The organism is Aeribacillus sp. FSL K6-2848, assembly GCF_038004325.1.
Classification (GTDB): domain Bacteria; phylum Bacillota; class Bacilli; order Bacillales; family Aeribacillaceae; genus Aeribacillus; species Aeribacillus composti.
Genome location: NZ_JBBOQQ010000001.1, coordinates 2,672,296 through 2,729,966 on the forward strand (window position 1 = coordinate 2,672,296; position 57,671 = coordinate 2,729,966).

Here is a 57,671-nt window from a genome sequence, read left to right on the forward strand (position 1 = left end):
CATCGTTCATGTGGCGGACATAGCAGCAACTTTCATATCGTCTTTGTTTATTCTTGTTCATATACCGACTGAGCTTTCCGTTCCGTTTTTTTCCGGACTGTTTGAAATAACATTAGGCAGCCAGCTTACAAGCCAGGCACAAGCCGCCATGCTGGATAAGGTGATCATCACAAGCTTTATATTGGCATTCAGCGGCTTCTCCGTTCAAGCACAAGTGGCAAGCATTTTAGCAGAAACAGACATCCGCTTTAAGCCTTTTTTCTTCGCCCGCATTATGCAAGGGATTTTTTCAAGCCTCTCTGCTTTGATCTTATTCAAGCCTTTATATATCGATCTATTGTCAAAGAATGAAGGTTATGCACCGGCATTTATATTTGAAAAAACTCCAAGCTTTCTCACGGAGTATTGGCTGCTCCTTTCCAAAGTCGGCCCCGTTATCACGATTTGCACGCTCATTGTGTATATTTTGATTTACTACTTTCGTTTAAGAAATAAAAGTGGAACATAAGAAAAGGTTCGGAAACCAAAATTTTCCGAACCTCAAAAAATTATTTTTTATACATATGCTCATATTTTTTCTTTAATGCTTCTTCCACTTCATACGGTACAAGCTCAGAAACTTTTCCGCCGTATTTAGCGACTTCTTTAACAATACTTGAACTTAAAAACGAATACTGATTGTTTGTCATCATAAAAAAAGTTTCTATATTTTCATCCAGCACTCTGTTCACTGATGTGATTTGCATTTCATATTCAAAATCAGAAACAGCCCGAAGGCCTCTCAATATAGCGTTCGCATTTTTGCTTCTCGCATAATCAACGAGCAGCCCTTGAAAGGATTCAATGTATACGTTCGGTAAGTTGCCCGTTACCTTTCTCAGCAGCTCACATCTTTCTTCTACAGTAAATAGCGGCTTTTTTGAAGAATTGTTTAAAACGCAAACATACACTTTTTCAAATACATTTGCCCCCCGCTTTATGATGTCTAAATGTCCATATGTAACGGGATCAAAGCTTCCCGGACAGACTGCAATGCTTGCCAAAATAAATACCCCCATCCGACTTCAAACATTTTGATACAAAGATACACTTGTTATACCATATCTCTCAGACTTCGTTTTTGCAAGTGATAAAACTTGGTCTGGCAATGTTACTTCATAGCTATGCTCGCACACAACGACACCATCCGTTGACAATAAAGACTGCTCATGAATTACCTTTAGAATAGATTCTAATTTTTGTTTTTTATAAGGCGGATCCAGAAATATGATCCGAAACTTCAGCCCGCGTTTGCTGACAGCTTTTAACGCTTGATCAGCGCTGGTGCGATATACTTCAGAACAGTCGTTTAACTTTAAATTTTCTAAATTCTCTCGAATCGTTTGAATCGCTTTCATATCTTTATCAATAAAAATAGAGCATTCTATCCCTCTTGATAAAGCTTCTATTCCAAGACTGCCGCTGCCGGCAAACAAATCTAAAGCAAGTCCCCCTTCAAAATATGGTCCGATCATGTTAAATATTGCTTCTTTTACTTTATCTGTCGTCGGTCTTGTCGTCTTTCCAGGAACCGATTTTAATGCTCGTCCTTTTAATGCACCGGAAACCACTCTCATACCATTCACCACAACTTGACAAAATTCCTTTTGGCTCGGAATAATATTAACATAGAAAATGTAAGATCATCAATTAAATTTGACAGCTGTTTTTTTGCAGAAGCGAGTATAATTTTTTGCCAATTGACCATAATGAAAGTGACAACATCAGTTGTGATGGTGTTGTTGCCAACCGCGGAGAAGACTTACGTTTCCCCATAAGTTCTTCCTCCGGTTTCTCCTCTCCCTTTCCCTTCTGCTTTGAAGATTTTGCTTCAAAGCTAGGAAGGATCCTGCAGATCCAATCTGCAGGCTTTTTTTTATTCTTTCAATTCTTCCATTTTCATGATACATTTATTTACGGACAAAAGCGCAATACATTTAGCTTATGAATTTAGCAACCAAATACCCATTGGAGGAAGGATAAAAATGATCCAGCGATTTATTGAACTAGGAGAAGGATATTCAGATATATACGAATTATTGGAAATCGCAAAAAGAAATCAAGACCGGATTTCGCACTTTCTAGTCCTTTATACAGTAAAAAATGGAAAAGAGGTTTGTTCGTTCGTCATTGTGTTAAAACCGACGGAGATAGGTGATTTCCAGCCTCTTTATATTTGCCGGGAAGGGATCCCAAATCCGCAGAAAAAAACGAACAAACGATTTGAACTTTTTCAACAGGCTGCCGAAACATATGGTCATGAGCTGATCGAGCTTGTTGTAAAGCCTTCAGACCAATTTTCTGATGTTGAATTGTATTACCAGCATTTAATCGGCATATTGCGGATGAACCGATACATACCTTCTTTACAATAGTAGGACAGCCTAAATTCTCGGCTGTCCTATTTATAATCCAATTTTATAATCATATTCTTTTGCTTTATCCACTTTTGATTCAAATTCAATTTTTAAAAGCGGCCTGTAAGAAGGTTCGACCCTTTTTACGAAAGAAAATGATGCAATGGTGTCCATTATTTCGTCTATTTGTTCTCTATCACAATAAAGAACAACATATTTCATTTTTTTTGAAACATAATGAATGTTTCCAAATTTCCGCAAACTTTTTACATATTTTAAAGAATGCAGCCAAACAATAATTCCCTGTCTTTTTTCAAACATCCCGATTCTCCTTTTCCTTTGCTTCTAAACCCGTTTAAGCTGAACAGCCGCATGCTCCGCCTGATGCGCATCCACAGCTAGGCATCATTTCAAAATAAGGGTTTCCAGTCGGAACTTTAATGGCTGTTGAAACAGCTCGTCCGATATACATGCTGATTTCATCGAGAAGTTTTTGAATTTCTTTTTCCGCTTTTTTAAATGCAGCGACTTTATCATTTAAATCAAGTTCTCTTTTAATTTCCCTCATTTCGCTTTTAATTCGATTATAATCAGGATGATATTTGCCAAATCTCATGACATCCTCGTATTGCTCTTTTATTTTGACAAATTTTTGAATGATTGTTTGAGCTTCTTGATCATTTTGCAAATTATATAATGAACGCCGATATTCGATCGCAAGTTCTGATTCTGTTATCATTTTTGCTAAAGCTTCCGCTTCATCTAAAAGCAGAACGCTTTCCATTGACGTAACCATTAAGATCACACCTCCAATATTGATTGTAGCACGAACATCATCTTATTTACAACGCCTGCGTTTCTCATATATTTACAATCCATTCTTTTTTCAATTGATAGCTGGTTGAATCATTATATACTAATTCCAGGTTGATTGTGTGCCGCCCTTTAGACAATCCTTTTATAATAAATGCAGCAGAATAAATATCACTTTTTTTCTTTCCATCAATATATAATACGATATGACCTTCTCCTTCTTTTTTCGTGTTCCGTTCACCGTTAAATGTAAAATCAGGCACATAGCATTCTACATAAACGTTGTTTCCTTCTACATGATGACGAACTTGAAATTTTCTTATTTGGCTGTTCATCGTTTCAATGGCATTTCTGTCGGATTCATGAATTTCTGTCGGAACGATGCTGTCTTTTTTATTTCCTTCCGGTACCGGTTTTTCTGGGGAACAAGCCGCCATAATCGTGAGAAGCGTCAGCATTGCGAGCCATTTCATTTGCATAATCATTGATGCCTCCTTTTTCATATATTTTCAACACTTTATGTAAAAACATGTGCTTAAAAATAAAAAAGACGCTGACGCGTCATTCACAAATTCGGAAGCTGCTGAATGCGGAATACAAACAAAAACCCGTTTTTTTCATTCCATTAGGAAAAATGATTACTTTCGTACAAACACATTTGAACCGTTAATTTTCGCGAAATGCTTGCAGCATCGCCAGCATCATCGACATCATTTGAATAGAATTCGAAAATTTTTCTATTTTATGCGGCAGAGTTAGATAATAGTCATTTGCCATGCTAATTTCCATTTTCTCAAGAAATTCAGGATGTCTAGTCAAGGTGCGGTACCAATATGGCTTTTCGCGAATGTATTGCTTTAAAAGGGGATTTTGTTGAATATATAAATACAAGTCCTTTCTCATCGTTATTAATCCTTTCTAAACGATAAGGGATGCGAATGATTTGGATCTGATTTGCGGCTGCTCTCGATCTCTTTTAAAAGATTTTGAATGGTTGAAATCGCATCATTCATTTTATATAAATGTTCGTTTACCGTCTCCACATCTAAATGCTGAAAAGTTTGTAAAATATTTTTCAGAAAATCACCTTGTTGATGTTTACGGCTTTTCATACTGTTTGATCGGTATTTATTCCACAAAGGATCTTCCTCACCTAAAAGCTGCCAATCTTCATAAATCTCCTTCCATGTTTTCTTTTCTTTGCGGACTTCTTCTATTAATTTTGGATGTTTTTTAATAAATTGTTTAAACAATTCGAGTTTTGATAACGATTTTGTTTTCATGCGATCACCTCATAAACGTTTTTCTTATATTTAATATATCGATAACGGAAAAATTGGTGATAAAATGAAAAAGCGAGCCTCCTCATTTGGCCCGCTTTGCAATAAAATTTTGCGTATAAAATTTTTCATACACTCCTACCCCTATATGTGTGAACCGTTCATCAAGAAGCGTTTTTCGGTGTCCTTCACTATTCAACCAGCCTTCGACCGCGTCAATTCCATCCATATATCCATGCGCAATATTTTCACCAGCCATTTCAAAATGAACCCCAGCAGATGTCAAACGATCGGAAAGAGAGCCTCTATTAGGCGAAACGTGAGAAAAATATCCTTTTTCACTCATTTCCTTGCTGTGAGAATAGGCGACTTTCGCTGTGCTTTCTTCCTGCTTAAGAGGACTTAAACCATTTATTGTTCGAATTACATTCGTTATGTCAACAATTTGTTGTTCTTCCCCGTACTCAATTTTCCGCTGCTCTTCCTCTGTTATAGGCTCTGCCGCTAAAAGCTCGCCTCTATATACAACTTCATATGGACGCTGTTTTACTAATGTTTGAACATCAAAAGCTCTAATGCTCGATAACGTTCCAGTGAATTTATCCATATACAACTGAACATAAAGATCATCATTCAAACGGACTGTCGGCCTGACATTCAGGTCATCTTCCGACAGCTCGAACCGATATGAGTTTAAACCAATATCTGCTGTGACAAATGAATTGGGAGCGACAATATGAAATACTTGGGTAGACGGCTGGCCAATTTGAAACGGATCTACATTTACTTCTTTTCCAATAGCAAAAACTGTAACGACCTTTCCGTTTAAAACACCGAATTGCTTGTATTGCTGCAAATCATCTCGGTATATCCACCATTCATAATCGTATCTTGATGGATCAATCCGATCAGGTTTGCCAAAAGTTTTTAGTACTTCTTTGGAAGATCTTCCGACAAATGAGATAACTCCTTCCCCCACTTTTATTTCTTTGTCCGTTTTCTCTTGAAAATTTTGCCGTTCCGGAAGCAGTACTGGTTCCTTTTGAAAGGTGACATATACGATATATGTTAATGTAATAATTACAAATATCAATATAATTCTTGTAACTCTTTTCAGTTCAATTCCCCTCTTCTTTCTTTGTTTCTTATATATTCTGTTTTAAGTCATTTTAATCAAAAATGGGGAAATTTTGCAAACATTTCATGAAAAATTCACTTCTCTCATTTTTAATGGTGTAGTTTTTGTCTTCTCATCATGTAAAACAACGTTCTGTTATAATGCCAACAACCTTTCCATCCTCAACAACCGGCAAATGATGAATATGATGAGCTGCAAGCATCTCAGCTGCGTCTTCTGCTGATGCATCAGGAGTGATCGTAACAACATCGTCGTTCATTACATCCGTAATTTTCGTAGAACCAGGACGTTTTTCTGCAATTCCTTTTGTCACAAGATCACGATCGGTTATGATTCCTGCTAATTGATCATTTTCAACGATTAAAACGGCATCAGCATTTGACTCTTTCATTTTCACAGCCGCTTCAAACACATTATCTAACGGTGTGCAAAAAATACAATTTGTTGACATAATTTCCTTTACCTTTTTCAATGAGGACACCTCTTATGCTTTTTGATCTATTATGGGAAATTTCGATTTTCTTTATTCGCTCTCCATTTGAATACCGAATTTTATTTGAACATTGTGTAAATGCTATATATATAACATTGCATGTTTTAATTATTCATACTATTATTAAACAGTAGAGAGAAATCAATTTTTTGTTCGAAGCGCTTAGGAGGGAAATACATATGAAATTTGAACAAATCGGCCTGGAAGGGCTGACGGTGGAATTGTCTCACCTTAAGGATGCGTTGTCAGAATTAGGTTTTATCCTTGCCGGCCAATGGGATTATGACCGTGTGACGTTTGACAAGAAATTTGAGCATAAGGGCGATGTTTTTTATTTAAGAGTACAAGGATATTGTATTGAAGGCGATGTGGGAGGCCGCTACGCACTTATTAAATTGCTAACTCCAATATTAGGGAAACATTATTATCCTCATGGTGTCGAATATGGAGAGGATGAACATTTTCCAGCTGTCATCGTTGAGTCGAGCGAAAAACTGTTAAAGCGGGCAAAAGAAGCGATTGAAAGCTTAACTGTTTGAAAAACTGCAGGCAAATAACCTGCAGTTTTTTTTTATTTATTTGGTTCAGGAGACAAATTTTGCACATCGATGTCGTCTTTTTCTCTTTCTTTTTTCGCCCATTCAAAAAATACATGAGCTAAAAATGTTCCGTACACAAGCTCTTGGATCACTTTCATAATAATGCCGCCAAGCTGCTGATCCTCAAGCAGCGGCATTCCGCTAAACATTTGCGGGCCTGACAAAGACAACCCAGCCAACGTATCAGAAGGAACACATAAGCTTAAAGTCTTTACCCACGCCTCCGGATTCGAATATGTTTCAAACAGCGGCGCACCTGCAAAAATGATTAAACCGCAGGCTGGTGTGATTAAAACGCTGTTTCCTAAAATGTAGGCAATTTTTTTCAGACCCCCAATTGGATGCCAATTTGGACTTTTTCCAATCAATGGCCAATACATAAAAAAGGCAAAAACGAAAATAAAAGTAGTAGCCGCCTCATGATAAATATAATTTGATTTTAATGTATCGAAAATAAACGGCACATGATACAAGGAAAAAAATAAATTAAACAAAATCATAGCCAATATCGGTTTAGTGAAAAATTTTACAACAGGTTTTATGACCGGCTTTTCCATAACAGCCTTCCATAACCATTCAGGAACGCCGATAATCAAAAGCGGTGCTACGATTAAAAACAAAATTGCCATTGAAGCCATATGCCCTGTAAATGTAATGTGCCCGAGCAAATCAAGCGGGCTTCCTTTGCTGACATAAAGGAGAACGATTGCCAATATAAACACTAATTTTTGTTTTAGGCTGACCGGTTCAGAATTTTTAAAATAGTGACGAAGCGAATCGGTTAATAATAAGTAAAGCACAATTAAAATAACACAAAATATAAAAAACAGCGGACTCCACATAGCGCGAAAGCCAAATATATCTAAACTCAACTGAATCAATCCTTTCAATCATCGATCTAGTCGATTCCATTTCATTATACATGCTTTCCTTTTCTTTTTTCAATGAACGTTCTATGAATTTGCATTTCTTTCAGCAAGCAGATTTATATTGCCTTTAATCGAGTAGGAGGGAGCGATTAACTCCCGTCCTCTCACACCACCGTACGTACGGTTCCGTATACGGCGGTTCAATTAAGATAATTGACGCAAGTTTTCATAACTTCCGTGAATAGCTGTTCTCTTTATGCCAGTGGTCACTCCACCCTCCAAGAGGTCTCCCACGGGATTCACCGCTTCCTCCCTCAAGTGAGGTACTACGTTTTCTGTGTTCATCATGACTCACTGAATGCCAAGGGCTATTCTCTCTTAATTGTTCGGTCCTTCTTAGTTGTTCTAGACCAACTAATACTATGACCTCTGCTGACTTCTGACGGTTCAGCTACTTATCACTAAGTAGGTTATGAAGCGTACTTCACATATCCACCAGACCTCCCCGGGTAAGTACATGCACTTTCACACCATCTATCCGCCTCATTTACTCGATATGACCTTCGACAGAAAGAGCTTTGTTTTGTTTTGCAAACTCACTCAATCATACCTAGCCTTATATGAGGTTCGTGTTCCTCGGACCGGTGTTTTGCCTCCAGCTTCCTTCAGATTCCGCGTCACCACGGACACCCTTGCTCTTGGCTAACCTCTACTTCTGTCTTCGGGGTTCGGGACTTACACCCTATAGTTCATATACATGCCGGGCGCACAATCGAGTAGGAGGGAGCGATTAACTCCCGTCCTCTCACACCACCGTACGTACGGTTCCGTATACGGCGGTTCAATTAAGATAATTGACGCAAGTCTTTATAACTTCCGTGAATAGCTGTTCTCTTTATGCCAGTGGTCACTCCACCCTCCAAGAGATCTCCCACGGGATTCACCGCTTCCTCCCTCAAGTGAGGTACTACGTTTTCTGTGTTCATCATGACTCACTGAATGCCAAGGGCTATTCTCTCTTAATTGTTCGGTCCTTCTTAGTTGTTCTAGACCAACTAATACTATGACCTCTGCTGACTTCTGACGGTTCAGCTATCTATCACTAGATAGGTTACCAAGGTTACTTGGCGTGCCAGCCAGACCTCCCCGGGTAAGAGTGTAATCTTTCCTTCCATCCATCTGCTTCATTTACTCTGTATCACCTTCGGCAGAAAGGGCTTTGTTTTGTCTTGCAAACTCACCCAGTGATACCTAGCCTCATATGAAGTTCGTGTTCCTCAGACCGGAAGTTTGCCGCTCGCTTCCTTCAGATTCCGCGTCACCACGGACACCCTTGCGTTAAGCTAACTGCTACTTCTGCCTTCGCAGCTCGGGACTTTCACCCTATAGATTACACCCATGCCGGGCGCACAAAAAGAAGCAACCAGTTAAAACTGATTGCTTCCATAAAGAGTATTTTACCACCAGACAATTGTCATAAAGGCAAGAACCGTCAAAAATGTGACAAAAATACCTGACCATATGAAAAATTGTGGTCCTTCATGTCCTTTATGATTCATATGCATGAAATAATACAGCTGGAAAATGACTTGAATGCATGCAAGCAGTACAATAAATGGAACTTTCAACCATTCGTCGATTCCATCATATCCTACTGTAATAAAAGCTACAATCGTTAAAAAGATCATTAACGCAAATGAAACGACTTGGTGCTTCATTTCTTCCGCATTTTTTTTGCGGCGAAACGCTAAATCAACTTTTGGGTTACGAGAATTTTCACTCACCATCGTTATCCCACCATTCCCATTAAGTATACAACTGTGAATATAAATACCCAAACAACGTCGATAAAGTGCCAATAAAGGCTTGCGACGTAATATTTAGGAGCGTTGTATAAGTTTAATCCGCGTTTTGCATTTCGAATCATCAGCGTTGTGATCCAGAGAAGCCCGAAGGCAACGTGCGCACCGTGCGTTCCTACCAATGTGTAAAAGGCTGAACCAAGCGCACTGCTTGTCAACTTAAATTCATATTCATGCATATAATGGTTAAATTCATAAATTTCCAAAATTAAGAATGCAAGACCTAATAATACGGTGACACCAAACCAGAACTGCATTTTGCCAAATTGAAAGTTTTTCATATGATAAATTGCATAGACACTTGTCAAACTGCTTGTTAATAAGAGCATTGTCGCTACAAATACTAATTTGATATCAAAGAGCTCCTGCGTTGAGGCTCCACCAGCGGTGGAATTTCTCAACGCAAGAAACGTAGCAAACAACGTGGCAAACAACACAGTTTCGCCGCCTAAGAAAACCCAAAAACCTATAAACTTATTTTTCCCTTCGAGGGTGGCCTTTTCTGGCTGCTCAGGAAACGTTTCAGCCGTTAATTTTTCTTCTACTTGCATTATGCCCGAACCCCCCCATTATCATCTTTTAAAAGATCCTCTTTATGAATATGGTATCCGTGGTCATCAATAACCGAGCGTAAAAACATCGTACCGAACGTAATGATAAAGCCGATAATCGCAACCGGCACACCCCACGAATAGTCATTGTGGTACATGAGGCCGAAAGCGGCAATGAATAAGCCTAATGAAATAAAAAACGGCAAGATTGAAGAGTTCGGCATATGAATATCACTTAGCGGTTCAGCAGGTGTTAAGCCTTTTTTGCCCTCCATTTTTTCAATCCATAAAGGATCTAATCCTCGAACAAGCGGAGTTTGTTTAAAGTTGTATTCAGGTGGAGGTGATGCGACTGCCCACTCTAGTGAACGTCCATCTTCCCAAGGATCTGCACCTACTTTTTCTCCCTTCACAGAAGTAACCACAACATTGATCAAGAGAACGACTACTGCTACCCCCATCAGAACCGCACCTATTGTACTGATCAAGTTTCCAGTGTCAAAGCCTTGGCCTGATAAGAATGTGAACACGCGGCGCGGCATTCCCATTAAACCAAGGAAATGCTGGATAAAGAACGTTAAATGGAAACCGATGAAAAATAATACAAATGTTATTTTACCAAGCGTCTCATTTAACATTTTTCCAAACATTTTTGGCCACCAATAATGGGCAGCAGCTAAAATAGCAAATACGATACCACCAACGATTACGTAGTGGAAGTGTGCAACAACAAAGTAAGTATCATGGTATTGATAATCGGCTGGAGCAGCAGCGAGCATGACTCCAGTCACACCACCCATAACAAACGAAGGAATAAAGCCGACTGCATAAAGCATCGGTGTCGTAAAGCGGATGCTTCCGCCCCACATCGTAAAGAGCCAGTTAAACACTTTAATTCCTGTCGGCACACCAATTGTCATAGTTGCAACCGCAAAAATCGCATTGGCAATCGGACCAAGACCTGTTGTAAACATGTGGTGCGCCCACACCATGAATCCTAAAAATCCGATCAATACTGTTGCAAACACCATTGATGTATACCCAAACAATCTTTTCCGAGCAAAAGTTGGAATAATTTCCGAAAAAATTCCGAATGCCGGCAAAACTAAAATGTAAACTTCAGGGTGCCCAAAAATCCAGAAAATATGTTCATAAATGATCGTATTCCCGCCTAAAGCCGGATTGAAAAAGTTCCCGCCAAATAAACGGTCAAACATTAAAAGCGCAATTCCAACAGTTAGCGGAGGAAACGCAAACAAAATGAGCGATGACGACACAAATGTAGTCCATGTAAACAATGGCATCCGCATGTATGTCATTCCGGGAGCACGCATATTAATAATCGTAACAATAAAGTTGATCCCGGCGATCAATGTTCCTATACCGGAAATTTGCAAGCCAAGTATATAAAAGTCTACTCCATGTCCAGGAGAATTCAAGGCCACTGATGCGTATGCCGTCCAGCCAGCATCAGGTGCCCCGCCTAAAAACCAGCTTAAATTTAAGAAAACACCGCCAAAGAAAAACAACCAAAAGCCTAAAGAATTCAAAAACGGAAACGCAACGTCACGAGCCCCAATTTGGAGTGGAACAACTGCGTTCATATATGCAAACAATAACGGCGTAGCTGCTAAAAATATCATCGTTGTACCGTGCATTGTCATCAATTCGTTAAACGTACCTGCACTGACAAAGTCATTTTCTGGAATGGCCAATTGAATACGCATCAAAAGCGCTTCAATTCCACCAATTACAAAAAAGAGTCCTCCAGCGATTAAATAAAGGATGGCAATCTTTTTATGGTCAACAGTTGTCAAATAGTCCCAAACCGTTGGCCAGAACCCTTTTTTCCGAGCTAACGTACTCACGATGTAACCTCCCTTTTATAATTAGTGAGCATTACTTTTCAACTGATAGGCTTTGTAAATAATCTGTTAATGCTTGAAGTTCTTCTTCAGTCAACTTACCGTATGTGCCTGTCATTGTGTTGCCAGGTTTATATTTTTCAGGATCTTTCAACCAGTTTTTAATGTTTTCTTCATTGTGCTCCAAGATGCCGGCTACTCGTTCACGATCAGCAAAGTTCGCTAAGTTAGGTGCCGTACGTGCTTGTTCAGGTCGGTTATCAGCTGGTGATACTGCATGGCAGCCGATACAGCCTTTATCTTTGAACACTTGTTCTCCCTGTTTTGCAGACGCTGTTTGAGCAACAGTTTCAGCTTTGAAATTTTTCATTTTATTAATCCAAGAATTAAATTCATCTCGGGAAACCGCCTTCACTTTAAAGTCCATCAACGCGTGAGATGGTCCGCATAATTCAGCACATTTCCCGTAAAAAATGTTTCCAGCTTCCTTTGCACGTTTTGAATCAATTTTTAACCAGAACTGGTTCTCATTATCTGTGTTTGTATCGATTTTACCACCAACTGGAGGAATCCAGAATGAGTGCTTCACATCTGATGCTTTTAAGTTAAAATAAACTTTTTCATCAGTCGGCAAGACTAAATCTTGGCTTGTAATGACTCCATAGCCAGGATATTCAAATTCCCACCAATACAAACTTGCTCTTACATTGACAACAAGAGGATCTTTTCCTCCATTTTTATCATCTGCCAACGCTTTTTTCATTGGATCGGTATCCGCCAAATTAAAGGTGGAAGCAACTACCGGAACTGCCAATACAATCAGCAATAATATAGGAATAACAGTCCAAATGATTTCAAGCTTATGGCTTCCTTCCACTTGTACCGGAATTTTATCGCTTCCTTTCCGGCGGAATTTCATTAAGACATAAATAAAAATAATCGTTACGACTGCAACAACAATCACCATGATTGCCGTACTCAACATCATGAGCGAAAATTGTTCATCGGCAACTTCTCCAGCTGGAATCAGCGTGGAAATAAACGGTTCGCCGCAGCCTGACAATACGAGCGTCATGACTGAAAGTAGTAACAAAAGACGCCATTTCAGCTTTTTCATCGCTAAATCAAACCCCTCTTTCTTTGTTAAATCCTGTTCATAAAGAAAAAATGAAGAATTCCTTCTATGAATAAATTCTTATCTAGAAAGAATTACTACCGAACGTTAAATTATTGAAAAGGCAACCATAGCCACAAACAAAATGGTTAAATAGTTAATTGAATAGATAAACATCCACTTAGACCATTTTAAATCATTTTTCATTTTCAGTCCAATTAATGACAAAATCAACCAAATAATATTCAATACAGTAGCCAAAACGATGAAGCCAATTCCTAGGCTAAACAAATAAAAAGGAAGGGGCAGCAAGCAGGCAACCCAAACAATGATTTGTCTTTTCGTCACCTCAAAGCCATGAACAACTGGAAGCATCGGAATTCCAGCTTTACGGTATTCTTCCGAACGCTTCATCGCAAGTGCCAAGAAATGAGGCGGCTGCCAAATAAACATGATTAGAAATAAAATCCATGCAATGATATTTAAATCATCAACTGCAGCCCATCCAATCAGCGGCGGAACAGCTCCAGCGATGCTGCCGACTACCGTATTGATCGTATATTGGCGTTTTGTCCACATCGTGTATAGCACTATGTAGGAAAACACGCCTAACAAACCAATGACGGCTGCGGAAACAGAAACCATTAGAAGCAAAATCGTTCCAATGGAAATGAAGCCGGTCCCCAGCAGCAATACTTGAAACGAGCTTATACGGCCCGTTACGGTTGGGCGTAATCTTGTTCTTTCCATTACATGGTCAATATCTCTGTCATAAAAATTGTTGATTGCGCAAGATCCAGCAATAATAGCTGCTGTTCCAAGCAATGTAAACACAACAATATCTATATTTTCAAGAAAACTTTTACCGCTGAAATATAATGCCAACCATATTCCGGTAAAAGTGGTGATTAAATTGGAGTTGACGATTCCGATTTTAATTAATGATAAAAAATCTTTCCAAGCGGAAGTTGCCACTTCAATTTCTTGCCGATCGTTTAAAACAACTTCGCCCCTTGTATTACCCAATTGAATGACCTCCTCTGGGACGGCCTCCTATCTGAGACCATTTAGCGTTTGCCTCTATCATATAAAAAAAACACGAGACAAAAAAGCATTCATATAGTATTAAACCATAATTCGTCAATTTTTTGTGTACATTTCGCGAATAAAGTTTGTCGAAATTGTGAAGCGGTTAAAAATAAAATATTTTCCGATTATAATAATAGTTGGTCGAACGTTTCGGCAAAATGCCTTCCCCATAATATTTCTAGCAAACTCCTTTTGAATATTCAAGCTTTTTCTGATTCTACAAGAAACTATTTGTTTCGAAGTTTGATGTTTCTATACCCATTATGGAGTTTCTTTCGGCTTTTTAAACTTATTAAAGATGTTAGAAGGTGAATGAGACATGCACTATTTATTAAAATGGCTTGGCGTCGTGACAACAATCGTCATGCTATTCGTTTTAATTGGCGGAGCACTCGTAACAAAAACAGGATCATCTCAAGGATGCGGCCGGTCTTGGCCGCTTTGCCACGGAAAAGTTCTTCCAGACCCTTTGACATTAGAAACAATCATTGAACTTTCACACCGACTTGTGAGCGGAATTGCAGGAATCCTTGTTTTATGTCTTGTTATTTGGGCTTGGAAAGCGATCGGGCATAAAAAAGAAACAAAGCTGCTTTGTTTTCTGGCCATCTTTTTTATTGTTTTGCAGGCGCTAATCGGTGCTGCAGCTGTCGTATGGGGGCAATCCGATGCCGTTCTTGCACTTCATTTTGGAATTTCCCTCATTTCATTTGCAGCTGTTTTGCTGCTTACTCTGCTGATTTTTGAAGTTGATAAAAAATTTGACGCAGATAATGCTGTCATTGGGAAAAAAATGCGATTTCATATTTATGGCATTATTACTTACAGTTATATTGTCATTTACACAGGTGCATATGTTCGGCATAAAGGCGCAAGTCTAGCTTGTCCAAGCATTCCTTTTTGCAGCGAAAATCGCTTGTTCCCGCAAACCGTCCATGAATGGGTGCAAATGGGCCACCGCTTTGCAGCAGGCTTGCTGTTTATTTGGATTGCGGTTGCCACTATTCATGCGATAAAACATTATAAAGATCAAAAAGTGATGTATTGGGGTTGGATTCTTGCTTTCATTCTCATTCTTCTCCAAGCGTTATCCGGCATATCCGTGATCTTGTCTGATTTAAATCTTTATCTTGCCTTGGCACATGCTTTATTTATTTCCTGCTTGTTCGGGCTGTTGTGCTATTTTGTTCTTCTTGCAGGCCGGGCAAAAGCTTCGAATGATTAAAAGGCTCTGTCTAAAGCCTTTAGAATTGATGATGGCGGAAATCGGCGAAAGAGCTGATATCCGCCATCTTTTATTTTTTTAAGAATGTGGGATGTCATTTTAAAAATCGAAACAATTTTTCCCTGATTGCTGATGGAAAGTTTTCCAAACGAATCTTTTAATCAAGACTGTAAATGTCTTTATATTTCTTTTCTAAATACTGAATAAAATATGCCGGATTCAACGATTCGCCAGTCGCATCCTTTAATATTTCCAGCGGTTTTTTCATTTTGCCATATAGATGAACATGTTTTGTCAGCCAGCTTTGAATTTGCTGAAATTCTCCGTTTTCAATAAGTTCTTCAACATTCGAAAGATCCTGCTCCATTTTTTGCATCAATTGCGTTGCATACATATATCCTAAAGCATATGAAGGGAAATAGCCAAAGCTTCCTCCCGCCCAATGAACATCTTGAAGCACCCCGTTTCCATCATGATCTGGAGCAATACCTAAATATTCGCTATATTTATCATTCCAAACTTTTGGAAGATCAGACACGTCCAACTTTCCTTCAAACAGCAATTTTTCTATTTCATAGCGTACAATGATATGAAGACAATATGTCAATTCATCTGCTTCAATACGGATCAGCGATGGTTTAACTTCATTGATCGCTCTGTAAAAATCATTTAAAGAAACCCCAGTAAATTGGTTTGGAGCATACGTTTTAAGTTGGTTGTAATATCGCTTCCAGAAATGATAGTTTCGCCCAATTAAATTTTCATAAAATAATGATTGAGATTCATGAATCCCCATTGAAGCGCCGTCAGCAAGAGGAGTTCCTTCCAGTTCTTCATTTATGTTTTGCTCATAAATCGCATGTCCGGCTTCATGAATGGTTCCGAAAACGGCCGTTCGAAAATCTGTTTCATCATACTTTGTTGTAATTCGAACATCGCCCCGGTTCATTCGAATTTCAAAAGGATGGACGGTTTCATCAAGGCGGCCGGCATCAAAATTGTAGCCTATTTCCTTTAAAATATATTCGGAAAACTTTCGCTGTTTTTCTTTCGGAAACGGTTTGTGCAAAAACGAAACGTCGATTTTTTTTGATGATTGTACAATTTGTTGTACTAATGGGACGATATGTTTTTTTAGCTCTGCAAAAACCTTGTCAAGCGTCTCCACAGTTATTCCTGGTTCATACAAATGAAGGAGCGTATTATATTTATGTCCCTTATAGCCCCAATAGGAAATAAACTTTTTATTGAATTCTATTAATTTTTCTAAATAAGGAGCAAACTGATTGAAATCTGCATTTGCTTTCGCTTCTTCCCAAACTGATTCGCTTTTTGATTGGAGAATGACATATTCTTTATATTCCTCTTTCGGAATCTTAATGTTTTTTTCATACTCCTCTCTGCATTCCTGAAGAGCTTTCTTTGTCACCGAAGAGAGATTGTCATAAACATGTTTTTCTGTTAATTCATCAAGAAACTCTTTCATAGTATCTGAAACGGACATCTGGAACCACTCTTCAGAAAGAATGCCGATTGTTTCAGCTCGCCGCTCCAATCCATTTTTCGGCGCACCCGTCCGTAAATCCCAATACATTAAATTTAATGCTTCTTCATAGCTTTCCATTTTCTTTAAGTAATCGAAAAATTTTTGTTCTTTTTCTTTTAAGCCCATTTTGATCATCCCCTTCTTCCAATTGAAAATATATTTCAGCTCGGTTTGACAGGCAACGCTTTTACGACCTCCGAAACAATATTTTCTCCCTCATCTTTGCTGATAAAAATCGTTACAGTACCATGGTCATCTTTCGTGCGAAGGAGGCGTCCAACCCCTTGCTTCAGCCGCAGTATCATATACGGAAGATCCACTTCATAAAAAGGATCTGTTGCGGATTTTCGTTTCGCATCAAATACAGGATCATCCGGCGGGAATGGCAGCGACCAAATGATCACATGTTCAAGCGACGGTCCTGGAACGTCAAGCCCCTCCCATAAATGCACAGCGCACAAAACGGTTTCCGGATCTCTTTCAAAACATGCCACTAATTCGCTGATTTCATAATCTCCTTCAAATAAACATGAATGCCAAAAGCTTGGTAAATTTTTTTTTAAGAAAAGCAGCTCCTCTTTCGTTCTGCATAAAATTAACGTGCGCCCTTTGTTTGATTTTATGACAGATTCCGTCCAGTTCAATTTTTCCTCGCTCGTACCTTTTTTTACAAACACTTTCATATTTTTTTCATAGTCAAAAGGAGAGGAAACGGAGAATGATAGATAATCTTTTATACCAAGGCTATTCGCTAAATAAGCAAACGATCCGTTTTGATCCGATAAAGTGGCTGATGAAAAGATATAAGGTATTTTATGAGAAAACACTTTTTCTTTTAAAATATCTTCTATCCTTTGCGGCATGATCACAAAAGAAGATGACGCGCCGTTTTGTTCAAGCCAGGTAATTGTGTTGTCAAATTGTAAAAACAAGCGAAAAGAAAATTCCATTTGATCAAGGTATTCTTCCACAATCTTTAAGCTATATTCATCAATGGTATATAGTTCACTTTCAAAAACTAAAGCTTCAGACAGCTGATTCAATCGTTCATACAAATTTCCGGCCGCTTCTAACAAATCGTCTGTTCTCGTGATTGTCAACCGATTGGAGCCTTCCTTTTGATGTGCACTTTTAAACAGCATATGAAAAAAATGATCGTTCGCTAAAAGCGCTTCTTCGACCATTTCTGCAAGTTGTTCACGAATGTTGTTCTTTAAAATTTTTTCTAAATATGCTGCTAGTGTTTCTTTTTTCACTTGATACGTAAGTGCCTTTTGAGCCGCAAATTCTAATAAATGGCCTTCATCAAACACGACGCAACTGTGCTCTGGGAGAAGCGGGAGCTGTCCTTCACGTTTCCGGGATTCTTTCGTCCAAATATGCTCCATATAAAAATCATGGGAGCAAACGATTAAATCCTTCGCCTTCCGATAATAATCGCGGGAAAGAATTAAGCCGCACCGATGTCTTTTGCTGCATGACAAACAGTTTTTAAAAGGATCCCAGCTGATTTTTTCCCATTTTTCATCGAAAAAAAACGGGTATTGCTTCCGGTCTCCATAATGATAGTAAGATTGCAATCCGCTCTGATCATGCACGAATTCAGGGAGAGATTCATAAAGATCAAAAAAGTCCTCATCATCGTCCATTCCAAGCAAATCCTCAAGCTTGTCCAAACATAAATATTGGTTCATCGATTTTGCCAATCGCACATCCACTTTTAGACCTAGAGCTTCTTCAAGCTTTTTTATATCCCCTTGTTTTTTGACAAGCTGTTCAATTAGAGCTTCGTCCGCACAGGCAATGACGGCAGGTCTTCCGGTATATCGCGCATATGCAATCGCATAAAGCAAATAAACAATCGTTTTTCCTGTCCCTACTCCCGCTTCCGCAAACATCACTTTCTTTTCTTTAAAAGCTCTGTCAAGCTGGAAAGCCATAAAAATTTGTTCGTCGCGCAATTCAAAGCCTTTTTCAGGCAAAATATCATACAGAACATCACCGATCCATTTGTTTAACGCTTCATAAAAACTTTCATTTTTTGTCAGCGGGAAAGGTAAACCTTGAAACATCATGACTCCAACCTCCGTGATTATTCATAGAGTAAAATTATTTCACTTATTACGCATAACGTCAATATCTTTTCTGGCAGCGCGCGATTCAATTAGAATCATGTCAACCTCGCTTATGCAGGAAGCGAGCGGTAAGGTTTGAAGCATAAGCGATTGACTCGGTTGAAACGAAATCATTTAAAAACAGAAAAAACTTCCCATTTTCAGGGAAGCCGTTTCTCTCGAACGGAAAGAGATCCGTGAAAAATAGCCTTTTTCAATTGCCCTTCCGCTTCAAAGATTTGACTGAGCGCTTTTTCTGTTGAACCTCTTTCTACCAATGCAGTATACGTATTTTTTAATGCGCGAGAAATAATCGCATATTCTTCCTTTGTCATAAATCAACCAACCCCGTATAAATTTTATCCATTTTAATTTATGCAGAGCTGGTATTATTTATGCTTTTTTGGGCGGTTTAGGTCCCCAATACTGATAATAGTGCGTTTCGATAAACCCATTAAAAAGTTTCCGTTTTTTTGTCGCCTTTTTTCCGTAAAACTGTTCAAAGTTTTTATTGCTAGTCAAAATGTAAATCGACCAAGTATCTAACAGCGAGAATGTTTTCCCCATTTCCTTATATAATTGCTCCACTTCTTCTCGTTCTCCGAGTCGCTCACCATACGGTGGATTCCCGACTATTACCCCAAATTCCTTCATCGTACGTAAATCTTTAACTTGCATTTGTTTAAAAGTAATGACATCCGAAAGCCCGGCCTCCATGGCATTTTCTTTTGAAATCTCAATCATTTTATGATCAATGTCCGTCCCGATGCAGTCGAGGCGAACATCATATTTAGCTAAATCCTCTGCTTCTTCTCTTGCCCTTCTCCATACATCCTTGCCGATCCAGTCCCATTGCTCTGAAATAAAATCTCTATTGAAGCCGGGCGCGATATTTTGCCCAATTAACGCCGCTTCAATCGGAATCGTACCTGAACCACAAAATGGATCAAAGAAAGGTCTGTCAGGAGTCCAATTCGTTAGCAAAATAAGTGCAGCGGCGAGCGTTTCTTTTAAAGGGGCATTTCCTTTTCGAGCGCGGTATCCTCGTTTATGGAGGCCGTCTCCGCTCGTATCAATGGTCAGTGTAGCAATGTCTTTATGTAAAGAGATCTCAATCTTGTAAACCGCCCCTGTCTCTTCTAACCAATCGGTCGTTTTTCGGTACTGCTGCTTCAATTTTTCAACTATTGCTTTTTTCACAATTTTCTGGCAGTCAGAAACACTTGCCAGTTTTGATTTCACCGATTTTCCGATGACAGGAAATTGAGCGTTTTCAGGCAAAAATTCCGCCCAATCAATGGCTTTCGTTTTTTCAAACAGTTCTTCAAATGTCGTCGCCGGAAATTCAGCCACTTTTAGTTTCACTCGATCAGCCGTTCTAAGCCATAAATTCGCTCGGCAAATCGCCAGTTCATCGCCTTCAAACGTTACTTTTCCGTTTTCCACTTTGCATGTATATCCTAAATTGCGCACTTCTGATGCAACAATCGCTTCAATTCCCATTGCAGCTGTTGCAATCAATGTAAACCGTTTGCTCATTTTTTCACCTGTCTTTTTAAGAAAATAAAAGCTCTCCAAATGGAGAGCACGAAAAATTGCGGTTTATTCCATAACGTTCTGTAAGCCATGTTTTGTCCCCATGCAGTTTGTACATGGGTGGTAATCATCTATCTACAGAAGGGTTTTAGCCCTTCTGTCCTTCTCCTCGTTCATTTCCTCAGAGAAGGTGCCCCTACCATCATTTGGGTTTCTCGCTCGTGGGGTTTACCGCGTTCCACTCTTGCGATTTCTCGCAAGACTACGTCACTGTGGCACTTTCAGGGTAATAGTGCCATACTAATCAATAGCTTAGGCACGTTCCCCGCCGTCAGCCGAAAAGGCTGCCCTAGCTTATGGTTTCGCTAGGCACGAACACTACGGGCATCTCAGCACCGTGCGAGCATGGACTTTCCTCTACAACGGATGATCCGTTGCAGCGATTACCCGAACGTTATGCTAAACCGCATTATGTAGTATAGTGAAAATGAATAAAAAATTCAAGTGGCATCCATGAACATTACTCATATAATTTGCTTCCAAATACATGTTTTTCTAAATTCGATAAACGCTTCAAAATGTCAAAGTTCGTTGTATTCGCCTGCATTGTCGGTTGTTTTTTCGATGCTTCTTCGAGCTGCTTTTTCAGCCGCATATTTTCCTGCCGCAACTGTTCAATCTCTTGGTAAAACGTTTCGTAATCTTTAATGATAATATCTAAAAATTTATCAACTTCTTCTTGTTTATAACCGCGCATCGAAGTTTTAAACTCTTTTTCCAAAATTTCTTTCGCCGTTAATCTAATTTTATCTGAAATCAACTCGGTTCACCTCAATCGTCAGAAGTCCTCCTAGGCTATATTTTTTCAAACTTCCTGATTAATGTCAATTTATTCTTTATGGTAATAACATGTCTCCATCCTGTTATGGAAAAAAATGAAGCCTACAGAGGTTTAAAAATAATGATTATAAACAGAAGGAGCTGGTTACTCAGCCCCTTCTCAAAGATTATCTCGGAAACGGACCAGGTCCCATGCACTGAAAATGTTGATGTGACACATTATTTACCGCAGATTGAGTATGCGGGAAATAATGCAAGTGTTGATACATTTGATGATTAACATTTGTTGTATGAATTGGATGGATATGAGGAACGATTGTTGTTGAATGTGAATGATTGACGCAGCATTTCGTCGGATGAACAATCGGCTGAAGAATGTTCGGTCTGCATTTCATATGATATAACTCCTTCCTATTTATTATTTTTACAATACTAGCCTATGAATATAAAAGTGTACATGTACTAATTCAAATACCTATTTTCAAAAAAAAGCAGGCGCGATATTTATCATGTATAGGCATTTCCTTCATAACCGATTGATTAAGGCACTATAGTGAACTACCCTCCACTTACCACCCTTGCGGGTCGCTTGAAGTGGGGGCTTCTCGGGTAATCCTATCTAACGATAAGAAATTGACCGAGCTTACCCTCTCGTTCCGAAAGTTATTATTCTTTATGCTAATATGCGTAATCCTTCATTTTTGATATTGATTGCTGAATTGTGATCACGATCTAATACAAAACCGCAAGAACATTCATATACACGTTTAGATAATGGCATTTCTTTTTCCTTGCCACAACAAGAACATTTCTTAGTAGAAGGGAACCACTTATCGATTTTTACAAGTTGTTTCCCTTGTTCTTTTAGCTTGTATTCTAAGAAAGTAGTGAACATACCCCAGCCATTATCATGAACACTTTTTCCAAAATTGAGGGCTTGAGACATTCCTTTCATGTCTAAGTCCTCAATGATAACTGCGTCATAGGTTGATGCTAATTCTTTTGATTTATGGTGAAGAAAATTCTTGCGTTGATTGGCAATTTTCTCTTGTAACTTTGCTACTTTCAAACGTTGTTTTTCCCAACGTGCAGAACCTTTTTTTCTGCGAGAAAGAATTCGTTGTGCTTTTGCCAGTTTGTCTAATGCTTGTCGATAGTACCGTGGGTAATTGGCTTTCTCACCCTGTTCACTCTCGACATATAGACCGTCCATAGCAAAATCTAAGCCAACTACTTTTTGAATCTTTACTGACTGAATATCTTTCTCGTATTCTGTCAAAATCGAAATATAATATTTACCTGTCTTTGTTTTAGAAATAGTACAAGATTTGATTTTATAATCAGCAGGTATTTCTCTATGTCGGTTCATTTTCATTGGCTTTTTGATTTTTGGTAGTTTGATATGACCATTTTCTAGCTTAATATTGCCGTTGACCATATTGGTTGTGTAAGATTGTTTATTTTTCTTGCTTTTGAATTTAGGAAACTCCGCACGACCTTCAAAAAAGTTCTTATAAGCATTTTGCAAATTGATCTGTGCGTTTGCTAAAGCTAAAGAATCCACTTCTTTTAGGAATGGAAATTCATCTTTGTATTTCGCTGGTGTCGGGAATGCTTGTTGTTTAAGCGTTTCTTTATCGTTTCTGAATTTCTCATACGTTTCCTTACGTTCTTCCAGCATCTTATTGTAGACAAAGCGAACACAACCAAATGTTTTGGCTAATTGGATTTTCTGTTCTTTATTCGGATACAAACGAAATTTGAAGGCTTTGTTTTGTTTGGCCATATCAAATCACCTCACTTCTGACCTTGATTTTCAATGTATTTTTTTATGACTTCTATTGGTGCACCGCCTGTTGTAAGCAGGCAAAAGCTTCTTGACCAAAACATCTCTTTCCATAGTCTTTTTCGGATATGAGGAAAGTTTTTCTTTATCAGTCGAGAACTTGCACTCTTATAAGTATTGATGAACTTCGATAATTCAGAATTAGGATGTGCTTTGAATAGGATGTGGATATGATCCTTATCATGATTCCACTCTGTCAAAGTAATGTTGTATTTTTTTCCGATCTCAATGAACATATCTTTTGCAAAATCAGATATTTCATCGGTGAACACTTCTCTGCGATACTTTACAACTAATACAAGATGATAATGTAATAGGAACACTGAATGATTATTACTATCCAATTTCATTGATATATCAATCCTTTTTTATATATAAGACTGATTATATCAAAACCTTTGGCTAAAGCCAACCGAAATTCATCTCCCACCTACTCATTGGGCTACGCCCTGCACATTCCTTGAGGATGGGAGACTTCTTTCGGAAATCCGTTAAAATTTTTTGAATCGAGTAGGAGGGAGCGATTAACTCCCGTCCTCTCACACCACCGTACGTACGGTTCCGTATACGGCGGTTCCATTAAGATAATTGACGCAAGTCTTTATAACTTCCGTGAATAGCTGTTCTCTTTATGCCAGTGGTCACTCCACCCTCCAAGAGATCTCCCACGGGATTCACCGCTTCCTCCCTCAAGTGAGGTACTACGTTTTCTGTGTTCATCATGACTCACTGAATGCCAAGGGCTATTCTCTCTTAATTGTTCGGTCCTTCTTAGTAGTTCTAAACCAACTAATACTATGACCTCTGCTGACTTCTGACGGTTCAGCTACTTATCACTAAGTAGGTTATGAAGCGCATTTCACCTATCCGCCAGACCTCCCCGGGTAAGTACATGCACTTTCACACCATCTATCCGCCTCATTTACTCGATATGACCTTCGACAGAAAGAGCTTTGTTTTGTTTCGCAAACTCACTCAATCATACCTAGCCTTATATGAGGTTCGTGTTCCTCGGACCGGTGTTTTGCCTCCAGCTTCCTTCAGATTCCGCGTCACCACGGACACCCTTGCTCTTGGCTAACCTCTACTTCTGTCTTCGGGGTTCGGGACTTACACCCTATAGTTCATGTACATGCCGGGCGCACAAGAGAAAGACCTTCTTGTTCGATGGAAGGTCTTGCTAGTCAATCTTTCTCTTTAATTTTTTATATTTGACAGAAAAAGCATCTAATAGGCGATGCCGTTTTTTCTCGTATATAATACCAAAATATGTTACCGCCGGCATCTATTCCTTTTAACAAATCCTTATATTTAGACGGTTGTGATCGAGTAATTGTTTCATCTTTCTCCCAAATCTTCCAACTTATTTTTTTTCTTTTCCAGCCTCCATTTTCTTTTCAGCAGCTCTTCTTTTTGTGTTGAATGATTGGATACTCCCATTCTTTCCAGCTGTTTCAAAATTTGAATCGCTTCGTTTGTGTCCATATATGCAGCATCAATATTTTTTTCATGATGCTCATAAAATTTGGCCAGTTCGACTAAAGCTTTTATTTTCAAAAAGCCTTGTCCATGTTTTTTAATTTCGCTCCATAGTTTCACTGCCTCATCCAAACGTCCGTTTCGTTTTGCCAGCATTGCCATTTCAAATTTCGCCTTGAGGTGAAGGCTGTTTGACTGCTCGTTTATTTTCGCATATGAAAAATAAGCAAGCTTTTCATTTCCTTGAGCTTGAAACCATCTTGCCATTTCAAACAGTTCTTTATCATCATGGTTGTCATCGGGAAACAAAAGCTTTTTTGACAAATGAATATAAAGTGAAATTAAGGAGAGAATATCCATCTCATTATGCTGAAAAATTCCGATCACACTATCAGGATTTGGGTCTTTCAAAAAATGATGGTAAAGGATCGGCGCTAAATAGCCGGGAGTATCTTCCTTTCGGTTCACTTGCAAAATATCTTTTTCAACATTTGATAATTTTACCGACTCTAATCTATTTTTCCAGAGACGTCTAGCTGCATGATATAAATCAAAATGGCCGTACTCAGGCAATTGCGGCACCATATTGCGAATGAGAGTATGCCTCGTTTTCACCTGAGGCCAATCAAATGCTTTTCCATTGTATGTGACTAATGTTTTTATATTTACTTCACTTAAAAACCGCTGATATAAAGCAACCTCATGGCCAGGAGCAGGCAAAAAAAGCTGTTTGATCACCACTTTATCGAATAATATTCGCGCAAATCCAAGTAAAAAGATCATATTGCCTGCTCCGCCCTTTAAACCAGTCGTTTCCGTATCGAAAAAGAAAAGTTCATAAGGTTTATGCCCTTTTGCTGATAGCGGATGCTCCATTTCATTGTCATTCCAGTATTCTACAACATCAATTACTTCGCTCAATTCATACAATCCATGGCGATAATTGAGCGGATATTCTACTTCACGGATGAGAATATATTGGCCATCAAAGAAAAACGGCTTGACTCCAACGCTTTCCCAGCGTTTTAAGTATGGAATCTCTATATCCTGTTCCTTTTTCAATACGTCTTCATGAACGATATGATTTTTTAATCTGTTTAATTTTTGTTTTATGGACATAAAATCTGTCCTTTCTTTATATATTGAAGCAGCCGAAGCGCCGCCTCCTTTCTTCCGCTCGATTCTCCATCAAGACCGATGCAGGAAGGACAGCCATCATCGCATTTACAGTTTGTCACCATTTCTTCCGTTCTTTCAAGCAAGCTTTCAAACTCATCAAATACTTTCTTCGCCAGCCCAACTCCGCCTGGATATCGGTCATACAAATAGATGGTCGGTTTTCCGTTGTGAATGGATTTCACTTGAAATACAACGTCAAGATCGTTTGGATCGCACATTGCTGCAAGAGCACTCACATATTTTAAAGCATGGCTGATGCCGACTAAAGCTTTTTCCATTTGTTCTTCCGATAAAACAGAAAAAACGTCATTTTTAAAGCTAATCCAAGCACCTGTTGTATGAAGCTCTTCCTCCGGCAGATGAATAGGACCAGAACCAATGTTCTCATGTGTGCCAAATTTGATTTTTTTAAATATCGTCGGTTGGGCAAGCACCATGACATCACCAAATCCAATCTCCATGCTCTTGCTTTCCTTTTCCTGATCCACCTCAAGCACCTTTAATTGAACAGCTAGGTTCGCATCCGTAAAATAGTCAACATTGACTTCAGAAACATATGCTTTTTTTTCTTCCCAATCGAGCTTTTCAACCTGAAATTGCCTTCCTTCATGCAAATAGATCGCTTCTTCATGAAGCATCGTCATGGCGCTGAATCGGTCCATTTCCCCGATGACATTTGCGCCATTTGTAGTGTCAATAATTACGACATTTTCTTGAGAAGCAGAACGCAAGCTGATCCCATGTGCAGGAAACGAATCGCTCATCCAATACCATCTGCCTCCGTTTTCGTAAAGAACGCCTTCCTCTTTCAGAAAATCAAGTATATCGTCAACCTCCACCCCATCTAACGTTTCACCTGACTGAAATGGAAGCTCAAACGCCGCACATTTTATATGATCTACGAGAATGATTAAGTTATCTGGATGAATGATCGCACTTTCCGGATTTTTTTCAAACAAATATTCTGGATGCTTTAAAATATATTGATCTAATGGACTCGATCCTCCGACGAGAATAATTGCTGCTTCCTCTTCCCTTCTGCCCGCCCGGCCTGATTGCTGCCACGCGCTGGCAATCGATCCGGGGTATCCTGTCATAATGCAAACCTGCAGCTGACCGATATCAACCCCTAGCTCCAAAGCATTGGTGCTGACGACACCTTTAATTTTTCCCTCTCTAAGGCCTTTTTCAATTTCCCTTCGCTGCTTCGGCAAATAACCTCCGCGATATCCGCGTATCGTTTTCGATCCCAATTCCTTTTTCGTCATCTCTTGCAGATACGTTAAAATAATTTCAACCCTTGTCCGGCTTCTAGCAAACACAATCGTTTGAATGTCGTTTTTTAAAAATTCTTTCGCAATCTCTTTTACATCAATCATGGCGCTTCTGCGGATATTGAGAGGCTTGTTAACAACAGGCGGATTGTAAAAGATGAAATGTTTTTTGCTTCTTGGGGCTCCGTTTCGATCAATAAGAACCGCTTTCTCTCCAATCAATGTTTCAGCAAATTCCAACGGATTTGCAATCGTTGCCGACGTACATATAAATTGAACGTCGCTTCCGTAAAATCGGCAAATTCTCTTCAGCCTTCTGATTACATTCGCAACATGGCTTCCAAATACTCCGCGATATGTATGCAATTCATCGATGACGACATATTTTAAGTTTTCAAAAAGCGACACCCATTTCGTATGATGCGGTAAAATGCCTGAATGCAGCATATCAGGATTTGTCATAACAATATGACCAGCTTTTCGAATCTTTTGACGGATCGTTGGAGAAGTATCTCCATCGTATGTATAGCAATTTATCTCCGTTTTTATTCCTTCAATCCATTCATTCAGTTCGCTTTTTTGATCCTGAGCTAGCGCCTTTGTCGGAAAAAGATATAATGCTCTCGTGTTATTGTTTTTTAATATTGCGTTTAAAACAGGCAAATTGTAGCACAACGTTTTTCCTGACGCTGTCGGGGTTACAGCGACAATGTTGTGATGATTTAACGCTAATTCAAACGCTTCTTTTTGATGACTGTATAATTGTTCAATTCCTTTTTTCTTCAACATTTCCTTCAATCGGTTATCCATATCTTCTGGAAAAGGAACTGTGATTGCTTCTTTTTCAGGTATTGTGTGCCAATATACAATCTGATCCCGAAAACGCTCGTCATGTCTAAAATCATGGATGACTTTTTCAAAAGGTTTCCGCCCAAGCATGACCCATTCCTCCTCGAATTCACTACATCTATTCTAACGAATAAACGTTCGTAAATAAAGCATGTTTTCATTGGAAGCTTTCGTATAAACTTTTCGAAACTCTTTTGCATATAAATGTGAAAAAAGAAAGGGAGTGAGAGAGCAAGATGAAAAAAGACAAAAAGGAACATGATGAATTTTTGCCCGTGTTTTCCCAACTAGATCCGCTTCCAGGCAGGTTTTCACAATTTTTCGATCCTGCCTACATTCAATCGCTATTAAAACCGTTTCATGATTTGTTTGATGCCGCAATGTCCCTTCCCTTTTTTCATTTTGACACTCATGAAACCGATCAAGAATGGGTGTTAGAGGGAAAGCTTCCAGGAGTGAAAAAAGAGCAAATACGCATCGAATCGTATGATCATGTATTAACGATTTCCATTCAGCAAGATCAACATATTGAACAAACAAATGATGAAAAACAGATGACGCAAATGTTCAAGTCTCATGGCAAATTTGCGAAATCCTTTTATTTGCCAGCTTACTTAGATGTACAACGTATTAAAGCATCGTTTCAAAATGAAAAGCTGAAAATTGTGATCCCTTCCAAAAAAACAAAAATAAATATTGACTAATATGCTTCTAATCAAAGAGGTTGTCCAAAAAGTCAGGGTAACTGACTTTTGGAGTCCCTCATTTTTCCACTTTTAAAAAAGCAAAAAAAATCGTCCTTTCTAAATAAAATGTAGTTGGGACCCAACATCACAGAAAGGACGATTTTTTATGAACCAATCAAATGATTACTACGGAAACAGCACTTTCACTAGATGTAAAAGAAGAAAATACTCCTGACAAAGGAAATTAACATTCCCTCCTACTTTCAAACTATATGACAACCGTCAAGTTCAAGTAATTTTCGATATTGAATTGCTCATACCAGAACATCACGTGGCACGTGTCATAGACAAAATGGTGAAGACGATGCAAGATGAGGTATTGTTTTCTCATTAGCTTACACTTCCTGAAATAGCGGCATCCGCCAGCTACTTTCAGATAAAAATCGAAAAATATAAAAGCAAGTGGAGAGAAACGCGTTGTTTCTCTCTGCTTGCTTCCTTTTAGGGACTTATCGGGCAGTCCCATTTTTCCTATTGCATCCTGTAATTGTCTGTTTTGTGATCGGTACTCATCATTCCCCGGGCAATTATGTCATCAGCTGTTGTTCCCGATTGGAAATATTCTTTTTCCAAAAATAGGTTTTTGGTATAAAAAGGATTTTTTCGTATATCCAACAAAGCATAAACAGCCTTGACTTGCGGCGAACGGCATCCCTAGCGCCTTACATCGTTTCAAAGCTCATTATTCAGCATCAAGCTTTAAAAATTTGCGTGACTCCTTTTAAAAGGGAGCTCATTTGATTCATCGTTTGAACAACTTGTCCTGCTGTATCGATCATTTTGTTAAAATCCATCTGTCCGTCCGCTTTTTTAAATGAAGAAAGCAATGAAGGATTTGACCCTTTTGGCATCATCATAGGCAGCGTGCTTGGATAAGGCTGAGGATACGGATTCATAAATGGCTGATAATATGGAGATTGGAAATAAGGAACAACATGTTGATTCATCATGAAATATTGATCGTAAGAAACAGGTCTTAACCAATCATAAGCATGATCATGATACATTTTGATCCCTCCAATAAAAACTTAACTAATCATAAAATATGTTTTTGCCTTTTAAAGGGTGAGATGTCAAATAGTGTCGGAAGTTTTTATTTTTTTTAAAATTGATAATTACAAAAGAGATGGTAACATATTAATATAAGTGTTAGGGGGGATGTTTTATGACGGTTCAAACATTGAGGGAAAGATTTAAAATGGAGAAGCAATACGAAGCAGAATGTGCAAATGAATTGCTGGACTTTGCTCGCAGATTGTATCTTTATGAAAACATCAGCATCAAAGACTTTCGAAATATTGTCAAAACGCTAGAACAGCAAGGAGCCGTTACACCTGAATACATCCTTTAAATCAAGCAGAGGCGGGAGAATTTTCTCCGGCCTCTTTTTGCCGCTTACGAATAGTCCCGTTTTCGGCAGTTCAATAGCATAGATTGACAAAAAAGAACGGATATTTTTTAGATAGAATCTTTTAACCCCAAGATTTCTTCAAACGAAGTAAGGTTTTGCGTAAATCGAAAGCCCAATAGATTGTGTCTATATATTTCACACATAATAAAGCGGAGAAACTGCTCGCTTCTCCGCTTCCCCTTTTTCATTCATTTTTTTTCCATTTCACGGATCATGCTTCTTAATGTGTATTCAGCAGATTCTTTTATATTTTTAAATCTCACCTTGCTTGTATCTTGAAAAAAAGATTGGATCACAATGTTTTCAATATGCTCTTTTGCCGTATCAATTTGTTGCGAATGCAGGTATCTAGGATGGTACTTATTGATCCATTTTTTCGCAACAATTTCCCATTCATCCAATATTGGCAAAATCTTGTCAACACTCGGTTTAATTTCGGCAAAAAAATCGTATTCCAGTCCTTCCTTCTTGGTTCTCTCGAAGCGTTGAGCACTTTTTTGGATCACTTGAAGCAATTGCTCCGTGATTTTCCGGACTTGTTCTTCATCCAAGGTTCTCACCTCAGATTCATCATAGCAAATTTTTTTTGTTTTACCAAATTTTATACTACCTTTTTTCTCAAGCTCCGCACGAATTTCCTTTCTGCACACATTTTCTCAAATTTATTCATCTTTTCTTCTCCATTTTCTATAAAGTTTGAAACGGCTTGTTTTGTCCGATGAATTTCTTTATCTATATTTTGCGTCAATTGCTGCTCTAAAAGATCAATTTGTTTTTCAATTTCCTGCAATTTTTTTAATGCCTCTTGCTTTTCTATAAACGAACTCATCAGCATCCCTCTTTTCTTATTTTTGCTAAAAAATTCTTCTTCCTAAATATGAGTCCTGCCTGTTTGACAAAACTAGTTGTGATTCGGCAAAAAAAGTGTAAATTCCCTGCAGCATTCAAAAATCCGCTTCATTGTGCGCATGTATTTTTTCAGGTTAGAAAAAATAAACATGGGAGGTGTTATGATGAAAAACGATAAAAAAACCATTCAAAATGATAGTCAAAAAGAAAAAAAGCGAGGAGTTGGAGACAAAAAGCTTGAAGGTCCAAACAGACCCTCTACTTAAAAATGGTCAGGCTCATTGCCTGACCATTATTGTAAGTATTGCTTCATCATGCATAATAAATGTAGCTGGGACTGTTTTTTCTCATACCAGTTAGTTAATTCAATTCGTTTCGGAATCTCTGGATCTTTATAATACTTTCCGAGCCGCTGTCCATGAAACCATTCTCTTTCTTTTTCGTCTATTTCGTGTGAGATTATCGGAAAAGCCGTCCTTAAATATGGGGATTTTCTTTTTGTTGTTTTTTTCATATATTTTTCATAATCATACCGTGATCCTGTATGTATTACACGATTTGAAAATTTTAGAAACTGTCCATGGTAAAGAGGATGAAATAAAAGCCATGCCAGCCTTTTTCCCAATTCAATCCGTTTTTTGACATGGCTGAATTGATGGGTGGAAAATCCGTACAATTTTCCTGTTAACGTCGGAAACAGTATAACGCGAAAATGAAATAGATCTTGAAAAATAAACGGCAAGCTGTGAAAGACAAATTTTTTAAATAATGGATGATCAATAACCGGTTTTTGAATAACATGCTGCTCATTAATAATAAGGGAGGTTAAAAGCCTTTTCTCATCTTTTGTGCGGAAAAAGCGTTCCCACTCCTCCATCATAAAGGCGGATACATGAAAAGCTTCGAGCAAATAAAACATCGGTTTGTTGTAACGCTTGGAATATTCATATAGTAAAAGCTGTGGATAAGCATCAGCAAAAATGAGCCAGTTTGCGGTTTCAACTGATAAAAAGAGCCATTGCCGTTTTTCATAAGGCAAAGCCTGTTTGAGGGGAATACCTTCTAAATCTGTCATAAACCAGCCGGCGTTTCTGGAGACCATGCTTGCCAGCAACGCCCATTTTACTTCCGGATGTTTTTTATAAAACTTTGCATATCGTTCCGTCCGTGAAATATTATCAACATTTCCGTCATCTGTTTTTAATTTTGTTTGTAATATTATATCATGTAGTGACATAGTATTCCCTCTTTCAACTTAAATCATGTATAATGAAGTCATTTCATCGAAAAAAGGTTAACATTTTTTGTTAAGATATAAATAGCCGGAAAAAGGAGGAGATCGCTTGGCTATTCGTTATCCTAACGGAAAGTTGTGGAAAGCTAAACAAAATGTAGCGAATCCAGTCCCAGTTGAAATACAATATTCAAATAGAGGGATGACCCTCGAGGACGACTTAAATGAGACAAATCTTTATTACAGGGAAAATGGAATAGCTGTCATCCATAAAAAACCGACTCCGATCCAAATCGTTTCGGTTGATTATCCGAAACGGAGCGCAGCAGTCATTAAAGAAGCTTATTTTAAACAGGCTTCAACAACCGACTACAACGGAGTTTATAAAGGCAAATATATTGACTTTGAAGCAAAAGAGACAAAAAACAGCTCTTTTCCACTAAAAAATATTCATGATCATCAAATCGAGCATATGAAAGCTGTGCTCGAACAAAACGGAATATGTTTTCTAATTATACGATTCACTAAACTAAATCAAATATACTTCTTAGAGGCTGAAAAATTGATGCATTTTTGGAAAAGACAGAAAAACGGGGGAAGAAAATCGATTTCGCATCAAGAAATTGTAGAATGTGGTCACCATATCCCCCTTGGCTATTGCCCAAGAGTTGATTATATTAGTATAATAGACAAGTTATATTTTTAGCTACTGCCCTTTTCATTCTAAATGAAAGGTTGGATTTATAATGAGTCAACAATATAAATCGAGGGAAGAAAGACGAAAAGCTTTAGCAAGTAAGAAAAAAAAGCCGAAGAAAAAAGGAATCGCAAGAAAAATTGTGTTTTTCATTCTTTTGTTAGGGCTCGTAGGCATCATTGGAGGAACATCGACATTTGCTTATTTTGCAGCAACAGCACCTCCTCTAAATGATGATCTTTTAAAAGGAAATATGTCATCAAAAGTATATGACAAGGACGGAAATGAAATAGGTGAAGTCGGTTCGGAAAAACGGACATATGTGAAAATCGATGAAATTCCGCAAGTTGTAAAAGATGCGTTTATTGCTACGGAAGATGTTCGATTTTATAAACATAACGGAATCGATCCAATTCGTATTGGAGGCGCTGTAATTGCCAACTTTAAAGAAGGATTCGGTTCTGAAGGTGCAAGTACAATTACGCAGCAGCTTGTCAAGCTTTCCTTTTTATCTCTTGACAAAACATTAAAAAGAAAAGCTCAAGAAGCATGGCTTGCCTTGCAAGTGGAGCAAAAATATTCAAAAGATGAAATACTTGAAATGTATTTAAACAGAATTTATTATCCCGGCAACTATTACGGCGTCGCAAGAGCTACGGAAGCTTTCTTCGGGAAGGATCTTAAAGACATCACGCTGTCTGAAGCGGCAATGCTGGCTGGGATGATTAAAAATCCTGATCTATACAACCCTAGAAAAAATCCCGATCTGGCGGAAAAGCGCCGCAATGTTGTCTTAAATTTAATGGTTAAAAACGGATTTATCAGTGAAGAGGAAGCGGCAAAAGCTAAACAAACATCCATCACAGAATCATTAGTTGAACCAAAACAGCAGCAAAACAAATATCATGCCTTTATTGAACATGCGATTGAAGAAGTAAGAAAAAAGCTTGGCGTTGATCCAAGCTCAGCAGGATTAAAAATCTATACAACAATCGATACAGATGCTCAAGAATATGTTGAACAATTATTGAACGGCGATGAAATCAGTTATCCGAGCAAATATTTTCAGGCTGGAATTGCTCTAATCGACACGACAACAGGTGAAATACGCGCTATCGGCGGCGGGAGAAACCAACCGATTGGCGGATTTAACTATGCTGTTGATTTAAAACGGCAGCCTGGTTCAACCATTAAGCCTATTTTAGATTACGGCCCTGCCATTGAGCATTTAAAATGGTCAACGTATCACCAAATCGTTGATGAGCCGTACACGTATTCAAACGGAAAACCAATAAACAACTATGACCGCAGCTATAAAGGGCAGATGTCAATCAGAGAAGCATTGGCTGATTCAAGAAACATCCCAGCATTAAAGGCGTTTCAAGAGGTTGGTGAATCGAGGGCAAAAGCATTTGCCGAGAAATTGGGAATTAAAATCGATAAAATTACAGAAGCATATGCAATCGGCGGATTTGAACACGGCATATCCCCTCTTCAATTGGCGGGGGCTTACAGCGCCTTTGGCAACAACGGTATATACAATGAACCATATTCCGTAACAAAGGTTGTTTTTGTTGATGGAACAAAAGCTGATTTAACACCAGATCCGGTCGAAGCAATGAGCGATTACACAGCATTTATGATCACCGATATGTTAAAAACCGTTGTAGAACGAGGAACCGGTACAAGAGCTCGGGTGCCTGGCTTGAATATTGCCGGCAAAACGGGTTCAACGAACTTTACAGAGCAAGAAAAAGCAAAATATCATCCGGAGCGCGGTGCAGCAAAAGACAATTGGTTTGTCGGCTATACACCAAAATACACAGCTGCTGTTTGGACTGGATATGAGAAAAATGAAGAGAAAATGTATATAACAAAAAGGGAACAACAAATTGCCAGAGACATCTTTAGAAAGCTAATGCGGCATGTATCTGACGGGGATTCATCCGATTTCAAACAGCCGAAAAGCGTGGTGAAAAAGGCAATCGAAAAAGGATCTAATCCGGCGAAGCTTGCAAGCAAATATACGCCAAAAAATATGATTACGTACGAATATTTTGTAAGAGGCGAAGAGCCGACAAAAGTTTCAACGAAATATGAAAAGCTGGACAAACCGTCAGGCCTATCCATCAATTATGATCAAAAAACGAATGCAGTGAAGCTTAGCTGGAATCACAGTGAATCGGACGTTTCATTTGAAGTGAGCGCCTCGATCGATAACGCTGCTTCCAAAGTATTAACGACTACAAAAGACAAATCGTATGTCTTGTCAAATGTGAAACCTGGTTCTGTATATAAATTCAGCGTTACAGCTGTAAGGGACAGCATGCGAAGCGATCCTGCAAGCGCAATGATCGAAATACCTTCTGTGGAGGAAGAGGAGCAAGAAGAATTACCAGATGAATTAACGCCGCCGCCTGAACAGGAACAAAATGAAGGACAAGATGAAGAGGATCAATTGGAGAACGAAAATGACAATGAACAAAATAACGGGCAAAATGAAGAGGAAAATCAAAACGAGAATCCTGAACAGCCGCAGACGCCAAATGACAGTACACAAAACGGCAATCAAGGCGGCGGACCTACTCCTCCTCAAGATCCAGGCAATAACTTCAATCGTTCACAAACGGGTGGAAACGGAAATTCACAAACCGAAACGCCTGCTGTTCAGCAATGAAAATAAGGGACTGTCCGATAAGTTCCTAAATGGAGCCAGTGAAGAAAAACAGCTCGTTTTTCTCCACTGGCTTTTGTTATAAAAAAAATGAGAGGGCTCGAAAAATTCAGTTACCCTGAATTTTTCGAAGCCCCCTTTTGTTTTGCTTTTTTGATCGCCTGATGTTTATAAAACAATTTTTCCGTTTCTGTAAATAGTTCATTTAATTGAATATATGCATGATATTGAGTAGGCTTTTTTAAAATAAACGTTAGACGATCTTCAATATTGACGGGAGCTATATCCAGCTTCTTTATTTCGTCTAATTGCAGTGAATGAACCGGCTTTTCATTGAGCCAATAAAGAAGTTGGATATAGAGGCAGATCCCTGTCATCATGTTTTGTCGATCCATTTTAAACGGTTTTGTTATCGTGCGTTGAATCTCGGTTTGAATTTCCTTCCACTGCTTAAAAAGCTTGGGCAAAAATTGCTCGCTCGCCTCCCACGGTCTCGTATCATCCATTCCAGCCAAATATTGAAGATCATAATAAAAAAAATCAGTTGGATGCAAATATACAGATTCCTCGTCAAAAAATGCAGTATTTTGAAATTGCTCAGGGAGATGAAACATCTTCCTATCGTGCATTTTTTATGCCTTTCCTTTCATTCTTTTTTCCCCTTCTCTGCACAAATAAAGAAGAGGACATTCATGACACTTTGGTGATTGGGCTTTGCAATGATACCTTCCAAAAAAAATAAGCCGATGGTGGGTGATTCCCCATTCGTCCTCAGGAACTTTTTCCATCAATGTTTTTTCCACTTCCAATACAGAATCCTTCCAACGGCAAATTCCGAGCCGCTTCGACACCCGTTCAACGTGTGTATCGACGGCGATGGCAGGTTTTCCAAACGCAACAGATAAAACAACGTTTGCCGTTTTCCTTCCTACTCCAGGAAGGCTCATTAATTCCTCTCTAGTTTCCGGCACTTTTCGGTCAAATTCTTCAATTAACATTTTGCATAATTTTTGAATATTTTTCGCTTTGTTACGGTAAAGGCCGATGGAGCGAATATCTTGTTCTAATTCCTCCAACGGGACAGACAAATAATCATCAGGTGTTTTATATTTTTGAAACAAATTTTTTGTTACTTTATTGACTAACGCATCCGTGCATTGAGCAGACAAAACGACAGCAATGACCAGTTCAAAAGGATTGCTGTGCACAAGCTCGCAATGAGCATCAGGAAACATTTTCCCGATAACCTCTAAGCATTCTTTTACTTTCTTTTTTGATAGCATGTACCATCACCTTTCAATCAGCTTGAACGAGGAAAAAAATTTTAGTTTTCCAGCCAGTTGTAGAAAGGCACCTTCCTTTTATATTCTTGCTCCCCTTGAGTAGACTGCTTTTGTTTTTGATTGAATTCATGAAATTTTTGTGAATGCTTTTTAGCTTGTTCAATTGTTTTGATTCCATTCTTCTTCCATTCAAATAAAATCCGATCAATATATCGAAAATTTAATTTTCCGGAGATCACCGCTTCCCTTAATGCAGAAATGATAATATCGGGATCATGATGATCTTGGTCGATCCAAAAAGCTAACGTTTCGCACTCAATCGGGGAAAGAGGTCGTCCAAATTCTTGTTCAAAGATGGTGTATAATTGATTTTCCTTTTCTACTTTTTCTTGATCTTGGTCCATGACGACTACATCATACAACTTTTCCCATAGCTGTTTTAAAGAATATTTCTCATAAATCATCCCGTTTTGCTCAAATTCCTCTATCGTTAAAAAACCTCTCTGAACTAAACTCCGAAGCAATTTGACACATTCCGCCGTTGTGATTGTCATATGGTCGGAAAGTTCTGTAGGAGTTGGAAAAGCATTTCCTTTTTGAATGTGGGAATGTACGTGCAAAAGGAGAACAAATTCTTTTTCTGACAAACCTAAATCGGCATAATTCCGCAGCAGTATATTGGGAACGGTCAGTGATCCATCTTCCACTAATTCGGTGAACTGTTTTTTCTTCATATTTCGACACCTCAAAATAAGTATACCATGATTGCGGCCATTCATGGCTTCAGAATGCATGGCTGAAAAACGAAACCTCCTGAAGATAGGAGGCTTCATGCAGTTTACGGATATAAACGATTTAATAAACGCGGAAATGGAATCGTTTCACGAACATGTTCGACACCGCATATCCAAGCAACAGTTCGTTCAAGTCCAAGGCCGAAGCCGGAATGAGGTACGGATCCGTATTGCCGCAGCTCAAGATACCATTTATAAGCTGCTTCGTCCAGATGATGCTCTTCAAGACGTTTTTTTAATAAGTGATAATCATGGATGCGTTCAGATCCGCCGATGATTTCTCCATACCCTTCAGGAGCGATTAAATCCGCGCACAGAACAACCTCTGGTCGATTTGGATCAGGCTGCATATAAAAAGGTTTTAAGCTTGTCGGATAATGTGTAATGAAAACTGGTTTATCAAAGCTTTCCGCGATCGCTGTTTCATGCGGCGAACCAAAATCGTCCCCCCATGCGATGTCGTTGAATCCTTTCTTATGCAGCAGCGCGATAGCGTCGTCGTATGTTATTTTCGAAAACGGAGGAACAACCTGCTCCAGCTTGGAAATGTCACGTTCTAATGTTTTCAATTCAAGTGAACAATTTTTTAATACCGATTGCACAATATGGGAAACGTACTGCTCCTGCAGCTGCAAGTTGTCTTCAAATTGATAAAACGCCATTTCCGGTTCAATCATCCAAAATTCAATTAAATGACGGCGCGTTTTCGATTTTTCAGCCCGGAATGTCGGCCCGAATGAAAATACTTTGCCTAAGGCCATAGCAGCTGCTTCCATATACAGCTGACCACTCTGCGAAAGGTAAGCATCTTCATCAAAATATTTCGTATGAAACAATTCCGTCGTTCCTTCAGGCGCACTTCCGGTCAAAATAGGGGGATCCACTTTGACAAACCCTTGATCATTAAAAAATTCATAAGTGGCACGGATGAGTTCGTTGCGCACTTTCATAATGGCGTGCTGGCGCTTTGATCGAAGCCAAAGGTGGCGATTGTCCATTAAAAATTCAGTACCGTGTTCTTTCGGCGTAATCGGATAATCGCTTGCTTCATGAATAATTTCTATATTTTCAACGCCAAGCTCATATCCAAAAGGTGAACGTTCATCCACTCTCACAACTCCTGTGACATACAAAGAGCTTTCTTGTGTGAGTTGTTTTGCTTTTTTAAATATTTCTTCATCCACCTTCGATTTTTCAACAACCCCTTGAATAAAGCCTGTTCCATCCCGAAGCTGCAAAAAAGCAATTTTTCCGCTTGATCGCTTATTCGCCAACCAGCAGCCGATTGTTACTTGTTCTCCGACATGGTTTTTAACATTTGAAATTGTTGTTTTCACAGCTTTACCCTCCATATGAAACCGCCTTTTTATTCGATGCTTTCTATTATACATATGTTATTCCTTTTTTTTCAATAAAGGAAACCAGCGAAAAAGCCGGCTGAACCACCGGCTATTGACAATCTTTACTGTTTATGATTGTTGACAAAGCGATCAATACGTTCAATCGCTTTATTTAAAAGTTCTAGCGATGTCGCATACGATAATCTTACATTATCTGGAGCACCGAAGCCGCTTCCTGGTACTAGCGCTACCTTTTCCTCTTCCAAGAGCGCCTCGACAAATTCGTCAACATTACGAAAACCTGTTATCTCTGCTGCTTCTTTTGCATTTGGAAATAAATAAAATGCTCCTTGTGGTTTAATGCACGAGAAACCAGGTATTTGCACAAGTTTTTCGTAAATGATATTTAAACGGTCTTCAAAAGCTCTTCTCATTATTTCGACCGGTTCTTGAGGTCCCTCATACGCCGCGATCGCAGCATATTGAGCAATTGAAGTCGGATTTGAAGTGCTGTGGCTCGCTAGGTTCGTCATAGCTTGAATAATGCGCTCATTGCCCGCCGCATAACCAATTCTCCATCCTGTCATTGAATGGGATTTCGATACACCATTAATAATAATTGTTTTTTCTTTTACTTCAGGAGAAATTTGAGCGATGGACACATGTTCATTTTCTCCGTATACTAATTTTTCATAAATTTCATCGGAAACGATAATAAGATCATGGCTAAGGCAAACCTCCGCCAATTCTTTCAACTCATCCCGCGTATAGATCATGCCGGTCGGGTTGCTCGGAGAATTGATAATAACCGCTTTTGTTTTGTTTGTGATCGCTTGCTGCAGCTGATCAGGCGTAATTTTAAATTGATTTTCTTCCCTTCCCTCTACAAATACTGGAGCTCCGCCTGCAAGCTTCACTTGTTCCGGATAGCTTACCCAGTATGGAGAAGGAATGATCACTTCATCACCATCGTCAAGAATAGCTTGGAACAATGTATATAAAGCGTGTTTAGCGCCTGTTGAAACAATAATTTCAGACGGTTTATATTCTAAATGCTGGTCTTTTTTAAATTTTTCTATAATTGCCTCTTTCAATGATATAAGTCCTCCAGAAGGCGTATACTTCGTATGTCCTTCTTTCATCGCTTTTTCTGCAGCGTCTAAAATATGATCAGGAGTGTTAAAATCCGGCTCGCCTGCCCCAAGACCAATCACATCATGCCCGGCTGCTTTCAATTCTTTTGCTTTTGCAGTGATCGCCAGTGTAGATGAAGGTGTTAAAGTTGATACGCGTTTAGATAAATTCACTTTTACAATGCTCCCTTCTTATTGCTTAATGCTGTACATTTTATAAACTCTGTCATCCGTAAAGCTAACAATAAAATATGTATAACGGTTTTGTTGGTCAATATATTGGACCTCCCAAACCGGTATATCCCATTTTTTCGAATCTGTATCATCATACCCAAGCATGATTTTCTTTATTTTCTTCGGCTTGCTGTTGTCAATGTTTTGAATCAATTGAAGTACGTCGTCTTTGCTCAAGCCTTCCTTCGCTTTTTTAATTAAAATTTTATCCGTGTTCCCCTTTTTCATCCAGCCGATAATTTTTTCGCCTTTTTTATTTTTCCCTTGAATGATATAGTAAACATTTCGATTATAAAATGTGTTGACTTCATCGATCGATGCAAAGCCATGCTCCTTCGCAGCTTGTATAGCTGTTTCGTGTCCTTTTGTTTTATCTTCTTTTGCACTATTATAAAGAAAAGCAAACGTCACCACTAAAAAGATAAGAGCGCATATAAAAGAAATAAAAATTTTTCCTTTCATTATGATCACCGATTATGTTCTATAAATAGTAAAAACCGCTTTATTTGGATCTTTGCTGTCAAGGGCTAATCCGAATAATAAATGTTCTCTTTTTAATGTCCGATTTAGCAAATCAACTATTTTATACAAATCGTCGGAATGCTCAACCGTAACGGAAGATATAATTTCGATTTTGCTTTCCATGTCAGCTTCCTCCTTTACAAAAACAAAATTTGTAATTCATACTTACAAAGCATCCAGGAAACAATACAGATACAACAGCAATATGTTGTTATCTGTACCCATTATAACAGCTTTACGGCTCACACTAAATAAAATTTCTCCTAGTCCACACCTAATTTTTTGAGGAGCCATCGCCGCTCCTCTTTTTTCTATATGTACAGAAAAGTTATGGCCAATTACGTCCGCAATAGAAAATAGGTCAAGCCCTATCGAAAGCTTAAGAGCCTGACCCTTGTTTATCACATAATCGTGTTCGCCGGTTCCTCTTTAATTAACTCGATGATTTCATTGTTTTCATTCATGATGGCTATCGTTGGACGGTGGTTTTTTAATTGATCTTCATGCACAAGCTTATAGGAAATGATAATGACCACATCACCGACCTGAACAAGCCGGGCAGCCGCACCGTTTAAACAAATGACACCGCTTCCTCTTTTTCCAGGAATCACATACGTTTCAAAGCGTTCGCCATTATTATTATTCACGATTTGCACTTTTTCATTCGGGACAATCCCAACGGCATCTAAAATATCCTGGTCGATCGTAACGGAACCGACATAGTTCAAATTTGCTTCCGTCACCCTTGCACGATGAATTTTTCCGTTCATTATCATACGAAACATGTATGAACCCCCCTTTAGGTCAAATCGATAATAATATTATCGATCAGCCTAGCATGCTTAAATTTTACAGCAATCGCAACGATAATTTTTCCCGTAAGTGCGTTTGGTTTTTTCAAGTCAGGATAAGTCAAAATATCTATATAATCAATTTCTCCGCTCGTCTTTTCCGTTATATACGCTCTCATTTTTTCGATGATGGCTTCTTGATCATGCACTTTGTTCTCAACCATTTCTTTTGCCATTAATAACGATTGATATAAATGAACGGCTTCTTTTCGTTCCTGTTCGTCTAATCGTACGTTTCGAGAGCTTTTGGCCAATCCGTCCTCTTCACGAACCGTTTCCACCGGAACAATTTCAATTGGGAAATTAAGATCTTTTATAAGTGCTGCAACAACGGCAACTTGCTGGGCATCCTTCAATCCGAAATAGGCTCTGTCTGGAGTTATGATGTGAAACAGCTTTGTTAAAACCGTTGCCACTCCGTCAAAATGTCCCGGTCTTGATTTTCCGCACAAAACGTCAACGCGCTTCGTCACTTTTACTGTGACAGCAGGTTCTTCCGGATACATTTCTTCTTTTGTCGGCGCGAAAAAAAGGTCAACCCCTTTTTGTCTTGCCAGCTCTTCGTCGCGTTTGATATCGCGAGGGTATGTTTGATAGTCTTCATTCGGTCCAAATTGAAGCGGATTCACAAAAACGCTCATCACCGTTACGTCGTTTTCCTGTTTGGCCCGTTCAACCAATGATAAATGACCTTCATGCAAATATCCCATCGTTGGCACGAACCCTATCGTTTTTCCTTCTTTTTTCTTGAGATCGATTTCTTTTTTTATTTCCTCTATTGTAGTGACGATTTTCATTTTCCTTTTCCTCCATATAAGCTTGCAAGTTCCTCTTCATTCATGCGGAACGAATGATCCAACGATGGAAAGTCCCGATTTTTCACTTCATCTTTATAAGCTTCAATCGCTTTTACAATGCTTTCATTTACATTTGCATATTGTTTAACAAACTTCGGCACTCTTTCCACTCCAAATCCAATCAAATCATGAAACACTAACACTTGTCCATCTGTATATTTTCCTGCGCCGATGCCGATGGTTGGAATGGACAGCTCTTTTGTTATTTTTTCCGCCAGCTGAAACGGGATGCATTCCAATACAATGGCAATCGCGCCAGCCTGTTCGCATTTTTTCGCATCTAGCAGCAGCTTTTCTGCACTTTTCGCTTCTTTTCCTTGTACTTTATATCCGCCTAATACACCTACTGACTGAGGAGTCAGTCCGAGGTGGGCAACAACAGGAATGCCGGCATTTGTTAACAGAGATATGACGTCAAAAACAGGCCCTTCCACCTTTAAGGCATCTGCCCCGCTTTGCTGCACCATTTTCTTTGCATTTTGCAGCGTGTCTTCTGTCGAAATATGATACGACATAAAGGGCATATCCGTCACAACAAATGTATTTTTTGCTCCGCGTTTTACAGCCTTCGTGTGGTGAATCATATCTTCCACCGTTACAGGTACGGTTGAATCATACCCTAAAACGACCATTCCAAGCGAATCGCCGACAAGGATCATATCAACATTTGCCTGTTCAGCAAGCTTAGCGGACGGATAATCGTACGCCGTCATCATCACGATTGGCTCTTGCTTTTGTTTCATTTGAATAAAATCCAGCTTTGTTTTCATAAAAACTCCCCCTCTTTTGTAGTTGCAGAGGGTAAGAACGAACCGATCAAAAAAACCTTCTTTCACTGAGAAAGAAGGATTTTTACCATTTCCTTATTATCGGCTTCTTCATCCCTCTGTCCCAGTCCTTTTGGATCAAGGCAGAATCAATCTTTTAATAATGACAACATGAAACTTTTTTGGTGCAGTTCCAAACAGGATACTGCCCTTTCGTTAAGTATAACAAAATTTCATTGTAAAATATATTTATTTGATATCAATATCTGCTGAATACACTTTTTCTATTTTTCCTTCAGAAGTTTCAATGAGAAGCGCCCCTTCTTCATTAATGCCAAGAGCCTTGCCGACAACTGTTCCGGATAATGTCCGGGCATGGATCGTTTTGTTTAAACTAATGGAATAGCTTTCCCATAAAAGCTTAATCGGTTTAAATCCATGCTCTAAATATGTAGTATACCATTTTTCAAAACGTTCGAGAAACTTTTGAATGATAAGGGCGCGATGAATTTTCTCTCCCTTTTCAATCGCTATGGAGGTGGCGGTATTGCGAATCGCTTCAGGAAATTCATCAATTTGCTGATTTACATTAATACCGATGCCGATGATCACCGAATGCACTTGATCAGCTTCCGCCTCAAGCTCTGTTAAAATTCCGACTGCTTTTTTTCCATTAATCAAAATGTCATTGGGCCATTTAATGGTCGGAGAAAGCCCTGTTGCCTCTTCAATCCCTTCTACGAGAGCAACGGCTGTCAATAAAGTAAGCTGAGGAGTTTTCTGTAAAGGTATGTTCGGCCGCAAAATGATGCTCATCCAAATCCCTGTACCTTTTGGCGAATACCATACTCTAGCCATTCTCCCTCTTCCGCCTGTCTGTTCATCCGCAACTACGAGCGTTCCCTCCTCAGCACCTTTCTGCGACAATTCATGGGCAATTTTTTGAGTAGAATCAACCGTATCGTAATATACAATGTTTTGTCCTATAAAATCCGTTTGCAGACCTAATTGTATTTCGTTGGCTGTAATTTTTTCCGGCGTCTTGACTATTCTGTACCCCTTTCTTCGCACCGCCTCGAGGACAAATCCTTCCTTCCTCAATTCCTCAATATGCTTCCATACTGCCGTTCTTGAACAACCGAGCAATTCGCTGATTTTTTGGCCTGAAACATATCCTCCATCAGCTTCAGAAAAAGCTGCTAACAGCTTTCGCCTAATTTCTGATTGCAATTTTTTAACCACTCCTTTATTTCGCCGCTATTATTTTCAATCAATCCATTGACAACCTGTTGTTCAACCAGCGTTAAATATTCCTCCACCCATTTGCCCGGCTTTTTCGGCACGATGTTTAAAATGTCATTCCCCGTTACGGCCAATTCTTTTCTAGAATGGATTGGAAGCTGTTCGTAAGACTTTTGCAGTTTCTGAATGGCTTCTTCGTTTTTTTCTTTTTGCAGCACCTGCCTTATTCTTTCCAGCTGAAGAGCATCCTCAAGCCCTGTCTTATATAAAAGAAAGGCTGTCCAGTCTTTCTCGAAGAGACAATTGAGCAACTCAAGATGTCTGCATACTTTTTTGATCACCCTTCTAGGAAGCTTCCAATTCCGCATAAATGATTCACCATCATCCGTTTCTAAAACGAATAACAAAACAGTCCAGTATTCTTCCCGCTCACACAAATTATGCATTGGATAGCTGAGCAGCTTGTGCAACTGTTCTTTCTTTTGTTTTAATCCAGGCATATGTTGATAAACATTCGTAAGAGTTAATAGTTGTATCGCATCATTTGCGGAAGCTCCAGCCAGAAGCTTTTCAAATTCAGCAGTTATTCGCTCGATCGATATGTTCTGAAGAAGCTTATGCCAAACGGTTATGGCTTGCAAAGTTTTTTCTTCAAGCCGAAAGGACAATTGGCTGACAAATCTTAAAGCGCGCAGCATTCTTAACGCATCTTCGGAAAAGCGTTCATACGGATCTCCCACTGTACGAATCATGCGGTTTTCTAAATCTTCCATGCCATTGACATAATCTAAAATGCGCCCGTTTTTGTCCATCGCCAAAGCATTAATTGTAAAATCGCGCCGCTTTAAATCTTCTTGCAGCGAGCTGACAAAACGGACATATTTAGGTCTTCGATACTCTTCGTATTCCCCTTCCGTCCGAAAAGTCGTCACTTCATACGGCTTTCCATTATGAAGAACGATGACTGTACCATGCTGCACCCCAACATCAATTGTTTTCGGAAAAATTTTTTGAATCTCATCAGGCTTTGCTGATGTGGCAATGTCGATATCCCCGATCTTCCGATTCAGCAATAAATCACGAACAGAACCGCCGACAAAATACGCTTCATGGCCATGCTCATTTAATTGTTCTATAATCGGTATTGCCTCCACAAATTCTGCTTTCATGTTGGAACTCCTTCAGATAGTAATTCAAAATAAATTTGCTCATATGTTGACACAATTTTTTCAGAATGAAATTTTTCTCTGACAAGCAGTATCGCATTTTCTGACATTTTTTGATGAAGTGTTTGATCTTCCAATAAGCGAATCGATTTTTCGGCGGTATCCTCAATATCGCCAAGCTCAACAATATAGCCTGTTTTATGATCTTCAATTACTTCCGGTATGCCGCCGATCCTCGTTCCAATACAGGGAACTCCGCAAGCCATCGCTTCCAATAAAACTAATCCAAAGCTTTCTTTTTCTGACAGCAGCAATTTTAAATCACTGATGGAATACAATTGATCTAAGTTTTCTTGCTTCCCCAAAAACAGCACATGATCTTCCAATTGCAGCTGTTTCACTAATTTCATGACAATCGACACTTCCGGTCCGTCGCCGACCAGCAACAGCTTCGATGGGACTTCCTGTCGGATGAGGGCAAATGCTTTGACGACATCAGGAACTCGCTTCACTTGCCGAAAATTTGATACGTGTATAAGCACTTTTTCATCATCTTGAATCCCGTACTCTCTTTTTAATGAAGGCAAATGTTTTTTATGATAAATTCGTTCATCAATAAAATTGTAAACCGTTTCAATTTCTTTTTTAGGCTCCAATAAATCATATGTTTGTTCAACGAGCGCCTTTGATACGGCTGTAACGCGGTCCGAAGCTTCAATCCCAAATTTGATCGCTATGGAGAGCGTCGGATCATATCCTAGCACAGTAATATCAGTACCATGAAGAGTTGTGACGATTTTTATTTTTCCCCCAACCATTTGTTTAGCCAAAAAAGCGCAAATCGCATGAGGCACAGCATAATGAACGTGCAAAATATCTAAATTTTCCCTCTCAATGACTTCGGCAATTTTGCTGGATAAAGCGAGATCATATGGAGGATATTTAAAAACAGAGTATTGATTTACTTCCACTTCATGAAAATAAATGTTGTGATAAACCTTATTCAGCCTGAATGGCATGCTGGAGGAAATAAAGTGAATTTCATGCCCTCTTTCTGCAAGCAATTTTCCAAGCTCTGTCGCCACCACGCCTGATCCTCCAACAGACGGGTAGCAAGTAATGCCAATTTTCAATTTTTTCATTCATTATCACCAGGAAAGGATATTTTCAAAACTATGATTTCTGCTCAATTTTTCTCGTGGATGATGTTTCTCCATGTAAAATCTCCCCGTTCAAGCCCCTTTACTAATATTTCCGCAGTGCCCATATTGGTTGCCAGGGGGATTGCATACACATCGCATAGGCGGATAAGGGCAGAAACGTCCGGTTCATGAGGCTGGGCAGTCAGCGGGTCGCGAAAAAAGAAGACGGCATCCATTTCGTTTTTCGCGACTAATGCACCAATTTCTTGGTCGCCTCCAAGCGGACCGGATTGGAAGCGGTGAATTTTCAGTCCAGTTGCTTCCTGTATTCTTAAGCCTGTTGTGCCTGTTGCAAATAAATCATGCTTTTCTAATATATGTTTATAAGCAATAGTAAATTGAACCATATCGTCCTTTTTCTTATCGTGAGCAATGAGTGCAATCTTCATATATTTCCCCCTCATTCAATAATGTTTTCCAACCCGTAAACGAGCGTATCGATCTTCATCACGGTTTCAACGGAAAGCTTTACTCCTGACATAAAAGACGCACGATTATAGGAATCATGGCGAATTTTCAGCGTTTGACCGTCACCGCCAAACAAAACCTCTTGATGAGCCACTAACCCTGGAAGACGAACGCTGTGGATATGAATGCCATTCCATTCGCCGCCTCTTGCTCCTTTGATCGTTTCCTTTTCCTCCGGATGTCCTTGCTTTTTATTTCCGCGAACTTCATAAATCATTTCAGCCGTTTTGATTCCAGTTCCAGAAGGTGCATCAAGCTTTTTATCATGATGCATTTCGATGATTTCAACATCAGGGAAGTATCTGGCCGCCATTTTTGCAAATTTCATCATCAGTACAGCTCCAATCGCAAAATTTGGCGCGATAATTGCCCCGATTCCTTTTTCTTCCGCTAATTTTCTCAATTCCTGCAAGTCTTCTTCCTGAAAGCCGGTAGTTCCTACTACAGGGCGGACACCGTGCTCCAGCGCAAGCTTTGTATGTATTTTTCCAACCTCTGGTGTTGTCAAATCAATCAACACGTCTGGCGATGTTTCTGCAAAGCATTGCTCAGGGTTTGTATAGGTGCGGACTTGATCTTGAAACCATTCGCCATCATTTATTTTGTCTAGTACAGCTGAAAGTGTAAAATGCTCTGTTTCATTTACCAGTTTTACTGCCTCTTGCCCCATGCGTCCTCTTGGGCCGGCAATGACGATCTTAATTTGTTCCATTATTCCATCACCTTTCTATTTTTTTGTCCATCTGTTTCGATCTCTAGTTTGAAATTTATGCATGACGCGATCGTGCGCCTTCTCAAGATCAATGTTTAAAGAATTGGCCAAGCAAATGATGACAAACAATAAATCGCCAATTTCCTCTTCAATTTCTTTCTCTTTCTCCGTTTCTTTTTTTGGCTTTTCCCCATAGTAATGATTAATTTCTCTTGCAAGCTCACCAAGCTCTTCTGTTAATCGCGCAAGCATCGCCAGCGGGCTGAAATAGCCTTCCTTAAATTGGGATATGTAATCATCTACTTCTTTTTGCAGGTCTTTAATTGTTTTACGTTCCATTAGGCAACCACCTCATTTGTCTTCTCTTTCATGTTAGCTAATTCCTTACCATTTGACAATGAAAAGAAATGTCGATTGAATTGTAACATACAATCTGATCCATTATAATTAAAAACATCGAAAAAAATAGGAGGTGGGAGTTTGTTGCCTTTTAAATTGAAAAACCTCTTTTTTATATTGCTCGGATCCGCTATTTTCTCGTTTGGACTCGTTCATTTTAATATGCAAAACAATTTAGCTGAAGGCGGTTTTACTGGTATTACGCTCCTTTTATTTTTTTTGTTTCAAATCAACCCCTCTATTTCCAATCTTGTATTGAATGTACCCATTTTTTTTATTGGATGGAAGCTTTTAGGGAAGACGACTTTTTTGTATACATTAATTGGAACGATTTCGGTTTCGTTCTTTTTATGGATTTTTCAGCTGCATCCATTTCATATTCCTCTACATGAAGATTTAACATTGGCGGCTCTGTTTGCAGGAGTTTTCATCGGCGTTGGACTAGGGATTATTTTTCGCTATGGCGGAACAACAGGTGGAGTTGATATCATTGCTCGTCTTGTTTATAAATTTTTCGGCATCAGCATGGGAAAAACAATGTTTTTATTTGACGCGTGCGTGATCACTTTATCGTCCATTTTTTATTTATCCTATCGCGAAGCCATGTACACATTAGTGGCTGTTTTTATCGGAACAAGAGTCATTGATTTTATTCAGGAAGGTGCCTATAGAGCAAAAGCAGCGACCATCATATCGGAGAAACATGAGGAAATTGCCGAAAAAATCATGAAGGATATGGATCGCGGAGTGACCATTTTAAAAGGACAAGGTTCGTTTACAAAACAGAATCGGAATATTTTATATTGCGTCGTTGCCAAAAATGAATTTGTCAAGCTGAAACAAGTTATTACAGCTGTCGACCCTCATGCGTTTGTTGTCGTCAGCGACGTTCATGATGTACTCGGTGAAGGCTTTACCCTTGATGAAAATAAAAATCCGATTGAGCACTAACGCGTTTCTTGTCGTCAACGATGTTTATGATGCTCAAGAAGGATTTACCCTTCATGAAAACAAAAACTTGTTTAAGCACTGACAGGGGCTGTCCAGAAAGTCAAATCCCTTTTGAAAACAAAAAATCATAAACATCGATATATCAACGTTTCTAAAACATAAAGGGGGCTGTCAATAAGCCAAAAAACGACTTATTAGACAGCCCCGCACTCTAGTTCTCTTTTCTTTTATCTGTTTTTTCTCCTTTGTATTTTTTCCATCCTGTATAAGCTAGTGCAATAAAAATGACGCTGCCCGTTGAAAACATCACCCATAACAATGATGGATCTGCTTCGTCGTTTTTGACGCGATCAAAAATGTTTTTTAAGTCTTTTTCGATTTCCATCATATGCTTCTGTCTTGTCTTTTTCGAAATTTCAAAAAACATTTTGTCGCTTACTGCTGAAATATGTGTTTCAATCTTATCAATGTTTTTGCTGTCAACATCAACGGTAAGGCTTGGATAAATAACGGAGTACAGTGACAAAAAACGATTCCACTCATGCTGAAAAGCCGCCCAATCCTCTTTTTCCATTTCCGTTTTTAATTCTGCAAATGTCGTCATGATCGGTTCTTCCATTGTGCTCCAGAGCGGCTGGTGTTCAGACAGAATTGCATCAACAACAAGCCGGAATTGAGTGACTTTGTCGATCCGATCTTCATAGCTCATTCCATCGTTCTCAACGGCATCCAACGCTTTTTCGTAAGAAGCAGAAATGACCCGAAGCTCATTTATTGATAAGCGGTTTTCAACATTATTTTCTTTAAATTCGTTTTCAAGAAATAATAACAGCTGCTTCGCTTCATCAAACTTTTTTTGCTTTGAAAGCTGCCACGCATAATTCGTCATGACATCCAATGTTTCCCAATTGTTTTTTTCTTTTGCATTGATCGGTATTTGAAGCAGGAAAAAAAGCAAGAGAACAATCAACGTACTGATCCATTTTTTCATTCTTGTCCCCCCTATAACTACTAGTAATAGTTATTCAAGAGTGGACAAGAGTAGACCATGTTTCTTACAATTCTTTCAATTCAAATTTGTATGTTTGATTTTTTATAACAAAAAAATAAGCGATCGCAATGGAAATAATACTCAGCCAAAACGTAAAGTAACCGATTAGCGCAGAATATTGATTTAAAACGCTATATTGAGGCATCATATCAAAAACGTAATCAATAATTTCATTGTGAAGCGTCCATATGGAGGCCAGCATCAAGTGCTTCATTTCAAACCGATAATACGGTGCATACAACAGCCCTTCTATTGCCATTCCTAAATGGGACAAAATGAGCATCATTCCGTAAATGGATAAAACACCCGTTTCCAAATATACAAACAGGTTCATGGCAACCGCCCAAATTCCATATTTAAATAGCGTAATCATCGCTAGTGCTTCAAACAATTTAAAATGCTTCCCAACAAGAAACCCAATCAAAACGAAAACAAAGAACAAACTAGCGGTTGGACTGTCAGGAACAAACGCAATAAACTGTGGCGGTGTTTCGGAAAGCTGCTGTTTATACCAAATATAACCATAAATTGTTCCTGCTGTATTGATTAAAAGCATCAAATATAAAAATGATCGCTGCCTTAATACAAAAAATAACCAACCCATCCAAGTTCACTCCTTGGTTTTATTGAATTCAGGGTCATGGATCATGAGACACCCTGTACTATGTATGCCAAGAAAACACTCTTTTTTCATTGCAGGAATGTTCCTTATATTTTGAAAAACTAAATGGTAGGAAGGCATTTTAAAAATAAGTTTATCGTCTTCCATAGCAACAATATTCATCCTGATTATCAAGAGTAACATTCTCTGTAAATAAGGAAAGCGCTCCTCATCTTTGGTAGAATTTTGTTTGATAAGAACATGACCTACCAAAAAAGGAGCACCTTTAAGGTGAAGTCTACCACACCTATCCACAAAATCAAGACCGAATGTACATCGCAAAATGCAACCAACTTCGGCAGATTCGAAATATTCCTCAAGCACCTCGAAAAATCAAGCCTGAGAAAGCGCTACAGGACTTGCCAGCATCAACGAAACGTCTCGCTGCGGAAGATGCCGCCTGTCGTTACTGGAAATGGTACGTCGATGATGAAGAAGGCATGACGGTCACCTACCAAGCGATCTTCTGGAAGAACCCTCATCGTGTTGAGATCATAATGCCAAACACAGGTGGTGGATGACGGCCAGATGCTCTAAATCTAATCTTTAATACGGATTTCGATACACACCAATCGTCACCAACCTCGAGTAGGAAGCGCTCAATTTGTGGCGTTTTTACAACAAACGATGTTCCATGGGAAATTACATCAAAGAAGCTAAGTGCAGGTTTGCCATGGACTGGATTGAGACTTTCGATTTTGAAGCCAATGAACTTGATTCTCATCAAACTGTTTTCCAACAACCGCTATGAGCGGTTTAAACAAGATTACTGTGAACCCGTTCATCGAGCATACAGCACTGCTCGGTTTCACTTAGAATTCTTCCGTTGTACAGCAATGTACGGTACAGCTGTCGAGGAATTCTCAGGTTGATAAAAGATTTTGCTAATCAACAGACCTGGAGGAGAAGCGAAACAAAGATCGTCCGGCTAGAATGAGTTTACCACAATTTCGCATAGGAATACCGAAGCTCTTAACAGTCGGGAGGGAAGACTAAAGAGTCATGTGATATGATTCAGCGATGCTAACAAATGTACTGTTTGCATACTCTGATATTTCGTCATCTATCATTGTCTACGATGCTGAAAAACACTGAATGATTATTACTATCTAATCCCAATGTTATATTAAGATCATTTCCTTTGATAAACTGATCATAACACAAGTGAAAAGAAAGGGCGATTCATCACACAGCCTATAAAGGTGAGCGACTTCTCGCCAATTTACGTTAAAAAAGGGCTTATTGTTGGTACGCAATCTTTAGGATCTTTCTTCATTTTCATGTTTATACCCGTCTGCCCAAAATTCGGCATTTTTTACACCCTGTTTTGTAGAATCATAAGTCGGATCAACACCTTGTTTTTTCTGATTTTCATAGTCTTTTAACGCCCTGATGGCCGGTTTAAATAATAATACGAGACCGATTAAGTTCACCCATACCATCAATCCTAGTCCGACATCTCCCAAAGTCCATGCGATATCAGATGTCCGAACCGTTCCGTAAAAGACGGCAGCCAAAAAAATTAACTTTAAGACAAGAATCGGTATATTCTTACTTTTTTTCTTAAACAAATATATAATATTTACCTCGGCAATATAATAGTATGCCATTATTGTTGTAAATGCAAAGAAGAATAATGCCACTGCTACAAAGGGGGATCCAAATCCAGGTAGTTGGGAATCGACTGCAATTTGAGTATAAGCAGTACCCACTTCAACAGTTTCTCCAATATTGTTTACAAGCAATGATTTTTGATCAGTCTCATACACATTGTAGGAATTTGTAAACAAAATCATAAAAGCTGTTGCTGAACAGACAAGCAATGTATCAATGTAAATAGAAAATGACTGTACGAGCCCCTGTTTGGCCGGGTGGGAAACTTCGGCAGCACTAGCAGCATGCGGCCCCGTTCCTTGACCAGCTTCATTTGAATAAATCCCACGCTTTACACCCCAAGAAATCGCATTTCCTAAAATCCCTCCGAATAATTGATTAGCTCCAAACGCACTAGAGAAAATTAGTTTAAATACACCAGGAACTGCTTCAATATTCATGATAATAATGATAAGTGAAATAAGTATATATCCGATTGCCATAAAAGGCACTACTAATTGAGCGACGTTGGCGATTCTTTTTACTCCGCCAAGAATAATCACTCCCAATAGTACAACTAAGATGATTCCTGTTACGGTCGGATCAACGGAGAATGCTTTTTTAAATCCAGAAGAAATGGCATTTGATTGAACACCCGGCATTAAAACACTCATTGCTACAATCGCAGCCACAGCAAAAACCATTCCGGCCCAACGTCGATTTAACCCTTTTTCAATATAATAAGCCGGTCCTCCGCAGTATATCCCATCCACTTTTTCTTTATAAATTTGGCCAAGTGTCGATTCCACATATGCCGTAGCAGCACCAAAAAAAGCAATTAGCCACATCCAAAATACTGAACCGGGACCACCGTATGCGATCGCAGTAGCAACACCAGCAATATTCCCGGTTCCGACCCGTCCCGATAATGCGATCGACAATGCTTGAAAAGAAGAAATTCCTGACTTGGAACTTTTTCCTTTAAACATTTGCTGAACCATATCTTTGATCAATCGTATTTGAGCAAATTTTGTCATAAATGAAAAAAACACTCCGATTCCAATACAAAATACGATCATCGGCGTACTCCAAAGCCACCCACTCAATGTTTCAATAAAACCATCCAAAAAAAAATTCCCCCTTATTTTAATGTTATGAGTAATTATAGCTCAGCATTTATATTTATAATAGATTCTTCATTAATTTTTGTGAAATAACACAAAAAAGAAAATATTTTTGAATTATTTGAAATGAATGTTAGTGCTATGCAACCAATTATCAGGAGGTTGAACATATTTTCTGTGCGACTAGAATTTCCAGAATTTTAAGTCGTTACTTAACATATGTTTGAAACACATTATAATGTTTAAATAGAGAAAAGGTTTTAGCAAGAACACTGTCCTTTTACGGCTTTTTTCACCACAAATGTTCAGAAAATCTGTGAATTACCCTTATGAAATAAACTGTTGTTTTGAATTGTTTATGTGAAACGATATCGTTGTGTCGATGATCGTGAAATATATAATTGGAGCAGCTCAAAATTCAATTATCAAATACCCCAATCATGGAATACTTTCAGACACTCCATACCTACACATGAGCAGAGGGCACAAATCATAAAATCAAAACAGTAAATGCCTTTGCATACTGGCTATAGAAACCGATGCCGATTTAGAACACGTGGCTTGTTTAGAGTGTACAGGAGAAACGTATAATAAGCAGGTGTCCTAGCCCTCCTTCTTTATCATTTTGTCAAAAAATAGTAAATGGATAGAAAGCCGTCAACAAAGGCGATTGACCTCCTCTATTTTTTCATTTACCAGTCTACAAAAAGAAAATACAATCGCATCAATCTTGCTGACTTAATTGTTAGAGTTGTTTCACAGTCAATGGAGATAAGACAATAAAAAAGCTTGTAGAGAAAAAATCTTCCTTTCTCTACAAGCTATACAGACAAACGCGATGTCAGCTCTTTTTATTTCGATGTAACACTAGAAACAAACTCTGCTAATACTTTCAACTCTTCATCCGTACCTTTAAAGATTCCAGGAGGCATGCTTCCTACGCCTTCTTTAGCAATTTTCGCAACTTCTTCCGGAGACAATCCGTTATCAACTAAAGAAGGTCCAGCCGCTCCGCCTTGCAGGTTATCACCGTGGCAGGAGACGCAGCCTTGTTCCTGAAATATTTTGTATCCTTCCGAATTTGTATCAATTTTAGCTTCCGCTTTAATTTTCCCTTGTTCCTCTTTTAATTCCCAGTCCGTATGCTCAACCGACTCCCATGTTAAATAAACGATGGAAGCTACAGCTAGCAGCATCATTCCTACAGCAACCGGACGCTTATGCGGACGGCGTTCTGGCCCGCGATCCAAAAATGGAGCAAGAAGTAGCGCAGAAAATGCCAGTCCAGGTATTACGATTGCACCGATAACGGTATAAGGACCTGATGCATAAGAATATTTTAAAAGCTGGTATAAAAATAAGAAGTACCAGTCAGGAAGCGGTATGTAACCAGTATCCGTAGGATCTGCAACCCGCTCAAGCGGTGACGGATGGGCAACGGTTAAACATAAAAAGCCAATTAAAAAGACCGCGCCAACTAACCATTCTTTTAAAAGAAAGTTGGGCCAAAAAGCTTCAGTTTTCCCTGGGTATTCGGAGTAATCTTTCGGTATGTTCGGCTTTCTTTCAGCCGACACACGAGAATCTCCAACGAACTTCATACCTTTTCCGCGATGCATTGTTTCCCCTCCTTTGTTAAGCGGTTCGCCACGAACAACTTACTAAAAAAGAATAAGCCGGATTTTATAGCGGACCTGAAATCCCTTGTTTGCGAATCATTAAGAAGTGCGCTGCCATTAATCCGAATAATGCAGCAGGCAAGAAAAATACATGAATCGCAAAGAAGCGAGTCAATGTTTGCGCACCGACAATTTCGGAATGCCCTGCAAGCAAAATTTTGACGTACTCACCAATAAGCGGTGTCGATTCAGCAATCTGCAAGGTAACTTTTGTCGCAAATAACGCTTTCATGTCCCAAGGCAATAAATAGCCTGTCAAACCTAAACCTAGCATAACGAAGAAAATGAGTACACCGACAATCCAGTTAAGCTCGCGTGGCTTTTTGTATGCTCCTTGGAAAAATACACGTAAAGTATGTAAAAACATCATGACGATGACTAAGCTTGCTCCCCAATGGTGCATACCGCGAACAATTTGTCCGAACGCCACTTCATTTTGCAAATAATAGACAGACTCCCATGCATTTTTAATATCCGGCACGTAATACATCGTTAAAAACATGCCAGACAGCACTTGAATCACTGTAACAAAAAACGTCAAACCCCCAAAGCAGTATACAAATGCTGAGAAGTGATGGGCTGGGTTAACATGTTCGGGAACTTCATGGTCTGCGATATCGCGCCATAAAGGGGTGATATCTAACCGTTCATCAACCCAATCATACAATTTGTTGAGCACTTATTACGCCCCCCCTCTTGGTTTAGCTTTTCCTAAATATAAAAATCCATCTTGAATTTTGTACTCATATTCATCCAGCGGAGCAGAAGGCGGTGTTCCAGGGACATTGTCGCCGTTTTTCTCATACAATCCTCCGTGGCAAGGACAGAAGAACATGTTAGGGTTTGATTTATCCCCGTTCCAGTTTACTGTGCAGCCAAGGTGTTTACAAATTGGAGAAAGTGCAACAATTTCTCCTTTTTCATTTTTATAAACCCACGCGGATTTTGGCTCTTCAGCTTCATGCCACGCGTCCTTCTGTTTAATGGTAAAGTCAACGCGTGTCGGTTCTTCTTTAATGTCTGATTCCTTTACATTTGTATTAACAAATTCTCCAGCTGCTTTCGGCTGCAATACAGGATCTACAGCGAAACGAACCATCGGCATGAGCATGCCCGCAGCCATAAAGCCGCCTACACCCGTTAGCGTATAGTTTAAAAATTGACGTCTTGAAACACGGTGTTTATTCTCGCTCATCTTTTTCCCCCCTCTATCTCAAGCTAGTCCATAATGGACATATACAGAAACATATAAAACTAGGACATACTCATGATATATCAATCTTTGTAGAAGGTCAATATAATCATATCGTTAGAAACAAGGGATTGAAAGGGTTTTTAGGTTCGATTCCAATATTGTAATAAAATGTTCATAATTTGTTCGATTTGGTCCTGAACAACCTTTCGCTTTACATCCTGATCCATATGTTCTATTGGGATTGACGGAATCCATATAAATTCATCACCTTCTTTGCGCCATCTTTCTTCACATGTTAAAAAAATGACATGCTGAAAATGCTGTTTAATCGTATCTTTCCACTTTTTTAACAGTTTATCCAAATCAATGTCGTCATTTTTTAAAGAAACAAACGGAGGTAACAGCATGATCCGCCCCTTTAACTGCCGTTCAAGCTCCTGTGAAACAATCTTAATAAAATCTGCTTTTGACGCACTTCTTTTCAGTTCCTCATCAAAAGATACCGATAGGAGAGGAACAACTGCAGTATCAACGTACTCCCTTGATTGAAGAAAAGAATCGATATCAACCATTTGCCATTTCACTGATTTCAGCCCCTATTTTTTATTTTTCCTTACTCATTATAAAACTGATAAGCAAAATAAAAAAGCAATGCTGTGCACATTGCCTAACATCCTAAATTGTTCAATTGTTTTACAAGCTTTCGAAACGCCTCTTCATCGTGAGCATCCAACGCTTCATCAATTAAGCGGAGGAGTTTTTCTTTTTGAAATTTTTTAATTGACTCCTCCAAAATTTTTTCCGCAAGCAATCGGTCTTTCTCATTTCTTTGCATATCTTTAGGCAAATATGGATTTTCAACTAAAACGGCAGCATATT

The 57,671-nt window shown here is 38.9% G+C and carries 63 protein-coding genes and 1 other RNA gene (2 of these 64 only partly in view); 10 read left to right on the forward strand and 54 right to left on the reverse strand.

Annotated elements, in window-relative coordinates:
* A protein-coding gene (ylbJ, locus tag NSS70_RS12800) for a sporulation integral membrane protein YlbJ (protein ID WP_133309190.1) crosses the window boundary here: on the forward strand, positions 1-508 show its final stretch. 713 nt of this gene lie to the left of the window's left edge; 508 of the gene's 1,221 nt are visible here — the last part of the coding sequence; its start codon lies off the left edge, out of view; it ends in the stop codon at positions 506-508.
* Positions 509-548: 40 nt separating this feature from the next.
* Here the strand turns inward: ylbJ and coaD are convergent, their stop codons facing one another.
* Both coaD and rsmD read right to left on the reverse strand, forming a co-directional pair.
* Positions 549-1,043 carry a pantetheine-phosphate adenylyltransferase gene (coaD, locus tag NSS70_RS12805; protein WP_063388514.1) on the reverse strand — a complete coding sequence of 165 codons (495 nt, stop codon included), beginning with the start codon at positions 1,041-1,043 and terminating at the stop codon, positions 549-551.
* A gap of 21 nt (positions 1,044-1,064) precedes the next feature.
* Entirely contained in the window at positions 1,065-1,616 is a 552-nt protein-coding gene (gene rsmD, locus NSS70_RS12810; protein ID WP_066251986.1) for a 16S rRNA (guanine(966)-N(2))-methyltransferase RsmD, read from the reverse strand.
* Between the two features lie 408 nt (positions 1,617-2,024).
* Between rsmD and NSS70_RS12815 the strand changes: the two genes are divergently transcribed.
* On the forward strand, positions 2,025-2,414 hold the full coding sequence (locus tag NSS70_RS12815) for a DUF7147 family protein (protein ID WP_130156241.1): 390 nt from the start codon (positions 2,025-2,027) through the stop codon (positions 2,412-2,414).
* A 30-nt stretch (positions 2,415-2,444) separates the two neighbouring features.
* Here NSS70_RS12815 and NSS70_RS12820 read toward each other — a convergent pair whose 3' ends face one another.
* The 7 genes from NSS70_RS12820 to NSS70_RS12850 all read right to left on the reverse strand — a co-directional run bounded on the left by NSS70_RS12820 (position 2,445) and on the right by NSS70_RS12850 (position 6,099).
* Positions 2,445-2,717, reverse strand: coding sequence for a YlbG family protein (locus tag NSS70_RS12820; RefSeq protein WP_063388517.1), 273 nt, complete (start codon positions 2,715-2,717; stop codon positions 2,445-2,447).
* Between the two features lie 34 nt (positions 2,718-2,751).
* Complete coding sequence (locus tag NSS70_RS12825; RefSeq protein ID WP_063388518.1) at positions 2,752-3,192, reverse strand: YlbF family regulator; 441 nt, start codon at positions 3,190-3,192, stop codon at positions 2,752-2,754.
* Between the two features lie 64 nt (positions 3,193-3,256).
* Positions 3,257-3,694, reverse strand: a complete 438-nt coding sequence (locus NSS70_RS12830) for a hypothetical protein (protein WP_339192981.1) — start codon at positions 3,692-3,694, stop codon at positions 3,257-3,259.
* 181 nt (positions 3,695-3,875) lie between these two features.
* Positions 3,876-4,112: a YlbE-like family protein gene (locus NSS70_RS12835; RefSeq protein WP_063388520.1), complete on the reverse strand. Its 237-nt coding sequence runs from the start codon at positions 4,110-4,112 to the stop codon at positions 3,876-3,878.
* Between the two features lie 5 nt (positions 4,113-4,117).
* Complete coding sequence (locus NSS70_RS12840) at positions 4,118-4,492, reverse strand: YlbD family protein (protein ID WP_063388521.1); 375 nt, start codon at positions 4,490-4,492, stop codon at positions 4,118-4,120.
* A gap of 82 nt (positions 4,493-4,574) precedes the next feature.
* Positions 4,575-5,606, reverse strand: coding sequence for a CAP domain-containing protein (locus NSS70_RS12845; RefSeq protein WP_340882526.1), 1,032 nt, complete (start codon positions 5,604-5,606; stop codon positions 4,575-4,577).
* A 136-nt stretch (positions 5,607-5,742) separates the two neighbouring features.
* The gene (locus NSS70_RS12850; protein ID WP_094246106.1) at positions 5,743-6,099 is read right to left on the reverse strand and encodes a CBS domain-containing protein; all 357 of its coding nucleotides are present in this window, start codon (positions 6,097-6,099) and stop codon (positions 5,743-5,745) included.
* 200 nt (positions 6,100-6,299) lie between these two features.
* On the opposite strand from NSS70_RS12850, the gene NSS70_RS12855 reads away from it, so the two are divergent.
* Entirely contained in the window at positions 6,300-6,659 is a 360-nt protein-coding gene (locus NSS70_RS12855; RefSeq protein WP_063388524.1) for a YugN family protein, read from the forward strand.
* A 32-nt stretch (positions 6,660-6,691) separates the two neighbouring features.
* Here the strand turns inward: NSS70_RS12855 and ctaG are convergent, their stop codons facing one another.
* The 6 genes from ctaG to cyoE form a co-directional block, all read right to left on the reverse strand.
* Positions 6,692-7,591 (reverse strand): cytochrome c oxidase assembly factor CtaG, encoded by a 900-nt coding sequence (ctaG, locus tag NSS70_RS12860; protein ID WP_063388525.1) that lies wholly within the window; start codon positions 7,589-7,591, stop codon positions 6,692-6,694.
* A 1,454-nt stretch (positions 7,592-9,045) separates the two neighbouring features.
* Positions 9,046-9,375: a cytochrome c oxidase subunit IVB gene (gene ctaF, locus NSS70_RS12865; RefSeq protein ID WP_063388526.1), complete on the reverse strand. Its 330-nt coding sequence runs from the start codon at positions 9,373-9,375 to the stop codon at positions 9,046-9,048.
* A 2-nt stretch (positions 9,376-9,377) separates the two neighbouring features.
* Positions 9,378-10,001 (reverse strand): cytochrome c oxidase subunit III, encoded by a 624-nt coding sequence (gene ctaE, locus NSS70_RS12870; protein WP_339196679.1) that lies wholly within the window; start codon positions 9,999-10,001, stop codon positions 9,378-9,380.
* The gene (ctaD, locus tag NSS70_RS12875) at positions 10,001-11,869 is read right to left on the reverse strand and encodes a cytochrome c oxidase subunit I (protein WP_327856253.1); all 1,869 of its coding nucleotides are present in this window, start codon (positions 11,867-11,869) and stop codon (positions 10,001-10,003) included. The genes ctaE and ctaD overlap by 1 nt, the downstream gene beginning before the upstream one ends.
* A 31-nt stretch (positions 11,870-11,900) precedes the next feature.
* On the reverse strand, positions 11,901-12,983 hold the full coding sequence (coxB, locus tag NSS70_RS12880; protein ID WP_130156230.1) for a cytochrome c oxidase subunit II: 1,083 nt from the start codon (positions 12,981-12,983) through the stop codon (positions 11,901-11,903).
* Between the two features lie 105 nt (positions 12,984-13,088).
* Positions 13,089-13,961 carry a heme o synthase gene (gene cyoE, locus NSS70_RS12885; RefSeq protein ID WP_339195788.1) on the reverse strand — a complete coding sequence of 291 codons (873 nt, stop codon included), beginning with the start codon at positions 13,959-13,961 and terminating at the stop codon, positions 13,089-13,091.
* 427 nt (positions 13,962-14,388) lie between these two features.
* Between cyoE and NSS70_RS12890 the strand changes: the two genes are divergently transcribed.
* On the forward strand, positions 14,389-15,294 hold the full coding sequence (locus tag NSS70_RS12890; RefSeq protein ID WP_094246107.1) for a COX15/CtaA family protein: 906 nt from the start codon (positions 14,389-14,391) through the stop codon (positions 15,292-15,294).
* A 157-nt stretch (positions 15,295-15,451) separates the two neighbouring features.
* Here the strand turns inward: NSS70_RS12890 and NSS70_RS12895 are convergent, their stop codons facing one another.
* From NSS70_RS12895 to NSS70_RS12945, 11 genes are all read right to left on the reverse strand, one after another.
* Positions 15,452-16,975 carry a carboxypeptidase M32 gene (locus NSS70_RS12895; RefSeq protein ID WP_339209994.1) on the reverse strand — a complete coding sequence of 508 codons (1,524 nt, stop codon included), beginning with the start codon at positions 16,973-16,975 and terminating at the stop codon, positions 15,452-15,454.
* 26 nt (positions 16,976-17,001) lie between these two features.
* Complete coding sequence (locus tag NSS70_RS12900) at positions 17,002-18,915, reverse strand: ATP-dependent DNA helicase (protein ID WP_445290584.1); 1,914 nt, start codon at positions 18,913-18,915, stop codon at positions 17,002-17,004.
* Positions 18,916-19,115: 200 nt separating this feature from the next.
* Positions 19,116-19,289 carry a hypothetical protein gene (locus NSS70_RS12905; protein ID WP_157728005.1) on the reverse strand — a complete coding sequence of 58 codons (174 nt, stop codon included), beginning with the start codon at positions 19,287-19,289 and terminating at the stop codon, positions 19,116-19,118.
* A gap of 58 nt (positions 19,290-19,347) precedes the next feature.
* A complete protein-coding gene (locus tag NSS70_RS12910; protein WP_063388534.1) occupies positions 19,348-20,493 on the reverse strand; it encodes a THUMP domain-containing class I SAM-dependent RNA methyltransferase in 1,146 nt (381 codons plus the stop codon).
* 76 nt (positions 20,494-20,569) lie between these two features.
* Positions 20,570-20,945, reverse strand: an RNA gene (gene rnpB, locus NSS70_RS12915) — RNase P RNA component class B.
* Positions 20,946-21,010: 65 nt separating this feature from the next.
* The gene (gpsB, locus tag NSS70_RS12920) at positions 21,011-21,310 is read right to left on the reverse strand and encodes a cell division regulator GpsB (protein WP_063388535.1); all 300 of its coding nucleotides are present in this window, start codon (positions 21,308-21,310) and stop codon (positions 21,011-21,013) included.
* Between the two features lie 187 nt (positions 21,311-21,497).
* Positions 21,498-21,725: a CotD family spore coat protein gene (locus NSS70_RS12925; RefSeq protein WP_340881750.1), complete on the reverse strand. Its 228-nt coding sequence runs from the start codon at positions 21,723-21,725 to the stop codon at positions 21,498-21,500.
* Positions 21,726-22,003: 278 nt separating this feature from the next.
* Positions 22,004-23,116, reverse strand: a complete 1,113-nt coding sequence (locus tag NSS70_RS12930; protein ID WP_340881752.1) for an RNA-guided endonuclease InsQ/TnpB family protein — start codon at positions 23,114-23,116, stop codon at positions 22,004-22,006.
* Positions 23,117-23,127: 11 nt separating this feature from the next.
* Positions 23,128-23,526 (reverse strand): IS200/IS605 family transposase, encoded by a 399-nt coding sequence (gene tnpA, locus NSS70_RS12935; protein WP_094245197.1) that lies wholly within the window; start codon positions 23,524-23,526, stop codon positions 23,128-23,130.
* 988 nt (positions 23,527-24,514) lie between these two features.
* Positions 24,515-25,774, reverse strand: a complete 1,260-nt coding sequence (locus NSS70_RS12940) for a ribonuclease H-like domain-containing protein (RefSeq protein WP_311066258.1) — start codon at positions 25,772-25,774, stop codon at positions 24,515-24,517.
* Positions 25,765-28,047, reverse strand: a complete 2,283-nt coding sequence (locus tag NSS70_RS12945) for a DEAD/DEAH box helicase (RefSeq protein WP_340881755.1) — start codon at positions 28,045-28,047, stop codon at positions 25,765-25,767. Before NSS70_RS12945 ends, NSS70_RS12940 begins: the two co-directional genes overlap by 10 nt.
* 146 nt (positions 28,048-28,193) lie before the next feature.
* Between NSS70_RS12945 and NSS70_RS12950 the strand changes: the two genes are divergently transcribed.
* On the forward strand, positions 28,194-28,661 hold the full coding sequence (locus NSS70_RS12950) for an Hsp20 family protein (RefSeq protein ID WP_066251868.1): 468 nt from the start codon (positions 28,194-28,196) through the stop codon (positions 28,659-28,661).
* Between the two features lie 734 nt (positions 28,662-29,395).
* Here NSS70_RS12950 and NSS70_RS12955 read toward each other — a convergent pair.
* Positions 29,396-29,710, reverse strand: coding sequence for a YppG family protein (locus NSS70_RS12955; protein WP_094246113.1), 315 nt, complete (start codon positions 29,708-29,710; stop codon positions 29,396-29,398).
* A gap of 158 nt (positions 29,711-29,868) precedes the next feature.
* Here NSS70_RS12955 and yppF point away from each other — a divergent pair, with 158 nt between their 5' ends.
* Complete coding sequence (yppF, locus tag NSS70_RS12960; protein ID WP_063388541.1) at positions 29,869-30,054, forward strand: YppF family protein; 186 nt, start codon at positions 29,869-29,871, stop codon at positions 30,052-30,054.
* 248 nt (positions 30,055-30,302) lie between these two features.
* On the opposite strand, the gene NSS70_RS12965 is transcribed toward yppF, so the two are convergent.
* The 3 genes from NSS70_RS12965 to NSS70_RS12975 all read right to left on the reverse strand — a co-directional run bounded on the left by NSS70_RS12965 (position 30,303) and on the right by NSS70_RS12975 (position 32,200).
* On the reverse strand, positions 30,303-30,665 hold the full coding sequence (locus tag NSS70_RS12965) for a YppE family protein (RefSeq protein WP_066251871.1): 363 nt from the start codon (positions 30,663-30,665) through the stop codon (positions 30,303-30,305).
* Between the two features lie 50 nt (positions 30,666-30,715).
* Positions 30,716-30,943: a hypothetical protein gene (locus tag NSS70_RS12970; protein WP_066251875.1), complete on the reverse strand. Its 228-nt coding sequence runs from the start codon at positions 30,941-30,943 to the stop codon at positions 30,716-30,718.
* Between the two features lie 312 nt (positions 30,944-31,255).
* Positions 31,256-32,200, reverse strand: a complete 945-nt coding sequence (locus tag NSS70_RS12975; protein ID WP_063388544.1) for a DUF2515 family protein — start codon at positions 32,198-32,200, stop codon at positions 31,256-31,258.
* A 106-nt stretch (positions 32,201-32,306) separates the two neighbouring features.
* Here NSS70_RS12975 and recU point away from each other — a divergent pair, with 106 nt between their 5' ends.
* The gene (gene recU / locus NSS70_RS12980) at positions 32,307-32,903 is read left to right on the forward strand and encodes a Holliday junction resolvase RecU (protein ID WP_144598150.1); all 597 of its coding nucleotides are present in this window, start codon (positions 32,307-32,309) and stop codon (positions 32,901-32,903) included.
* A gap of 40 nt (positions 32,904-32,943) precedes the next feature.
* Positions 32,944-35,571 carry a PBP1A family penicillin-binding protein gene (locus tag NSS70_RS12985; RefSeq protein ID WP_339196694.1) on the forward strand — a complete coding sequence of 876 codons (2,628 nt, stop codon included), beginning with the start codon at positions 32,944-32,946 and terminating at the stop codon, positions 35,569-35,571.
* A gap of 110 nt (positions 35,572-35,681) precedes the next feature.
* Here the strand turns inward: NSS70_RS12985 and NSS70_RS12990 are convergent, their stop codons facing one another.
* The 16 genes from NSS70_RS12990 to NSS70_RS13065 form a co-directional block, all read right to left on the reverse strand.
* Positions 35,682-36,197 (reverse strand): YpoC family protein, encoded by a 516-nt coding sequence (locus tag NSS70_RS12990; RefSeq protein WP_339196696.1) that lies wholly within the window; start codon positions 36,195-36,197, stop codon positions 35,682-35,684.
* 3 nt (positions 36,198-36,200) lie between these two features.
* Positions 36,201-36,851, reverse strand: a complete 651-nt coding sequence (nth, locus tag NSS70_RS12995) for an endonuclease III (protein ID WP_063388548.1) — start codon at positions 36,849-36,851, stop codon at positions 36,201-36,203.
* A gap of 41 nt (positions 36,852-36,892) precedes the next feature.
* Positions 36,893-37,585 carry a DnaD domain-containing protein gene (locus NSS70_RS13000; RefSeq protein WP_063388653.1) on the reverse strand — a complete coding sequence of 231 codons (693 nt, stop codon included), beginning with the start codon at positions 37,583-37,585 and terminating at the stop codon, positions 36,893-36,895.
* 104 nt (positions 37,586-37,689) lie between these two features.
* Complete coding sequence (asnS, locus tag NSS70_RS13005) at positions 37,690-38,982, reverse strand: asparagine--tRNA ligase (protein WP_144598146.1); 1,293 nt, start codon at positions 38,980-38,982, stop codon at positions 37,690-37,692.
* Between the two features lie 125 nt (positions 38,983-39,107).
* Positions 39,108-40,292, reverse strand: coding sequence for a pyridoxal phosphate-dependent aminotransferase (locus NSS70_RS13010; protein WP_063388549.1), 1,185 nt, complete (start codon positions 40,290-40,292; stop codon positions 39,108-39,110).
* An 18-nt stretch (positions 40,293-40,310) separates the two neighbouring features.
* Positions 40,311-40,814 carry a cell wall elongation regulator TseB-like domain-containing protein gene (locus NSS70_RS13015; protein ID WP_063388550.1) on the reverse strand — a complete coding sequence of 168 codons (504 nt, stop codon included), beginning with the start codon at positions 40,812-40,814 and terminating at the stop codon, positions 40,311-40,313.
* 12 nt (positions 40,815-40,826) lie between these two features.
* Positions 40,827-40,997, reverse strand: coding sequence for a YpmA family protein (locus tag NSS70_RS13020; protein ID WP_065095534.1), 171 nt, complete (start codon positions 40,995-40,997; stop codon positions 40,827-40,829).
* A gap of 278 nt (positions 40,998-41,275) precedes the next feature.
* Positions 41,276-41,659: an aspartate 1-decarboxylase gene (gene panD / locus NSS70_RS13025; protein ID WP_339210006.1), complete on the reverse strand. Its 384-nt coding sequence runs from the start codon at positions 41,657-41,659 to the stop codon at positions 41,276-41,278.
* 14 nt (positions 41,660-41,673) lie between these two features.
* Positions 41,674-42,522 (reverse strand): pantoate--beta-alanine ligase, encoded by an 849-nt coding sequence (gene panC, locus NSS70_RS13030; protein WP_066251888.1) that lies wholly within the window; start codon positions 42,520-42,522, stop codon positions 41,674-41,676.
* Positions 42,519-43,352, reverse strand: coding sequence for a 3-methyl-2-oxobutanoate hydroxymethyltransferase (panB, locus tag NSS70_RS13035; protein WP_063388554.1), 834 nt, complete (start codon positions 43,350-43,352; stop codon positions 42,519-42,521). The genes panC and panB overlap by 4 nt, the downstream gene beginning before the upstream one ends.
* 246 nt (positions 43,353-43,598) lie before the next feature.
* Entirely contained in the window at positions 43,599-44,579 is a 981-nt protein-coding gene (locus NSS70_RS13040) for a biotin--[acetyl-CoA-carboxylase] ligase (protein ID WP_063388555.1), read from the reverse strand.
* Entirely contained in the window at positions 44,549-45,760 is a 1,212-nt protein-coding gene (locus tag NSS70_RS13045; protein ID WP_066251893.1) for a CCA tRNA nucleotidyltransferase, read from the reverse strand. Before NSS70_RS13045 ends, NSS70_RS13040 begins: the two co-directional genes overlap by 31 nt.
* On the reverse strand, positions 45,757-46,899 hold the full coding sequence (bshA, locus tag NSS70_RS13050; RefSeq protein ID WP_063388557.1) for an N-acetyl-alpha-D-glucosaminyl L-malate synthase BshA: 1,143 nt from the start codon (positions 46,897-46,899) through the stop codon (positions 45,757-45,759). The genes NSS70_RS13045 and bshA overlap by 4 nt, the downstream gene beginning before the upstream one ends.
* 44 nt (positions 46,900-46,943) lie before the next feature.
* A complete protein-coding gene (gene mgsA / locus NSS70_RS13055; RefSeq protein WP_063388558.1) occupies positions 46,944-47,348 on the reverse strand; it encodes a methylglyoxal synthase in 405 nt (134 codons plus the stop codon).
* Positions 47,349-47,359: 11 nt separating this feature from the next.
* Positions 47,360-48,139 carry a 4-hydroxy-tetrahydrodipicolinate reductase gene (dapB, locus tag NSS70_RS13060; RefSeq protein ID WP_063388559.1) on the reverse strand — a complete coding sequence of 260 codons (780 nt, stop codon included), beginning with the start codon at positions 48,137-48,139 and terminating at the stop codon, positions 47,360-47,362.
* A 15-nt stretch (positions 48,140-48,154) separates the two neighbouring features.
* On the reverse strand, positions 48,155-48,478 hold the full coding sequence (locus tag NSS70_RS13065) for a nucleotide pyrophosphohydrolase (protein ID WP_063388560.1): 324 nt from the start codon (positions 48,476-48,478) through the stop codon (positions 48,155-48,157).
* Positions 48,479-48,619: 141 nt separating this feature from the next.
* Here NSS70_RS13065 and NSS70_RS13070 point away from each other — a divergent pair, with 141 nt between their 5' ends.
* Complete coding sequence (locus tag NSS70_RS13070) at positions 48,620-49,489, forward strand: YitT family protein (protein ID WP_094246122.1); 870 nt, start codon at positions 48,620-48,622, stop codon at positions 49,487-49,489.
* 211 nt (positions 49,490-49,700) lie between these two features.
* Here NSS70_RS13070 and ypjB read toward each other — a convergent pair whose 3' ends face one another.
* Both ypjB and NSS70_RS13080 read right to left on the reverse strand, forming a co-directional pair.
* The gene (ypjB, locus tag NSS70_RS13075; protein WP_339196702.1) at positions 49,701-50,480 is read right to left on the reverse strand and encodes a sporulation protein YpjB; all 780 of its coding nucleotides are present in this window, start codon (positions 50,478-50,480) and stop codon (positions 49,701-49,703) included.
* A 64-nt stretch (positions 50,481-50,544) separates the two neighbouring features.
* Positions 50,545-51,144 (reverse strand): DUF1405 domain-containing protein, encoded by a 600-nt coding sequence (locus NSS70_RS13080; RefSeq protein WP_066251898.1) that lies wholly within the window; start codon positions 51,142-51,144, stop codon positions 50,545-50,547.
* 326 nt (positions 51,145-51,470) lie between these two features.
* On the opposite strand from NSS70_RS13080, the gene NSS70_RS13085 reads away from it, so the two are divergent.
* Complete coding sequence (locus tag NSS70_RS13085; RefSeq protein WP_339196705.1) at positions 51,471-51,722, forward strand: hypothetical protein; 252 nt, start codon at positions 51,471-51,473, stop codon at positions 51,720-51,722.
* Between the two features lie 738 nt (positions 51,723-52,460).
* Here the strand turns inward: NSS70_RS13085 and NSS70_RS13095 are convergent.
* The 6 genes from NSS70_RS13095 to NSS70_RS13120 all read right to left on the reverse strand — a co-directional run.
* Complete coding sequence (locus NSS70_RS13095; protein WP_339196707.1) at positions 52,461-53,921, reverse strand: alanine/glycine:cation symporter family protein; 1,461 nt, start codon at positions 53,919-53,921, stop codon at positions 52,461-52,463.
* A gap of 848 nt (positions 53,922-54,769) precedes the next feature.
* Positions 54,770-55,537 carry a menaquinol-cytochrome c reductase cytochrome b/c subunit gene (locus NSS70_RS13100; protein ID WP_063388567.1) on the reverse strand — a complete coding sequence of 256 codons (768 nt, stop codon included), beginning with the start codon at positions 55,535-55,537 and terminating at the stop codon, positions 54,770-54,772.
* 64 nt (positions 55,538-55,601) lie between these two features.
* Positions 55,602-56,276: a menaquinol-cytochrome c reductase cytochrome b subunit gene (gene qcrB / locus NSS70_RS13105; RefSeq protein WP_063388568.1), complete on the reverse strand. Its 675-nt coding sequence runs from the start codon at positions 56,274-56,276 to the stop codon at positions 55,602-55,604.
* A 3-nt stretch (positions 56,277-56,279) separates the two neighbouring features.
* Positions 56,280-56,792, reverse strand: coding sequence for a QcrA and Rieske domain-containing protein (locus NSS70_RS13110; protein WP_063388569.1), 513 nt, complete (start codon positions 56,790-56,792; stop codon positions 56,280-56,282).
* 140 nt (positions 56,793-56,932) lie between these two features.
* The gene (locus NSS70_RS13115) at positions 56,933-57,376 is read right to left on the reverse strand and encodes a YpiF family protein (RefSeq protein ID WP_339192994.1); all 444 of its coding nucleotides are present in this window, start codon (positions 57,374-57,376) and stop codon (positions 56,933-56,935) included.
* Between the two features lie 83 nt (positions 57,377-57,459).
* Positions 57,460-57,671, reverse strand: partial view of a ReoY family proteolytic degradation factor gene (locus tag NSS70_RS13120; protein WP_066251907.1) — the end only. Its footprint extends 331 nt past the window's final position; the window shows 212 of its 543 coding nt (coding positions 332-543); the start codon falls outside the window, past its right edge; its stop codon occupies positions 57,460-57,462.

Coding starts and splice junctions, on each gene's coding strand:
- rsmD (WP_066251986.1), bottom strand. CDS start 1,616: ATGAGAGTGGTTTCCGGTGCATTAAAAGGACGAGCATTAAAATCGGTT.
- NSS70_RS12815 (WP_130156241.1), top strand. CDS start 2,025: ATGATCCAGCGATTTATTGAACTAGGAGAAGGATATTCAGATATATAC.
- NSS70_RS12820 (WP_063388517.1), bottom strand. CDS start 2,717: ATGTTTGAAAAAAGACAGGGAATTATTGTTTGGCTGCATTCTTTAAAA.
- NSS70_RS12825 (WP_063388518.1), bottom strand. CDS start 3,192: ATGGTTACGTCAATGGAAAGCGTTCTGCTTTTAGATGAAGCGGAAGCT.
- NSS70_RS12830 (WP_339192981.1), bottom strand. CDS start 3,694: ATGATTATGCAAATGAAATGGCTCGCAATGCTGACGCTTCTCACGATT.
- NSS70_RS12835 (WP_063388520.1), bottom strand. CDS start 4,112: ATGAGAAAGGACTTGTATTTATATATTCAACAAAATCCCCTTTTAAAG.
- NSS70_RS12840 (WP_063388521.1), bottom strand. CDS start 4,492: ATGAAAACAAAATCGTTATCAAAACTCGAATTGTTTAAACAATTTATT.
- NSS70_RS12855 (WP_063388524.1), top strand. CDS start 6,300: ATGAAATTTGAACAAATCGGCCTGGAAGGGCTGACGGTGGAATTGTCT.
- ctaF (WP_063388526.1), bottom strand. CDS start 9,375: ATGGTGAGTGAAAATTCTCGTAACCCAAAAGTTGATTTAGCGTTTCGC.
- ctaE (WP_339196679.1), bottom strand. CDS start 10,001: ATGCAAGTAGAAGAAAAATTAACGGCTGAAACGTTTCCTGAGCAGCCA.
- coxB (WP_130156230.1), bottom strand. CDS start 12,983: ATGAAAAAGCTGAAATGGCGTCTTTTGTTACTACTTTCAGTCATGACG.
- NSS70_RS12890 (WP_094246107.1), top strand. CDS start 14,389: ATGCACTATTTATTAAAATGGCTTGGCGTCGTGACAACAATCGTCATG.
- NSS70_RS12895 (WP_339209994.1), bottom strand. CDS start 16,975: ATGATCAAAATGGGCTTAAAAGAAAAAGAACAAAAATTTTTCGATTAC.
- NSS70_RS12900 (WP_445290584.1), bottom strand. CDS start 18,915: ATGATGTTTCAAGGTTTACCTTTCCCGCTGACAAAAAATGAAAGTTTT.
- NSS70_RS12905 (WP_157728005.1), bottom strand. CDS start 19,289: ATGACAAAGGAAGAATATGCGATTATTTCTCGCGCATTAAAAAATACG.
- NSS70_RS12910 (WP_063388534.1), bottom strand. CDS start 20,493: ATGAGCAAACGGTTTACATTGATTGCAACAGCTGCAATGGGAATTGAA.
- NSS70_RS12925 (WP_340881750.1), bottom strand. CDS start 21,725: ATGAAATGCAGACCGAACATTCTTCAGCCGATTGTTCATCCGACGAAA.
- NSS70_RS12930 (WP_340881752.1), bottom strand. CDS start 23,116: ATGGCCAAACAAAACAAAGCCTTCAAATTTCGTTTGTATCCGAATAAA.
- tnpA (WP_094245197.1), bottom strand. CDS start 23,526: ATGAAATTGGATAGTAATAATCATTCAGTGTTCCTATTACATTATCAT.
- NSS70_RS12940 (WP_311066258.1), bottom strand. CDS start 25,774: ATGTCCATAAAACAAAAATTAAACAGATTAAAAAATCATATCGTTCAT.
- NSS70_RS12945 (WP_340881755.1), bottom strand. CDS start 28,047: ATGCTTGGGCGGAAACCTTTTGAAAAAGTCATCCATGATTTTAGACAT.
- NSS70_RS12950 (WP_066251868.1), top strand. CDS start 28,194: ATGAAAAAAGACAAAAAGGAACATGATGAATTTTTGCCCGTGTTTTCC.
- NSS70_RS12955 (WP_094246113.1), bottom strand. CDS start 29,710: ATGTATCATGATCATGCTTATGATTGGTTAAGACCTGTTTCTTACGAT.
- yppF (WP_063388541.1), top strand. CDS start 29,869: ATGACGGTTCAAACATTGAGGGAAAGATTTAAAATGGAGAAGCAATAC.
- NSS70_RS12970 (WP_066251875.1), bottom strand. CDS start 30,943: ATGAGTTCGTTTATAGAAAAGCAAGAGGCATTAAAAAAATTGCAGGAA.
- NSS70_RS12975 (WP_063388544.1), bottom strand. CDS start 32,200: ATGTCACTACATGATATAATATTACAAACAAAATTAAAAACAGATGAC.
- NSS70_RS12985 (WP_339196694.1), top strand. CDS start 32,944: ATGAGTCAACAATATAAATCGAGGGAAGAAAGACGAAAAGCTTTAGCA.
- NSS70_RS12990 (WP_339196696.1), bottom strand. CDS start 36,197: ATGCACGATAGGAAGATGTTTCATCTCCCTGAGCAATTTCAAAATACT.
- nth (WP_063388548.1), bottom strand. CDS start 36,851: ATGCTATCAAAAAAGAAAGTAAAAGAATGCTTAGAGGTTATCGGGAAA.
- NSS70_RS13000 (WP_063388653.1), bottom strand. CDS start 37,585: ATGAAGAAAAAACAGTTCACCGAATTAGTGGAAGATGGATCACTGACC.
- NSS70_RS13015 (WP_063388550.1), bottom strand. CDS start 40,814: ATGAAAGGAAAAATTTTTATTTCTTTTATATGCGCTCTTATCTTTTTA.
- NSS70_RS13020 (WP_065095534.1), bottom strand. CDS start 40,997: ATGGAAAGCAAAATCGAAATTATATCTTCCGTTACGGTTGAGCATTCC.
- panD (WP_339210006.1), bottom strand. CDS start 41,659: ATGTTTCGTATGATAATGAACGGAAAAATTCATCGTGCAAGGGTGACG.
- panC (WP_066251888.1), bottom strand. CDS start 42,522: ATGAAAATCGTCACTACAATAGAGGAAATAAAAAAAGAAATCGATCTC.
- panB (WP_063388554.1), bottom strand. CDS start 43,352: ATGAAAACAAAGCTGGATTTTATTCAAATGAAACAAAAGCAAGAGCCA.
- NSS70_RS13045 (WP_066251893.1), bottom strand. CDS start 45,760: ATGAAAGCAGAATTTGTGGAGGCAATACCGATTATAGAACAATTAAAT.
- bshA (WP_063388557.1), bottom strand. CDS start 46,899: ATGAAAAAATTGAAAATTGGCATTACTTGCTACCCGTCTGTTGGAGGA.
- mgsA (WP_063388558.1), bottom strand. CDS start 47,348: ATGAAGATTGCACTCATTGCTCACGATAAGAAAAAGGACGATATGGTT.
- dapB (WP_063388559.1), bottom strand. CDS start 48,139: ATGGAACAAATTAAGATCGTCATTGCCGGCCCAAGAGGACGCATGGGG.
- NSS70_RS13065 (WP_063388560.1), bottom strand. CDS start 48,478: ATGGAACGTAAAACAATTAAAGACCTGCAAAAAGAAGTAGATGATTAC.
- ypjB (WP_339196702.1), bottom strand. CDS start 50,480: ATGAAAAAATGGATCAGTACGTTGATTGTTCTCTTGCTTTTTTTCCTG.
- NSS70_RS13080 (WP_066251898.1), bottom strand. CDS start 51,144: ATGGGTTGGTTATTTTTTGTATTAAGGCAGCGATCATTTTTATATTTG.
- NSS70_RS13085 (WP_339196705.1), top strand. CDS start 51,471: ATGTACATCGCAAAATGCAACCAACTTCGGCAGATTCGAAATATTCCT.
- NSS70_RS13100 (WP_063388567.1), bottom strand. CDS start 55,537: ATGCATCGCGGAAAAGGTATGAAGTTCGTTGGAGATTCTCGTGTGTCG.
- NSS70_RS13110 (WP_063388569.1), bottom strand. CDS start 56,792: ATGAGCGAGAATAAACACCGTGTTTCAAGACGTCAATTTTTAAACTAT.